We start from the raw sequence: 56,347 nt of genomic DNA on the forward strand, positions 1-56,347 counted from the left end.
TGTGGCGAGTCCTGCGCTTCCTGCTGATACGCGCACTGATGCTGCTGGTGATCTTCTGGTTAATCAGCCGCCTGATGTTCTGGCTGGTGAGCTGAACCACCCCTTCGCCCCGCGTACCTTTGCGGTTCGAGCACTGATGACCACCCAGGCCGAAGGCAAGCCCAGAGAGCTGGGCTTATTCGACGTGATCGACAGCGATGGCCAGGTGCTCGGTCAATCCCTGGCAGACCTTCGCCAGCTCGGCTACCTCGTGCGCATCCTCAGCCCCTGCATGGCCCATATCAGCCACCCCATGGGGTACTCCGGGCATGTCATGTGCCGGGGTCGGCCACCGCAGCGAGACAACAGCGGCAACCGACAGGCAGCTAACGGCATGTCTGCAGCTGCCTCTATCCGCTCGGATAGTTCCAGCCCCTTGCCTTCGATCCGCTCCCCGGTGCCGGTGACGGTAATACCGGATAGCGAATACCCCTCCAGGCCGTGGCGGTGAGCGCGACGCGAGCGAGCGGTTCAGTTCAGAGGGAGCGAGCGGCGCGCAAGCCGCTGACGTCCCTGTAACACGTCAGATAAACGAATTTCAGTAACCACGTTACACCAGAGAGATACAGAGAATGAGCGCACCAAAGGACTACTACCGCATTGATATTGAGACCGGGAAAGAGAACCCGAAAAGTCGTCTGTTCTGTGATCCTCGGGCGGGTGGTTTCGTGGATCTGTCCAGCGTTCGAATCCTGGCCTGTAGCGTCGATACCGTCCGCCAGTTGTATCGAGGCCTGATCCGCCCGGAAATCATGTGTCTCTTCGAGAAGCCAGGAACCATCGTCGATTTCGCTGGCCAGCGTTGGCACTCCGGTCGCGTCAGCAAGGATTCCGGCTACCAGTACAAGCTGCAGAACGCTGACCTCGGGTTCGTCCTGCTCATCAAGAATTTCAACGCCAAAATCGAGAACATCGGTCCACACCTCAAAATCGAAGTGTCACCTCATGCCATCGACACTTTCTCGCCCGAGCGCCTGCAAGAGCGTCTGGACTACTACGCCAGCCACGTGCTGACCAACGTTGAGCGCAACCAGTGCGCGGTTCACCTCGCGCTAGATCTGCAAGGTTGGACGCCCCCTGCTGATCTGGTCGCCCGCATGCACTGCCGCGCTCGATCCGCTCGTGATATCTCCGGCATCAAGGAAATCACCTGGGACACCAAAAGCAGCGTCTACGGACGTGGCGAAACCTACATGTTCGGCTCCGCTGGTGGCGTCCAATTGGCGATCTACAACAAAACCGAGCAAGCCCGAGCTATCGACAAGCTCGACTACTGCGAAGGTGTCTGGAAACGCCGCGACAGCTTCGACGAAGCCGACCCGGACAACTACAACCCGGAACAGGACGTGTGGCGTGTCGAGCTGCGTTACCACCACTCTGTGATCCAGCAATTCGCCTCGGGCTCGTTTGATCTGCACAGCGGCGAAACCATCGAAACCAACAGCTACGCCGCCTTTGCACCGCACCTAGACGGCCTGTGGCGCTATGGCCTGCGCCAGTTCAAGCTGCTGGCTCGCCCTGGCTACTTCGAACCGATTTGGACGCTGATCCGTGACGATGTGCGTGTGGATCTGCCGGTTGATTCCCTGGTGGATGAAACCGAGTACAAGCGCCAATACAAGACCTCGCGGGGCTTCTCGGGCAAGAACGTCGAGTTATTCCTGGGAAACTTCGTCAGCCTGCTGGCTAGGGAGCGAGTGGGCGCAAAAAAGGCTTTCTACCGGCTAAAAGAATGGGAGTGTTGGCCGGTCATTCGCGACCACTACGCCGCAAAAGGCATGGATGAAGACGGGCTGTATAAGCACATCAAAGGCATCCTGGAGGAACGCCATGTGCGTTGGGGGCGTGCTGTATGACGGCCAGGAAAGACGGCAACACCTGGACCGCTGATTTCTACGAAAACGGTCGCTCGGGTCGTCGTATTCGTAAGAAGGGTTTCAAGACCAAGGCCGCAGCCCAGCGCTATGAGTCTGAGTTTTTCGCCAGCCTCAACACTACCGGTCGACCGCTCGACGATCGCCTGTCGGATCTGGTGACGCTCTGGCATGACCTGCACGGCTGCTCGCTCAAGGATGCCAAGCACCGTCTTGCACGCACCCTCGCCACGGTCGAACGCCTCGGCAATCCGATGGCCTCCAACTTCGATGCCCTCGCCTGGGCACGCTATCGCCAGACACGCCTCAAGGACGTCAGCCCGCACACCGTCAACCATGAACAGCGTTACCTGTCGGCGGTCTTCTCCGAACTGATCCGCCTGGGTGCCTGGGCTGGCAACAACCCGTTGGCCAAGGTTCGCCAGATCAAGACCGACCAGACCGAGCTGACGTTTCTGACCTTGCAACAGGTCGAACAACTGCTTGAAGAGTGCAAGCGCTCGACCAACAACCATACGTATCCGGTTGCGCTGATCTGCTTGGCCACAGGCGCCCGATGGGATGAAGCGGAATCCCTGCCACGCGGTGCGCTGTTCGGCGGTAAGGCCCACTTTCACCGGACCAAAAACCGCCAGTCCCGGTCGGTGCCGATCCCCAAAGAGGTCGAAGAGATTGCGTTAAAGGTTGGGATGCCGGGAAATGGCCGATTGTTCATGCCTTGCCGGTCGGCATTCCGATCAGCTTACCAGCGCTGCGGCTTCCACACTCCTGGCCAGATGACCCACATTCTCCGGCACACCTTCGCCAGTCATTACATGATGGGCGGTGGTGACATCCTGGGTCTGCAACGCATCCTCGGGCACTCCACCATCACGATGACCATGCGCTATGCACACCTGTCGCCTGATCATCTGGAGTCGGCGCTACGGCTCTCCCCTCTCAACCAGAGCGGTCATGCCGTGGTATGCGTGTAACTTGCGTGCATGTATGCTATCAATGATTGCACTGAATCCACAGGAGGTAGCCATGGCCGCTATCACTATTCGAAACCTCGACGACGACTTGAAAGCTCAGCTCCGCATTGTTGCGGCTAGCCATGGCCGCTCGATGGAAGAAGAAGTCCGTTTCATCATTCGGCAGGCTCTGTCACGTCAAGAAAAGCGTGGCGGTTTGGGCAGTCGTATTCACTCCCGCTTTGCCGCTGTCGGTGGGGCTGACCTTGAATTGCCAGAGCGCAAAACCAAAGCCCGTGCAGCGAGCTTCGATTAATGATCCTGCTTGATACCAACGTTCTGTCGGAACTCATGCGTGCCAAGCCTGCCCCTCAGGTTCTGGAGTGGGTTGACGCTCAGCCTGCCGGGGATCTGGTAATCACCTCGATCACCGTTGCGGAAATTCTCTATGGCATTGCCAGGATGCCGGACGGTAAGCGCAAGCAAGGATTGCTCGATGTAGCTTCGGTCATGTTCGATGAAGACTTCGCGGGCAACATCCTGCCGTTCGATGCAGATGCCGCTGTGCACTACGCAGAGATAGCCGCAGAAACCGAGGCTAAAGGGCGGGTGGTTGATATGGCCGATGCGCAGATAGCTGCAATTGGTCGGCTACATGATGCCGTGATCGCAACTCGCAATATTCGCCACTTCGAAACGCTGGGCGTTGCCTTGGTAGATCCCTGGAGCAACTAGCCAGGATCTGCCGCTGTAGACAGGGTGTAGTCACTTCGTAGTCACTACCCCAGAAACGACAAAGGGCTAGCCGAAGCTAACCCTTTGAAAAATATGGTGGCTACACCGGGACTTGAACCTGGGACATCAGCATTATGAATGCTGCGCTCTAACCAACTGAGCTATGTAGCCAACGGCGCGCATTTTCCGCGTCTCGCCTACCGCTGTCAACCCCAGATCATCGATAAATTTACGTTTTATCAAGCGGTTAGGCTTCGCGGGTGGCGGCACGCTGAATCGCTCGTTTCTGAGCCTGCGTCGCACCTTCAAACTGCTCGGACGGTGCTTGCGGGGCTGTCGGGCGATGCCGGAAAATCCGCTCCCAGCAGGCTGCAGCGCCGCCGCGCGCTGGCCCATGAACCAGGAGAGCACCTTGAGAGCGAGAGACGATTTCGACGATCTGCGGGCGGAGCGTGATAGGCCGACGCATTACCGCAACGAACCCAACCGCTTCGCCGGGCTGTGGAAGCAGATCGCGATTGGCATCGTCGTCGGCTACAGCGTGCTGGGCATCATCAGTGCGGTCGTCTGGATGCTTATCGCCCAGGTTGCGCTGAGTGGTATGTCGATCACCCTGCCTTAACGCCCGCACCATTGCCCTTCACAGGGCACGCCATCGTTGTCGCCGTCCATCTTGGTGCCGGGGCAGTTGCGCAGAAAGAAGGTGGCTTCGGCGCAGGAGGTCATCTGCGAGCAGTGGGTGCGGCCATCGCAACGATACTGCTTGCTGGCCACCTGGGCCGCAGGCTGGTTGAGCGAGGGTGAGGGGAGCAGGCTGTCCATCGAGAAGCTGGACGCACTAGGCTGGCTGACCACCGGGTTATCCATCACCGAGCCATCGCTGGCGATGTTGCTGATGATCGGGCTGCCGGGCTTGCTCAGGTAGAACTGCCAGAAGGCGGCGCCCAGCAGCAGAATGATGATCAGCTTCTTCATTGCACAGTCCCTTGCCTGTTTCAGTGGTTGCCAGTATTGGCTCGCCGCGCCGACAAAGCCAGGGTTGCGCACTGGCACACTTGCCATCCCCTGCCCGCCTCTTCATCCTGCCCCATTGTTCGCCAAACGAGCCCTGTCATGACGCCCATCCAGAATATCGGCCTGGCGCTATTCGTTGTGCTTTCCATCGGTTTCGCCATCGGCCACAAGACCGAGTGTGGCGATGGCCGCGTGGTGGAAACCTATCTGGCCAAAGGGCTGGCCTCGCAGTTGCTGGGGCATGATCTTTGCCAGCAACCCTGAACACCTCTTCATTAAGGATTGATGCGATGAAAAAGTTCGCCTTGCTTGTCAGCGTTGGCCTGCTTGGAGCCTGCGCCAACCTGGGTTCGCAACCACCGGTGCCGGTTACTTCGCCGGTGGTGCAGGCCTTTCGTGATATCTGCCTGCAGACGGCGCCGAGCTTCGCCGAGGCGCGGCGCATTGCGCGCCAGCATGGCATCACCGAGATGACCGATATGGGCTTTGCCACCATCGGCTTCAATGCGGACAAGAGCCTGAGCATTCAGGTGAAGGTCAGCCACGAATGCGTGGTGACCAGCGAGGCGCAGGAGGATGACACCCTGACTCGTCAGTTACTGAGTGCGGCGGCGATCAATGCCGGCACCACGGTGCCGCGCAAGGTGCCGGTGAAGATGATGATCGCCGGGCAGCCGTTCATCCTGACGCACGACCGCGAAGGCGGTGAGGCCTTCATGATGTTGAAGCCGGAATGAAAGAACTAGCATCCTCTCCCCCGAGCCACGTTCGACGGGGGTGGCCGGCAGACTTACGGCGTTTTCAGCCCTCTCCCCCAACCCCTCTCCCATAAATGGGAGAGGGGAGCAAAGCGCGCAGGACCTTATGTGAACAGCGTTACGCTAATCGGGGGTATTTTCAGGCGCTTTTGCCTGGTCGCGTAGCCAGCAGCAGACCGCCGAAGATCATCGCGGCGCCCAGCCAGTGATAGACCTGCAGGCTCTCGTTCAATAGCACCCAGCCCAGCAACGCAGTGAATACCGGCATGACGTAGTTGGTCAGCGCCGCCTTGGCCGCTCCGATCACGCGGATACCGTGGTTCCAGGCCAGGTAGGCCAGCAGTGAGGCGAATACGGCGGTGTAGGCGACGGCCGAGAGGTTGGCGACGTTGACCGCCAGGTGCTCACCTTGGCTCAGCTCATATAAATAGAAGGGCAGGATCAGCGGCACGCCGAGCAGGATGAACACGCCCAGCAGCGCCAGCGGCGGAATCGGCTGCAGGTACGCCGCCCAGCGCCGCAGCAGCAGCGAATACAACGCCCAGTCGACCACTGCCAGCAACATGATCAGGTCGCCCTGGTTGAACGACAGGCTGGTGATGCGGCTCCACTGGCCATGGCTGATCAATACCGCCAGCCCCGCCACAGCCACCAGCATGCCCCACCAGGCGCGGCGCGCCGGCCATTCGTTGAGCAATAGCCCGGCGCCGATGAAGGTCACCAGCGGCAGGCATGTGTTGACCAGCGAAATGTTGATCGCTGCGGTGGTCTGCGCAGCGCTGTAGAGCAGCGAGTTGTAGCCGGCGATCCCCAGGCCGCCAAGCACCAGCAAACGCCAGCCCGCATGGTAGAGGGCTGCGCGATGACGCCACAGCGGCATGGCGACAAAGGGCAACAACAGCGCCAAAGCCAGGCACCAGCGCCAGAACGATAGGGTGAACGGCGCGATTTCACCGGCGAAGGCGCGCGCCACCAGGGCGTTGCCGGACCAGCAGAGGTTGGCCAGCAGCAGACCGAACAGCGCCAGCGGGCGCGAATGATTGAGTGCGTTCATAGGGCGAGCACCGCAGCGCAGGCGCGGCTTTTATCCGGGCGGGGGTTGGACGGTTGAGCACGGTCACCGAGCAGGCAGTGCTGAGCGATCATTGCGTAGCTTCCGAATCAGTCGGCTTTGCACCATACGGAGGCAGGCAATGCTTGGCAAGCTGGCGCACCAACCCAACGGCGTCATGACGTTCAGGCCGGCACGAGCAGAAAAACATGGACGCATGGTGCGAGCGTGAGGGGCGAGTAGCACGCATTCCCGGTGCGCGCGGCGCCCCCTACGCCGTCAAGGCTGACTGCGACGGCGGCGCAGCGGACGACTCAGCAGCCAGAGAATCAGCAATACGCCGGCGAGGATCACCGCACTGGCGCCCCACTGCATCGGCCCAGCCAGGCGGAACATCTCGACCGGGTGCAGGCTCGGCGCGCGGATCATGCGTTCTTCGGCCGCCACGCCGGTGGTAGGAATATCGGCCAGGCCATCGCCGTCGAGATCCGGCAGGCTGCGGATATGGTCGAGCAGCGCCTGCCACTCCTTGAGTTCCTGCACGCCCTCCTTGTCCGGGTCCTGATCGACGATGGCGTCTTCGATACGCGGCAGTGGACGGCCTTCGGCGTCCTTGGGGATCACCTCGAGCAGGCCCTTGGTCAGTTCCGGCACCAGCCAGGTGAAACTGCCGACGTAGCTGGTGGCGCCGATGCTGTAGAGGCGCGTGTCGTCGAGATCCAGGTCGCGATAGCCGTTGACCGCATCACCAATCTCGATGCGGCTGACACGGTCGAACGGTACGCGCCAGGGGTTGTAGGTGAAGCGCACACCGGACACCCGCGGGTAGTAGCTCTGGCTGTCGCGCAGTTGATAGGCGAGCAGCAGTACCTCCAACAGCGATTTGATTTCGCGCGCGCTGACGTAGGTCTTGATCATCGGGTAGCCGGGTTCGTCGTCGAACTGGCCGATACCCAGCGGGGCGATGCGAAACAGGTCGGAGACGTCCTGCACGCCGTTGCGCCCCTTGAGCAGGTCGTCACGGATAGTGCCATTGCCGGTGAAAGCCAGGTCGGCATCGACCGCATGACGCAGCGCATCGGTCACCAGGTTGGCCAGGGTCTGGTCGGTGAAATCGCGACCCAGGCTCTGGTCGACCTTGGCCAGCTGCTGGTCGAAACGATAGCCCTTGGGCGTGAGCATGCGCTCGCTGACCACCTGCTTGAAGTCTTCCACCTTGGCGGTGATGGCCGCGTCGCCAACGATGCGGTCGTTGACCGGATGCAGGCGGTAGTCGCGCACACGCGGCACGCCGTCGTCGCCGAGGGTCATGCGCAGTTCGCCGAGGTACTGGATTTCCGAACCGGCCTGCACCACCGGGGTGTGCCCATTGACCAGCACCGGCTGCGGCAGCGCCACATGCGAGTGGCCACCAACGACGATATCGATACCCGGCACCTGTTCGACCAGTTCCACTTCCTCGCCGCGCCAACCGCCATCGGCCTGCTGGGTGACGCCCATGTGCGACAGCAGGATAACCACCTCGGCGCCCTCCTCACGCAGCTTGGCCACGGTTTCCTTGGCGGTGGCGACCGGGTCGGCGAAGGTCAGCGGCTTGATCATCGGGCTGACCGCCACGGCGTCGTTGCCGAGCAGACCGAACAGGCCGAAGCGGATGCCACCGCGTTCGATCAGCTTGTACGGCAGGATGCGCCCGGCGTCTGCGTGCGCCTGGAGGCTGTCGTCGGCCTTGCTGGCCGGATCGAAACGCATGTTGCTCGACAGCAGCGGTACCAGTGCGTCGCCCTTGGCCTTGTGCGCGGCGCTGATCATCGCGGCGAGGCCTGCCGGGCGGAAGTCGAATTCGTGGTTGCCGATCACTGCGGCGTCGTAACCCAGCTCGCTCATCAGGCGCAGTTCGCTGCCCATCTCGCGGGCGATGGTGTGAAACAGCGTGCCCATGGTGAAGTCGCCGCCGTCGAGCAGCAGCAGGGGCTCTTCGCCGGCGGCCGCGCGGCGCTCATTCAACAAGGTGGCCAGCCGTGCGACGCCGCCGACGGTGTCGTCATCGTTCACCGTTGCCGGGGTGTATTCGTTGTTGGGGCCGAAACCGAGCAGGCGCGACTGCCAGTCATTGCTGTGCAGGATGGTGAAACTGCGCTCGGCAGCGGCCAGCGGCGTGGCGGCCAACAGGCCGGCGAGCAGGAGTGAGGGGAACAGGCGCATGGACGATCCTTGACGATGACTGCGCACAGTATGGAGCAGGCCATGACGCCAGACAGCGACCAATCGAGACGCCCTTTGTCGCCAATCGAGTCAGGCATTCATTGCCCCAGGTCAGCCCCCAACCCGGACGGAAGGACTAGGCTGTAATCAGGACAGCGAAGTGGAGAAGAGCCATGGACCACTATCACCTGATGTTGATGCTGCTGATTGGCGGTTTTCTGCTGCTGGGCGTCGGCTTCAACTTCCGCGAGCACGAATGGGGCGTACGCGTGCTGGGCCTGGGCGTATTGCTGATGCTGGTGCCGATTGCGCTGCGGGTGCATCTGGCGCTGGCGTAGGGTTCAGGTCAGCGTAGGGTGCGCCATGCGCACCGGACGATATTGATGGTGTCGCGATTCATTCGGCACAGTGTTGCGAAGAGCCGGTGCGCGCGGCGCACCCTACGGGCGTTGCCAGCGCTCGGCGGCGCTCTGGTCGCTGCAGCGGCCTTCGACCCAGCGCGGGCCTTGGCTGGTGTCTTCCTTCTTCCAGAACGGCGCGCGGGTCTTCAGGTAATCCATGATGAAGTTGCAGGCATCGAACGACGCCTGCCGATGGGCGCTGCTGGTACCAACGAAGACGATAGGCTCGCCCGGCTCCAGGCGGCCAATACGGTGGATGATCTCGATGCCCAACAGCGGCCAGCGCTCGCGCGCCTCCTCGGCGATCCTGGCCAGGGCCTTTTCGGTCATGCCTGGGAAGTGTTCGAGAAACATGCCACCGACTTCGCGTCCTTCATTGAAATCGCGCACGTAGCCGACGAAGGTGACCACCGCGCCGATACCAAGGTTGGCGGCATGCAGGGCGTTGAGCTCGGTGCCGGGATCGAAGGGTTGGCTTTGTACGCGGATGGTCATGGGCGTCTCGTTCGCTGGGAGCTGCGGTCGGCGGAATAATTGGTGGGCTGAAACGGAACGCCGCCCGGCCCACCCTACAGGTTGAAGCGGAACGCCGCACGGCCGCTCCTACACCGGTATCAACCGCCTGTCACGGTGGGGAAGAAGGCCACTTCATCGCCTTCGGCCAGTGGTTCGTCGAGGCTGCACAGTTCCTGATTGCGTGCGCACATCAGGTTCTGCTCGCCCAGCACTTCCCATTCGTCACCACGGGCCACCAGGTGCAGGCGCAGGTCGTCGAGGGTGGCGAAGTCACCGCTGAGTTGTTCGTCGTCACGGCCCAGGGCTTCACGGTAGCGGGCGAAATACTGCACTCGGATCATGCTTGCTCCTCCAGCTTGTAGTGACCGCTCTTGCCGCCGAGCTTCTCCAGCAAGCGTACTTGCTCGATGACCATGCCGCGATCCACGGCCTTGCACATGTCATAAATAGTCAGCGCAGCGACGCTGGCGGCCGTCAGTGCTTCCATCTCGACACCGGTTTGCCCCGACAGTTTGCAGCGCGCGGTGATATGCACGCTGTCATCGCCCTCGGCACGCAGCTCGACCTTGACGCCGGTGAGCATCAGCGGGTGGCACAGGGGGATCAGATCGCTGGTTTTCTTCGCGGCCTGGATGCCGGCGATGCGCGCCACGGCGAACACGTCGCCCTTGGGATGCTCGCCAGCGACGATCATCTGCAGGGTGGCGGGCAGCATGCGCACGCGCGCTTCGGCGGTGGCTTCGCGGAAGGTGGTCGCCTTGTCGGTGACGTCGACCATGTGCGCGCGGCCTTGGGAATCGAGATGGGTCAGCACGGGAAAGCTCCTGGCGGTAATCGGCCGATTGTAAACCTGCAAGTCAGGATTTCGTAGCCTGGATGAAGTCCGGGGCCAGAGCGGCAAAAATCCCCGGATTTCATCCGGGCTACTGACTGCATCCGGCTACATAACTGTAGGCGCGGATTTATCCGCGATCATCGCAGCTGAAGCCGCTCCCACGGGACCTGTAGAGATTCTTTGATGCAGACTAAAACGCCCCTGCTCTTGCGAGCAGGGGCGCCAGTGTTTAACAGCTGGGGGTTACATATGGGTTTCCGCGTACTCCGCGAGGATCGAGCGCGGTACGCCTTGCAGGGTGATGTGCACGCCGTGCGGGAAGTCCTTGAAGCGTTCGGTGAGGTAGGTCAGGCCCGAGCTGGGCGCGGACAGGTAGGGGGTGTCGATCTGCGCCAGGTTGCCCAGGCACACCACCTTCGAGCCGTTACCGGCACGGGTGATGATGGTCTTCATCTGGTGCGGGGTGAGGTTCTGGCATTCGTCGATGAGGATCAGGCTCTGCTGGAAGCTGCGCCCGCGGATGTAGTTGAGCGATTTGAACTGCAGCGGCACCTTCTGCAGGATGTAGTCGACGCTGCCGTGGGTGCTCTCGTCCTCCATATGCAGCGCTTCGAGGTTGTCGGTAATCGCGCCGAGCCAAGGCTCCATCTTCTCCGCTTCGGTACCGGGCAAAAAGCCGATCTCCTGATCCAGCCCCTGCACGCTGCGGGTGGCGATGATGCGCCGATAACGCTTGCTGACCATGGTTTGTTCGATGGCCGCAGCCAGCGCCAGGATGGTCTTGCCCGAGCCGGCGGCGCCGGACAGGTTGACCAGGTGGATGTCCGGGTCGAGCAAGGCGAACAGCGCCAGCGCCTGATGGATGTCGCGCGGTTTCAGGCCCCAGGCTTCCTGATGCAGCAGCGGCTCCTGGTGCATGTCGAGGATCACCAGTTCGTCGCCCTTGATCGCCTTGATCCAGCCGACGAAGCCCTGCTCATCGAGGATGAACTCGTTGACGTGCACGGCCGGCAGGTTGTCGGTGAGTTGCACGCGGTGCCAGGTACGGCCGTGGTCCTGACGGGTGTCGACCTTGCTCACGCGATCCCAGAACGAGCCGGGCATGTCGTGATACCCCTTCGACAGCAGCGAGACGTCATCGACCAGTTGGTCGGTGTGGTAGTCCTCAGCGTCGATCCCGCAGGCACGCGCCTTCAGGCGCATGTTGATGTCCTTGGTCACCAGCACCACGGACAGGCCCGGGTTGCGTGATTTCAGTTCCACCAACTGGTTGATGATTTTGTTGTCGTTGAGGTTCTCCGGTAACCAGGTGACCGGCGCCGCACTCTTGCTCATGAGAATGGAAAGACGACCGCAAGGGCCGCTCTTGCCGCGCTGGATGGGTACCCCGTACTCGACGTCCTCGGGTTCGGCGCCGGCGAGAATCTGATCGATCAGGCGGATGGCCTGGCGACATTCGGCGGCGACGCCATGCTTGCCGGACTTCAGTTTGTCGAGTTCCTCCAACACCGTCATCGGGATGGCGACGTGGTGTTCTTCGAAGTTGAGCAAGGCGTTGGGATCGTGGATCAGAACATTGGTGTCGAGGGCGTAGAGGGTTGGAGCGGTGGGCTTGGAGCGTCCGTGGTCATCCATACTCGGTCACCTTCTTGTAGTAGCCAGGCGACGCAATACCTGGGCGGTGCTGCGCCGGACAGAGACCGCCGACTTTTTCAAGTCGGGGCCGAAAGGTGGCAAGCAAGGTGAGGGCCAATGGCCGCCACCTGTCTGCAGGTTTCGGCGGTCTTGCTTTTTTATTACTCCAATTCACATGACAGAAAAACGTTTTTTTTCCGCCATGCAGGTTTATTTGCAGACGCAACAGATAGTGCTTGGCGTGTCGCCAGCTCCCCGTTAAAGTCCGAAGTCCTACCTGCTGTAACCCGCCTCGCTTACCCGCCCCCACTTGCAGCACACCGCGCCAATCAGGTGCAAGGCACCCATTCGCGTCGCCACCAATCTGCCGTCAGAATCGGTTCATTCGCGAGCAGAGCTCGCTCCTACAACAGCCGCGAATCTGTTCCTCTCAATCGCCCCGATAGGTGGTCTTGCCGCCCCCTGACCTCTAGAATCGCCGTCACGCTTTCTGGAGACTCCGCACATGCTGATGGTGATTTCACCGGCCAAGACCCTCGACTACGAGACGCCGCCCGCTACCCCTCGTTTCACCCAACCCGAGCACCTCGACCACGCCCAGGAACTGATCGAGCAACTGCGCGACTTCAGCCCGGCGCAGATCGCCGAGCTCATGCATCTGTCGGACAAGCTTGCCGGCCTCAATGCCGCGCGTTTCGGTAGCTGGGAACGGCCGTTCAACCCGTCCAACGCCAAGCAGGCGCTGCTGGCGTTCAAGGGCGACGTGTACACTGGGCTCAATGCCGAGGATTTCTCCGAAGACGACTTCGACTTCGCCCAGACTCACCTGCGCATGCTCTCCGGCCTGTATGGCGTGCTGCGCCCGCTGGACCTGATGCAGGCCTACCGCCTGGAAATGGGCACCAAACTGGCCAACGGCCGCGGCAAGGATCTGTACGCCTTCTGGGGCGAGCGCATCAGCGGCTGGCTGAATGAAGCGCTGGCTGCCCAGGGCGATGACGTGCTGCTCAACCTGGCCTCCAATGAGTACTTCGGCGCAGTCAAGCGCAAGGCACTGAACGCACGCCTCATCGACACCGAGTTCAAGGACCTGAAGAACGGCCAGTACAAGATCATCAGCTTCTACGCCAAGAAGGCCCGCGGCCTGATGGCGCGCTACGTGATCAAGGAGCGCCTGACCAACCCTGAAGGCCTGAAGGACTTCAACTATCAGGGCTACCGTTATTCGGCCGAGCATTCCAAAGCCGACAGCCTGGTTTTCCTGCGCGACCAGCCGCAAGACTGACCCCTCCTCCAGCCAAGCCCATGCACCGCTCATCGGTTGCCGCATGGGCTTGGCCGCTGCGCTTGCCCTCTTCCGCCTCTCTCTCGCCTGCCGCTTCGCTGCAGCGCGAGCGTTGCGCTTGCCCGTGGTTCCTGCGACCACATGCCTGCACCTGAAAACCTGCTGGGCGTCACACTTTCAGCGCAACTGCACTTCTTCGCGAACTTATTGCACCACTTAGTTATCCGATAGTTTCAAGCCTATTAATGAACATATTGCCATCATGCATTTTGCAACTTGCCATTATATTGCAATCAAATTAGTCGTTCAGCTCCGGTTCAGCTTCAGGACGAACGGTAGGAACTATCCGAAAGGGCCGCCACTCATACAGCCCGTAACACATTTCAATACATAACTTTCTGAACACTTGAACCTGCCAGATAGCGAATTAACTTTCGCCGGACAGCTTCACCCCAACGAAAGTTAGCGCGTTTCAAATGGAGATATAGCAACCCGCCACAGTACCGCGATAGAGGCCTCAAGCAAGGCCAAAGCAAACATATCAAAGGGCCACCTGCTTATATAAAGGCCCGCACTTGGTGCCACTTCCGGTGCCCACTCTACTTATGCCTGAATGAACTTGCTTACCTTAAAACAGCAAGTTCACGGATTAGTTTTGGCCAAATGGCCAGTATTTGAAACTGCATCGAACGGACGAGGTTAATACCATGCGAATCAGTATCTTTGGTTTGGGTTATGTAGGTGCTGTTTGTGCCGGCTGTTTGTCGGCACGGGGTCACGACGTGATTGGCGTGGATATCTCCGCGAACAAGATCGACCTGATCAATAACGGCAAATCGCCCATCGTTGAACCGGGCCTGGAAGAACTGCTGCAACAGGGGCTGCGTCAGGGTCGCCTGCGTGGCACCACCGATGTCGCTGCTGCCGTTCTGGAAAGCGATGTGTCGTTCATCTGCGTCGGTACGCCGAGCAAGAAGAACGGCGACCTTGAACTGAACTACATCGAAGGCGTGTGCCGCGAGATCGGCATGGCCATGCGCGACAAGAACGAGCGCCACACCGTGGTGGTACGCAGCACCGTGCTGCCGGGCACCGCCAAGAACGTGGTACTGCCGATTCTCGAAGACTGCTCGGGCAAGAAGGCTGGCGTCGATTTCGGCCTGGCGGTGAACCCCGAGTTCCTTCGCGAAAGCACCGCGATCAAGGACTACGACTTCCCGCCGATGACTGTCATCGGTGAGCTGGACACCGCCTCCGGTGACCTGCTGGCCAGCATCTACGAAGAGCTCGACGCGCCGATCATCCGCAAGGACATCGAAGTCGCCGAGATGATCAAGTACACCTGCAACGTCTGGCACGCCGCCAAGGTCACCTTCGCCAACGAGATCGGCAACATCGCCAAGGCAGTCGGCGTCGACGGTCGCGAGGTGATGGACGTGGTCTGCCAGGATCACAAACTCAACCTCTCCAAGTACTACATGAAGCCCGGCTTCGCCTTCGGCGGCTCCTGCCTGCCCAAGGACGTGCGCGCCCTGAACTACCGCGCCGGCAGCCTGGACGTGGACGCGCCGCTGATCGGCTCGCTGATGCGCAGCAACGCCGCCCAGGTGCAGAAGGCCTTCGACATCATCGCCAGCCATGACTCGCGCAAGGTCGCCCTGCTCGGCCTGAGCTTCAAGGCCGGCACCGATGACCTGCGCGAAAGCCCACAGGTGGAACTCGCGGAAATGCTCATCGGCAAGGGCTTCGACCTGAGCATCTACGACCGCAACGTCGAGTACGCCCGCGTCCACGGCGCCAACAAGGATTACATCGAGTCGAAGATTCCGCACGTTTCCTCGCTGCTCAACAGTGACCTCGAAGACGTGGTGGCCAAGGCCGACATCATCGTCCTGGGCAACAGCGACGAGCGCTTCGCCAAGCTCGCCGAACAGGCGCCAAGCGGCAAGCGAGTGATCGACCTGGTCGGTTTCATGCCCCACGCCAGCAACGGCGTGGCCGAAGGCATCTGCTGGTAAGGGCCCGAGCGTACCTGCACGCCCAGCGCGTGCAGGTACTCGGAGACGCATATGGACAAGCTCAAGAACGGCCTCAACCAAGCCAGCGGCTGGATGCTCTATCTCAGCCTGCTGATGCTGCTGGCACTGGCCCTGCCACGCACGGTGTTCGACCCCGAGTCGCGGGACTTCCTCCTGCTCATCGGCATCGTCGGCATCTGGCGCTATTCCATGGGGGCCATGCACTTCGTGCGCGGCTGCCTGTTCCTTTACCTGGTGTACCCCTGGTATCGCCGCAAGGTTACAAAACTCGGCAAGGACGCCGACCCCTCTCATGTGTATCTGCTGGTCACCAGCTTTCGCATCGAGGCGCTGACCACCGCCATGGTCTACCGCTCGGTGATTCGCGAAGCCATAGACTGCGGTTACCCCTGCACGGTGGTGTGCTCAATCGTCGAGCTCTCCGACGAGTTGTTGATCAAGAACCTCTGGGCCCAGGCCGAGCCGCCGGCGCATGTCAGCCTGGACATCGTACGCATTCCCGGTACCGGCAAGCGCGATGGTCTGGCCCATGGTTTCCGCGCCATTTCCCGGCAGATGCCGGACCGCGATGCGGTGGTGGCGGTGATCGACGGCGACACCGTGCTCGAAGCAGACGTGGTGAAGAAGACCGTACCCTGGTTCAAGCTCTTCCCCAACGTCGGCGGGCTGACCACCAACGAGTTCTGCGAGGTACGCGGCAGCTACCTGATGAGCGAGTGGCACAAGCTGCGCTTCGCCCAGCGCCACCTCAACATGTGCTCGATGGCACTTTCCAAGCGCGTGCTGACCATGACCGGGCGTATGTCGGTGTTCCGCGCCAGCGTGGTGACCGACCCCGAGTTCATCCGCGACGTGGAAAGCGATCACCTGGAACACTGGCGCCTCGGCCGCTTTCAGTTCCTCACCGGTGACGACAAGTCCAGCTGGTACAGCCTGATGCGCCTGGGCTACGACACCTTCTACGTGCCGGACGCCGCCATCAACACGGTCGAGCACCCGCCGGAAAAGAGCTTCATCAAGGCCAGCCGCAAGCTGATGTTCCGCTGGTACGGCAACAACCTGCGGCAGAACTCGCGCGCCCTGCGTCTGGGCATGGGTCGCCTTGGCGCCTTCACCAGCCTGGTGCTGTTCGACCAGCGCGTATCCATGTGGACCTGCCTGCTGGGCCTATGCGTGGCGATCATCGCCAGCGTCAAGTACAGCCTGATGTACCTGCTGATCTACCTGCTGTGGATCGGCAGCACACGCCTGGTTTTGACATTGCTGCTGATGCTCTCCGGGCATCGCATCGGCCCGGCCTACCCGGCGCTGCTCTATTACAACCAGATCGTCGGCGCGCTGGTGAAGATCTACGTGTTCTTCCGCCTCGACCAGCAATCCTGGACGCGCCAGAACACCAAGCTCAACCGTGGCCTGTCCAGCTTCGCCAACTGGTTCAACAGCTGGTCGTCGCGTGCCATGACTTTCTCTGCCGCCTCTGTCTTCATCGCCGCGCTGCTGGCGCTGGTGTGACCGTACTCGAATAGGAATTAGCCACCATGAACTCCGTCGCCAATCACAACGTCGTCCATGAGTCCGAGGCCCAGCGCCAGCATGCCCGCGTCAAGCTGCCAGGGCGTTTGCGCTTCACCAATGCCAAGGGCGAACGCATCGATGCGCGCCTGCAGGATGTCTCTGCCGGCGGCTTCAGCTTCACCAACGAAAAGACCACGCACAAGGTCGGTGACTTCCATCGCGGCCAACTGCAGTTCCAGCTCGACAGCCTGGTGTTGGGCCTGGACGTCGAGTTTCAGGTCAACTCGGTGCAGCCCGAGCACAACCGCATCGGCTGCCAGTTCCATGGCGTCGGCGCCCGCGAGACCGCGGCTCTGCGCCACCTGATCAGCAGCCACCTGGCCGGCGAGCTGGTCAACGTCGGCGAGGTGCTGCACATCCTCCAGCGCGACAACTTCACCAAGGCGCGCAAGAACGGCAGCGGTGGCGGCATGGGTATGTTCGGCCGCTTGCGCGCGGTGACCTTCAGCGGCGCGATCTTCCTTATCGGCCTGGCCGCCTTCGGTTACATCGGCAAGTCGATCTACGGCCTGTACTTCGTCACGCATGCGCAGTCGGCGCAGATCAGCCTGCCGGCACTGCAGGTGACCATGCCGCGTGAAGGCAGCGTGCAGAGCCTGGCGCAGCCCGATGGCATCGTCGAGAAAGGCGCACCGATCGCCACCTTCACCACCAGCATGCTGGAAATGCTCAAGGGCCACCTGGGCGATGACCAGCTCGAGCCGAGCCAGATCGAAGCGCTGTTCGCCCGCGAGATGCAGGGCACCCTGACCAGCCCGTGCAACTGCAAGATCTCCCGTCAGTTGGTGGCCGACGGCCAGTTCGCCAGCAAGGGCGACGTGATCTTCGAACTGGTGCCACAAGACGGCATCGCCACCGTCGCCGCCAGCTTCCCTTACCGCCATCTGGAGCAGGCACGCCCCGGCACGCCGGTGACCTTCAAGGTCGCGGGCGAAGACCAGGCACGTCGTGGCGAGATCGTCAGCAGCACGCTGCATGACGGCGGCCTGAGCTCGGACATCCGCGTGGTGATCCAGCCCGAAGAAACCCTGCCGGCCAGCCTCGCCGGACAACCGGTGGACGTGGTCATCGACCGTGGCCCATCGCTGAACTGGCTGGTCGATCGCGCCGTCGCGGCAGGTCGATAAGGAGATCGCCGTGAGCATGCCCCTTCTTCGCCCTGCCCTGCTCGGCCTCGTCGTCAGCGCCACGCTGGCCGGTTGCGCCGGCCTGCCGGATGAGCGCCTGGCCCGCGAAGCCTTGCAGAGTGGCGACCAGCAGACGGCCGAGTGGCATTTCCGCCAGCTCGCCGAGATGGGTTACAGCGACGCGCAGATCGGCCTGGCCGATATCTACGCCGCCAATGGCCAGACCCAGGACCTGGACGAGGCCGAGCGCATCTACCGCCAGGCCCTGGACGGTTCGCCGCGCGCTGAAGCGCGCCTGGGCAAGCTGCTGGCGCGCAAGCCCGGCAGCACTCTGGCGGAGCGCCAGGAGGCCGCCGAGTTGCTGGAGAGCGCAGCACAGGCTCGCGAGCCCAGCGCGCTGCTGCCGCTGACCGAACTCTACCTGTTCTACCCACAGGACTTTCCCGCCATGAACCTCGCGCAACGTATCCACGACTGGCGCCAGCAGGGTCTGCCGCAGGCAGAACTGGCGCAGATTCTTCTGTACCGCACCGATGGCACCTACGACCAACACCTGGGTGAAATCGAGCGCATCTGTCAGGCGCGCCTGGCCAGCAACGACGCCTGCTACGCCGAGTTGGCCACCGTCTACCAGAAGCAGAACCGCGAAGACGACCGCCAGGCGCTGATCGAGCAACTGCTGGCGGGTTACCGCGCTGGCAGCGTTTCGCCCAACCAGGTCGACTCCGTGGCCCAGGTCCTCAGCGACCCGGAGCTGGGCCAGCCGCAACCGCAGCTGGCGCAAGACCTGCTCGAAGCCATCGCGCCGAGCTATCCAGCGGCCTGGGTCAGCCTGGCGCGCCTGCTCTATGACTATCCAGGGCAAGGCGATACCGACACGCTGCTCGGCTACCTGGACAAGGGCCGCGAAGCCGCCCTGCCGCGTGCCGAATTGCTGCTCGGGCGCCTGTATTACGAAGGCAAGCTGCTGCCGCAGCAGCCGAAGAAGGCCGAAGAACATCTGCGCAAGGCCGCCCCCAGCGAGCCCAGCGCCAATTACTACCTGGGGCAGATCTACCTGCGCGGCTACCTCGGCGAGGTCTATGCCCAGCAGGCACTTGATCACCTGCTCAGCGCCGCCCGCGCCGGCCAGCTCAGCGCCGACTTCGCTCTGGCGCAGATGTTCAGCCAGGGCCGTGGGGTCAAACCCAACCCGGTCAACGCCTACGTATTCAGCCAACTGGCCCTGCCACGCAACACGCCGCCGACCCTTGAGCTGGCGCATGCGGTGGCCGAGAGCCTGACCCCGGCACAACTGGCCGAAGGCCAACGCCTGCTGCGCGAAGAGCGCGATGCCCGCGGCATCGTCCTGCAGCAGCAGGCCGCCCTGCAGGTCAGCCAGCCATGAATAGAGATGCACGCATGCAGTTGAACAAGATCGTTAGTCAGTTGGGTCTGAGTGCCAGCCTGCTGGCCGCCAGTACGGCCTGGGCGGCGGATGCACCGAAGAACTTCGGCCTGGATGTGAAGATCACCGCGCAATCGGAAGACGACCGCGACCTCGGCACCCGCAGCGGTGGCGACGTCAACGGTATCGGCCTCGACCTGCGCCCCTGGGCCTACGGCGAGCGCGGCGACTGGAGCGCCTTCGCCATGGGCCAGGCAGTTACCGCCACCGACACCATCGAAACCGACCCGCTGCAGGACGATGGTGAAGACAGCTCCCAGAGCAGCGATGCGCGCCAACCGGACAAGAGCTACCTGGCCATGCGCGAGTTCTGGGTCGACTACGCCGGCCTCACCGCCTACCCGGGCGAGCACCTGCGCGTCGGCCGCCAGCGCCTGCGCAGCGACGACGGTGCTTGGTGGGACACCAACATCGAGGCGGTCAACTGGCGCTTCGATACCACTCTGCTGCAAGCCAACGTCGGCGTTGCCGAGCGCTTTTCCGATTACCGTACCGACCTCGACGACCTGGCACCCGAAGACGAAGACCGTCAACACTTCTTCGCCGGCCTCGACTACCAGTGGACGCCCGGCCACCGCATCGGCGCCAAGCTGCACCACAGCCGTGACGACGGCCGCCTGGCCAATCCTGGCGAGCGTGTCGACGAGCTGAGCAAGCGCTACACCGGCGACCTGACCTGGTTCGGCCTGCACGCCGACGGCGGCTTCTTCGAGCGCAATTCGCGCAATCGCCTCAACTATTGGGCGCAGCTCACCTGGCTGCAGGGCGACACCGATCAGCTGCAGCAGGAAGTGGTCGGCAACGACCGCATCGCCAGCGGTTCGCGCAGCCAGGATGTCGACGCCTGGGCCATGGACCTGGGCCTGCGCTACAGCCTCGACGACAACTGGAAGATCGGCGCCGCCTATGCCCGAGGTAGCGGCGGTGGCGACGAAGGCAAGTCGCGCCAGTTCATGCAGACCGGCCTGCACAGCAACCGCGCCAATTTCACCGGCGTCGAATCGCGCCTGCACCGCTACGGCGAGGCCTTCCGCGGCGAGCTCTCCAACCTGCAGGTGGCCAGTGCCTTCAGCTCCTGGCAGTTGGGCGAGGATTACGACGCCAGCGTCGTCTATCACCGTTTCTGGCGCGTCGATGGCGACCAGGACGTCGGCGACAGCGGCATCACCGCGCCGCTGGTGGCGGGCGAGAAAGACATCGGCCAGGAAGTCGACCTAGTGCTGACCCGCTACTTCAAGCAGGGCCTGCTGCCGGCCACCGTCGCCGAACAACTGGATGATCGCTCGGCGCTGGTGCGCCTGCGCGCCGGCGTGTTCCTGCCAGGCGACGCCTATGGCAGCGGCACCGACTCGGTGATGCACCGCGCCTTCGTCGACTTCATCTGGCGCTTCTGAGGGATCGGATCATGCAACCCAACGGCTTAGCCCTACCCCTGCTGCTCAGCGCACTGTGCCTCACCGCGCCCCTGGCTCAGGCCAACCCCGAGCAGCACCAGTTCGACTATCGCGTGCGCAGTGCACCGGCCGACGAACTACACATGGAAGCGCCAAAACTGCCTGACCTGTCCGGCTACACCAAGGAAGCCGTGCTGGCCAAGATTCCGCGTGAAAAACGCGGCCAGGTGGTGGTACGGCGCATGCTGCGCCAGGACGCGCTGAAGGACTTCACCGGCGGCAACGAACGCCTGCGCGAATGGATCAAGCGCCAGCAAGGCATGCCCCAGGCAATCTTCATCGAAGGTGGCCTGGTCACCGCGCAGGACATCGCCAAAGCGCTGCCCGACAGCCAGTTCGCCGAGCAGGCGCCAGGTGTATACCTCGCCCGCCTGCCCATCGTCGTCGCCGAAGGCGCGGCGCTGCACGTCGGCAAGGAAACCCGCGAACTGCGCCTGTCGCAAGAACGCGGCTCGTTCCTGGTCAACGATGGCCTGATGTTTCTCACCGATACCCGCGTCACCGCCTGGCGCGAGGCCGACAACGGCCCGGCGACCATGCGCGACAACGGCAAGGAATTCCGCCCGTTCCTGGTGTCCTGGGGCGGCAGCGAGCTGTACATCGCAGGTAGCGTGCTGACCAGCCTGGGCTACAACAACTCCAAGTCCTACGGTGTGTCGATCACCCAGTACACGCCGAACATGCACGAGCGCCTGCAACGTGAAGAACCGACCGGCTGGCTGATCGACTCCGAGTTCGTCGACCACTGGTACGGCTTCTACTGCTACGAAGCGCAGAACGTGGTGATCAAGGGCAATACCTACCGCGACAACATCGTCTACGGCATCGACCCGCACGACCGCTCGCACGGTCTGATCATCGCCGAGAACACCGTGTTCGGGACCAAGAAGAAGCACGGCATCATCATCTCGCGCGAGGTCAACGACAGCTGGATCATCAACAACGAGAGCTACGACAACAAGCTCTCCGGCGTGGTCATCGACCGTAACAGCGAACGCAATCTCATCGCCTACAACCGCGTGCACAGCAACCATGCCGACGGCATCACCCTGTACGAGAGCGGCGACAACCTGCTGTGGGGCAACCAGGTGCTGCGCAACCAGCGCCACGGCATCCGCATCCGCAACAGCGAGAACATCCGACTCTACGACAACCTCTCGGCGATGAACCAGCTCACTGGCGTGTACGGCCACATCAAGGACTTGTCCGACACCGACCGCGACCTGGGCCTCGACCCGTTCGACACCAAGATCTCGATGATCATCGTCGGCGGCACCCTGGCTGGTAACGGCTCCAGCCCGATCAACATCGACTCGCCGCTGTCGGTCGAGTTGTACCGCGTGAAGATGCTCGCGCCGCGCAAAAGCAGCGGCATCCAGCTCGCCGGCATCCTCGGCGAGAAGCAGGACGAAATCCTTGACCTCATGGTGCGCCAGCGCCTGCCCGTGCTCATCGATCCGATCGAGCCCGAGTCGATGACCAACTGACGAGGCCTCCCATGACCGCATACAAACTGAAAACCCTGGCCCTGGCAGTGACCTGCGCCGCCTTCGGCAGCACCCTGCAGGCCGAAGAGCGCCAGGCGCCGCACTACCAGGTCGAAGACTGCTGCTCACTGTGCCCGGCGGCGCACGATGCCAGTCGCTACACCACCAACTACATGAAGAACTTCATCACCCTGCTCGACGCCGACGAAGGCTGGCTGTTTCGCAGCGTCGAGGACCTGCGCACCGAGTTCGGCACCAGCGAGGTCGGCTACCAGCGCCTCAAGGAGCTGCGCGACGGCCTCAAGCAGCGCGGCGTGGAACTGGTGGTGGTCTATCAACCGACCCGTGGCCTGGTCAATCGCAACAAGCTGCGCGCGGCCGAATATGAGCGCTTCGACTACGACAAGGCACTGCGCAACTATCGCCAGGCACTGACGCGCTTCGAACAGCTGGGCATCTGGGTACCGGACCTGACCCCGCTGACCGACGAGAACAGCGACCAGGAGTTCTACTTCCGCCGTGACCAGCACTGGACGCCCTATGGCGCCGAGCGTACCGCGCGCCTGGTGGCTGAGACGGTCAAGCGCATTCCCGGTTTCAGCGACCTGCCGCAGAAGGAGTTCGTCACCGAGCGCATCGGCCTGATGGGCAAGACCGGCACCATGCAGAACGTCGCCAGCCAGCTGTGCGGCACCGGTTATGCGGTGCAGTACGTCGACCAGTTCGTCACCGAGCCGAAGGACGCCAGCAACGGCGATGCGCTGTTCGGCGACGAGAGCAGCCCGAAGATCACTCTGGTCGGCACCAGCCACAGTGGCAAGAACTACAACTTCGGCGGTTTCCTCGAACAGTACCTGGGCACCGACGTGCTCAACGCCGCGTTCCCCGGCGGCGGCCTGGAAGGCGCCATGCTCGAGTACCTGGGCAGCGAGTCGTTCCAGAACGATCCGCCGAAGGTCCTCATCTGGGAATTCTCGCCGCTCTACGACCTGGCCTCGGACAAGATCCACCGCCAGTTGATGGCCACCCTGAACAACGGCTGCAGCGGGCAGACCGAGTTGCTCAGCAGCGAGAAACGTCTGCGCCCGGGCAGCAACGAAGTGCTGGTCAACGGCGAGAACAAGCTGCTGACCCTGGCCGGCAACCGCCACCAACTCGATCTGCGTTTCAGCGATCCATCGGTCAAGCGTGTCGACGCCACCATCTGGTACCTCAACGGCCGCCGTGAGCAGCTCAAGCTGGAGAAACCCAACACCGTCGACACCGACGGGCGTTTCGCCGTCGAGCTGCGCAACGAGCCGGGCTGGGGTGAGCAGAACTTCTTCGCCCTGGAAATCCAGAAGCCCGAAGACAGCGCCGACGACCTGAAAGTCCAAGCCAGCCTGTGCCAACGCCCTGACGGGCCTGGCCAGCAGGTCGCGCAGCACCGCGCGAACGACTGAGGAGGCCACCATGCCCATACGACTCGCCCCCTTCACCCTCGCGGCGCTGCTGCTCAGCGCCCCGGCCTTCGCCGAGCTGCAACCACCGGCGGGCTACTACGCCGCCGTGGGCCAGCGTGACGGCAAGGCACCCACCTGCCCGACGGTGCCGCAGCCGTACACCGGCGAGCTGCAGTTCACCAGCAAGTACGAGGGTTCCGACAAGGCACGCGCCACCCTCAATCGCCAGGCGGAAAAGAACTTCCGCGAGCAGACCTCGCCCATCACCCGCCTGGAGAAGGAAGCCGGACGGATGATCACCGGCTACATGCGCACCGGTCAGCCGCAGCGTCTGGAATGCGCCATCGAATGGCTCGACCAGTGGGCCAGCGCCGATGCGCTGGAGTCCGAGCAGTTCAACCACACCGGCAAATCGATGCGCAAATGGGCGCTCGGCAGCCTGGCCGGTGCCTGGCTGCGCCTGAAGTTCTCCGAATCGCAGCCACTGGCCGCCTACCCGCAGCAGAGCGCACGCATCGAGGCCTGGTTCACCCGCCTGGCCGAGCACACGGTGCGCGAGTGGAGCGACCTGCCGTTGCGCAAGATCAACAACCACAGCTACTGGGCCGCCTGGTCAGTGATGGCGGTGGCGGTGATCGATGATCGTCGCGACCTGTTCGACTGGTCCGTCAGCCAGTTCCGCATCGCCGCCAATCAGGTCGACGACGAGGGTTATCTGGCCAACGAGATACGCCGCAACCAGCGTGCCCTGGCCTATCACAACTACGCCCTGCCGCCGCTGGCGATGATCGCCGCGTTCGCCGAGGCCAACGAGGTCGACCTACGTGGCGAGAACCATGGCGCTCTGCAGCGCCTGGCCGAGCGCGTACTGCAAGGCGCACACGACCCGGCTGAGTTCGCCCAACGCGCGGGCGCCAAGCAGGACATGAGCGAGCTGCGCAAGGACTTCAAGTACGCCTGGCTCGCGCCCTACTGCAGCCTCTACGCCTGCAGCGAACAGACCCGCGAACTGAACCAGGAGATGGGGCCGTTCAATAGCTTCCGCCTCGGTGGCGAGGTGACCCAGGTGTTCGAAAAACCGTAGGAGCGGCTTTAGCCGCGATTTTCGCGGATGAGTAGGCTCCTACGGGACGTAGCAAAACAAACCCTCCGCTCGCGGGGGGAAAGGGGGGCGCTGCCCCAGCTGTTCACGGAGAAGCAGGATGGTCTTTTCATCCAACGTCTTTTTGTTTCTGTTCCTGCCGGTCTTCCTCGGCCTGTATTACCTGTGTCCGAATCGCGGACGCAACCTGCTGATCCTGATCGGCAGCTACACCTTCTATGCCTGGTGGCGGGTCGATTTCCTCCTGCTGTTCGCCGCCGTGACACTGTGGAACTACGTCTTCGGCCTGCGCATCCAGGCGTATGCCGGCACCGAAACGGCACGCCGCTGGGTAGTGGCCGGGGTGGTCGGCAACCTGGCCACGCTGGGTTACTTCAAGTACGCCAACTTCGGTGTGGCCAACATCAACGCCGTGCTCGAATCGATGGGGATGGAGCCCTTCGTGCTGACGTCGGTGATCCTGCCGATCGGTATTTCCTTCTACATCTTCCAGTCGATCAGCTACCTGATCGACGTGTATCGCCGCGATACCGAACCGACGCGTAACCTGATCAACTTCGCCGCCTTCATCGCCCTGTTCCCGCAGCTGATCGCCGGCCCGGTACTGCGCTACAAGGACCTGGCCGACCAGTTCACCGACCGCACGCACAGCCTCGACAAGTTCAGCGAGGGCGCCACGCGCTTCATGCAGGGTTTCGTCAAGAAGGTGTTCATCGCCGACAGCCTGGCACCACTGGTGGACCACTGCTTCGCCCTGGACAACCCCAGCACCGGCGACGCCTGGCTGGGCATGATCGCCTACACCGCACAGCTCTACTTCGACTTCTCCGGCTACAGCGACATGGCCATCGGCCTGGGCCTGATGATGGGCTTCCGCTTCATGGAGAACTTCAATCAGCCCTACATCAGCCAATCGATCACCGAGTTCTGGCGGCGCTGGCACATCAGCCTGTCCACCTGGCTGCGTGACTACCTCTACGTGCCGCTGGGCGGCAACCGCCACGGCACCTTCAACACCTATCGCAACCTGTTTCTGACCATGCTGCTGGGCGGTTTCTGGCACGGCGCCAACTGGACCTTCCTGATCTGGGGTGCCTGGCACGGCATGTGGCTGGCCATCGAACGGGCCATGGGCGTGAAGGCTGCACCGACGCTGTTCAACCCGCTGAAGTGGATCTTCACCCTGCTGCTGGTGATGCTCGGCTGGGTGATCTTCCGCGCCGAGAACCTGGACGTGGCCGGGCGTATGTACGCCGCCCTGTTCAGTTTCAGCGACTGGCAGTTGAGCGAGCTGACCCTGGCGAGCATCACCGGCCTGCAGATGGTCACGCTGGTGCTGGCCTGGGTGGTGATTGCCGTCAACGGCGCCCGCCAGTTCATCGCCAGCCGCAACCGTGAGCCAGCGCTGACCCTGGCCAGCGCCGGTGTCGCCCTGCAGGCCATCGACCTGCGCATGGTGGCCGTGCGCGGCGCCCTGCTGCTGCTGTTCTGCGCCTCGCTGCTCAAGCTCTCGGCGCAGAGCTACTCCCCCTTCCTCTACTTCCAGTTCTGAGCGGAGGCCGAGCTTATGAATCGCCCCATCAAAACCTTGTACGTCGTGCTGTTCATCCTGTTGCTGCTGCCCGTCAGCCTGCTGGCCCTGAGCAAGCTCGGCGCTTACCGCATGCCAGCGCAGCCGAGCGTGCTCGACGGCGGCCTGGCCAAGAGCATCGAGCACCACTATGACGAGAATTTTCCGCTCAAGCAGGCAGGTATCAACCTCTGGGCCGCCCTGGAATACCTGGCGTTCGGCGAGGGCCGCAGTGGCCTGGTAGTCGGTGAAGACGGCTGGCTGTACTCGGACGAGGAGTTCGACCCAGTGGCCGACGGTCAGCGCCAGTTGCGCGACAACCTGGCGCTGATCCGTGGCGTGCAGCGCCAGCTGGAAGAACGCGATATCCAGCTGCTGCTGGCCATCGTCCCGGCCAAGACCCGTCTGTATCCAGAACATACCGGCACTCACCAGCCCAGCGCCCTGCAGCGCAGCCTGTACCCGCGCTTCCATCGCGCGCTGCGTAACGCCGGAATCGCCGCACCGGACCTGCTCGGCCCGCTGCAGGCAGCCAAGCGCGAAGCACCGATGTTCCTGCGCACCGACACCCACTGGACCCCGCAAGGGGCCGACGTCACCGCACGCGCCCTGAGCGACGTGGTACGCAGCGCCATGCAGTTGCGTGGCGAGCCACAGCAGTTCGTCACCGAGACCGTGGAAACCCGCTCGCACCAGGGCGACCTGACCCGCTTCCTGCCGCTGGCACCGCTGTTCGAAAGCCTGATGCCGCAAGCCGACCGCCTGCAGCAGCGCGAGACCCACGCTGCCGAGGGCAGCAGCGACGACCTGTTCGGCGACAGCGACCTGCCAGTGACGTTGGTCGGCACCAGCTACAGCGCCAACCCGGCCTGGAACTTCGCCGGCGCCCTGCGTGAGCACCTGCAGCGCGACCTGGCCAACCACGCCGAGGAAGGCGGCGGCCCGCTGGTGCCGATGCTCAAGTACCTGCAAAGCGACGAACTGAAGAACAACCCACCGCAGTTGGTGATCTGGGAATTCCCCGAGCGCTACCTGCCGATGACCAGCGACTTCACCGACTTCGACCCGCAATGGCTCGCCGCACTCAAAGACGGCGGCGAGCGCCAGGGACTGGCTGCCGCCAGCCACTGACTCATCCCCCTAGGAGGACTATCCGATGAACACTCAAACCACCCTACGCCGCTTCACCCTGGGCGCCTGCGCCCTGGCCCTGGGCCTCGGCATGTTCCAGGCACAGGCCGACGACGGCGCCCTCTACGGGCCCAAGGCACCGAAAGGCTCGGCCTTCGTTCGCGCCTACAACGCCAGCAGCGCCGAACTCGACGTCAGCGTCGGCCAGACCCAACTCAAGCAGGTCGCGCCGCTGGGCTCGAGTGACTTCAAGTTCCTCCCGGCCGGCAGCTATCAGGCACAGGTCGGCAGCACACAGATGCCGGTCGACCTGCAGGCCGAGCGTTACTACACCCTGGTCAGCCAGACCGGCGCCAAGCCGCGCCTGGTCGAGGAACCGCCCTTCACCAGCCGGCAGAAAGCCCTGCTGCGCGTGCAGAACCTGACCGACAGCACCCTCAGTCTGAAGACCGCCGACGGCAAGACCGCCGTGGTCGCCGATGTGAAGCCGGACGGCCGTGGCGACCGCGAGATCAACCCGGTCAAGGTCGGCCTGGCGCTGTTCGATGGCGAGCGCAAGGTCGCCGACCTGAAACCGGTGACCCTGGAGCGCGGCGAAGTGGTCAGCCTGTTCGTCACCGGCGGCCAGGGCAAGCTGTCGCCCGTGTGGGTCAAGCGCCCCATCGACGGTTAAGGAAACGCTGAAATAGCCGTCATTCCCGCGCAGGCGGGACTCCAGAACCTACGTAGTCCCTGGGCTACCGCCTTCGCGGGAGTGACGATAAATGGCTTTTTCAGAACGTTCTTAAGGCAGCGAGTTTTTTCTAGAACAAGGAAAACGGCGGGTACACGCCGCACCGACACGACACGGGCATCCATCTCGTAATGAACGTTAAGGAGAGACACCTCATGACCCCCATCATCCTTTCCGGTGGCAGCGGCTCCCGACTCTGGCCTCTTTCGCGCAAGCTGTACCCCAAGCAGTTCCTCGCCCTGACCGGCGAGCAGACCCTGTTCCAACAGACCCTGCAGCGCCTCTCCATCGAAGGCATGCAGCCGCCGGTGCTGGTGGCCAACCAGGAACACCGGTTCATCGTCCAGGAGCAGCTGGAGCAGATCGACCAGCAGGCACAACTGCTGCTGCTCGAACCCTTCGGCCGCAACACGGCACCGGCCGTGGCCATGGCCGCCTTGCAACTGATGGCCGAAGGCCGTGACGAGCTGATGCTGGTGCTGCCGGCCGATCACGTGCTGGACGACCAGCAAGCCTTCCGCCAGGCCCTGGCGCTGGCCACCGTGGCCGCCGAGAAAGGCGAGATGGTGCTGTTCGGCGTGCCGGCCAACCGCCCTGAAACCGGCTACGGCTACATCCGCGGCAAGGCCGACGAAGCCCTGCCCGATGGCGTCGCGCGCGTCGCCAGTTTCGTCGAGAAGCCCGATGCCCTGCGCGCCACCGAGTACGTCAAGAGTGGCGACTACTACTGGAACAGCGGCATGTTCCTGTTCCGCGCCAGCCGCTTCCTGGAAGAACTCAAGCAGCACGACGTGGACATCTACGACACCTGCCTGCTGGCGCTCGAACGCAGCCAGCGCAAGGACGCCGAGATCGCCATCGACCCGGCCACCTTCGCCTGCTGCCCGGACAACTCCATCGACTATGCGGTAATGGAGAAGACCCAACGCGCCTGCGTGGTGCCGCTGACCGCTGGCTGGAACGACGTTGGTAGCTGGTCGTCGATCTGGGAAGTGCACGACAAGGACGACGCCGGCAACGTCATCAGCGGTGACGTGCTGCTCGAGGACAGCCGCAACTGCCTGGTGCACGGCAACGGCAAGCTGGTGTCGGTGCTCGGCCTGGACGACATCGTCGTCGTGGAGACGAAAGACGCCACCATGATCGCCCACAAGGACCGCGTGCAGGACGTCAAGAAACTGGTCAACAAGCTCGACGAACAGGGCCGCAGCGAGACCCAGAACCATTGCGCCGTGTACCGCCCGTGGGGCTCGTACGACTCGGTGGACATGGGCGGTCGTTTCCAGGTCAAGCACATCACCGTCAAGCCCGGCGCGCAGCTGTCGCTGCAGATGCACCACCACCGGGCCGAACACTGGATCGTGGTATCCGGCACGGCCAGGGTCACCTGCGACGACCGTGAGTTCCTGCTCACCGAGAACCAGTCCTGCTACATCCCGATGACCTCCGTACACCGCCTGGCCAACCCGGGCAAGATCCCGCTGGAGATCATCGAGGTGCAGTCCGGCACCTACCTGGGCGAGGACGATATCGAGCGTCTGGAAGACGTGTACGGCCGCAGCGATGCGGTAGCAGCCGTCGCCGCCCACTGAGCGCTTCGTAGCCCGGATGCAATCCGGGCTACGTCCTTGTTCATCCGGGGCATGCGCAACGCCCCCCTCTCCCATTCATGGGAGAAGGGTTGGGGAAAGGGCAGAAGACGCCACGCAGTCGCAGGCTCTCCCTTTCCCTGCCCCTTTCCCGCTGAGTGAAGGAGGCTGTCACACCCTGCGACAGCCCTCGCGGTTACCCTGACCAGACACCTTGTGTAGGATGAGCGCAGACTTCGCAAAAGGCTGCCCGCATGCTGTTCGGTGTCGTACTCGTCATTACCTGGCTGATCCTGCTGATCCGCTACCCGACCAAGGCCCTGCCGGTGTCCATGGCCGCACTGGTCGGTCTCGGCCTGGTGTCAACCTGGGTGCTCTGGCAGGAAACCCGCGACGAACGCTACCTCGCCCATCTCGAACTGCGCCTGGGCTTCGACCCGCAGCGCTGTCCTGCTGATCGCCCGCTGGCCATCGACCTGAAGAACGGCAGCGATGCAGCGCTGCTGGAGCTGCGCTGGGAAGTCGCCGCCTACCGCCCCGGCAACGCCACCAACCTGGCCCAGCGCCTGTATGAATCGCCGCGCTACAGCGGCCCGGGCGAGCTTCTGCCTGGCGCCAGCTGGAGTGACTGCATGCCCCTGCCCGATCTGCGCAGCGGCTATCGCCCAGCTACGCTGGAGTTTCGCGCCGAGCGCCTGCAGGGCAAGTTCATTCGCTGATACCTGCTGCTCACCTGCCGTAGGAGCGAGCTCTGCTCGCGAAGCTTGTGACGTCACCTACGCTCGCGAGCAGCGCTCGACTCTACAATGCCCAACATCCATTGCCAGGGAATCTCCGCCATGCCCCAACCCAGCGTCCTTATAACCGGCTGCTCCAGCGGCATCGGCCGCGCCCTGGCCGATACCTTCAAGGCGGGCGGCTACGCCGTCTGGGCCACGGCGCGTAAGGAGACCGATCTGGCCGTCCTGCAGCAGGACGGGTTCAACGCCGTGCAGCTCGACGTCAATGACGGCGAGGCCTTAGAGCAACTGGCCGCTCGCCTGAGCGAGGAAATCGGCGGCCTCGATGTGCTGATCAACAACGCCGGCTATGGTGCCATGGGCCCACTGCTCGACGGCGGCGTGGAGGCCATGCAGCGGCAGTTCGAGACCAACGTGTTCTCCATCGTCGGCGTGACCCGCGCGTTCTTCCCGCTGCTACGCCGCAGCCGTGGCCTGGTGGTCAATATCGGCAGCGTTTCCTCGGTGCTGGTGACGCCCTTCGCCGGCGCCTACTGTGCCTCCAAGGCCGCAGTACATGCGCTGAGCGACGCCCTGCGCATGGAGCTGGCGCCCTTCTCCATCGAGGTGCTGGAAGTGCAACCCGGCGCTATCGCCTCCAGCTTTGGCGCCAACGCCAGCCAGCAGGCCGAGGCGCTGATCCGCGAAGACTCGCCCTGGTGGCCGCTGCGCGAGGGCATCCGCGCCCGCGCCAATGCCTCGCAGGACAACCCGACCCCGGCCAGTGAGTTCGCCGCGCAGCTGTTGGCCGCCGTGCAGCGTGACAAGCGCCCGCGGCTGTTACACCTGGGCAATGGCAGCCGCGCCCTGCCGCTGCTCGCCATGCTGCTGCCCAAGGCCCTGCTGGAGCGGGTGCTGAGCAAACGCTTCGGCCTGGCGCAGCAGCTGTGAGCCAGAGCCTGCCCGTGCGCTACTACGCCGTCGCGGGCGTGATCGCGGCCGTGCTGCTGAACCTGCTGCTGCGCACCTTCGTGCGCCTGGGCGGCGTGTTCACCACCCTGCTGATCGCCGCCGCCATCGCGGCCGGTTTGGCGCTGGTGTTTCACTGGCGTCAGGGACGTGCACCGAGCAACGCCGAACGCTGGCGCTTCACGGCTCTCTACGGCAGTGTGCTCGGTCTACTTTACCTGGGCCTGCTAGGCATGATGTACCTTCAAGACACACCCAGCCCCATGGGCCTGTTTCTCTTCAGCCTGCACTACCTGTGCTACCCCGTACTGGCCTGGCTGGCGTTTTCGCCACGCCATGGCCGCTGATTTTTTGTCAGGATGACTGCGCCATGCTGCACACACTCGCCGTCGCCAACTACCGCTCGATCAATAGCCTGATCCTGCCGCTGGGCCGGCTCAACCTGATCACCGGCGCCAATGGCAGCGGCAAGTCCAATCTCTACCGCGCACTGCGTCTGCTGGCGGAAACCGCCCAGGGCGGCGTGATCAATGCGCTAGCGCGCGAGGGCGGGCTGGAGTCGAGTTTCTGGGCCGGACCGGAGAAAATCTCCCGGCGCATGCGTAACGGCGAGGTACCGGTACAGGGCGGCCCACGACAGAACGTGATGCGCCTGCGCCTGGGCTTTGCCGGCGAGGATTTCGGCTATGCGATTTCCCTTGGTCTGCCCGAGCCAAGCACCTCGGCCTTCGCCCTCGATCCGGAAATCAAGCGTGAGTGCATCTGGGCCGGTGCCAGCTACCGCCCCGCCTCGCTGCTGGTGGATCGCGCCGGGCCCATGGTGCGCATGCGCGAAGGGCGCAGCTGGCAGGTACTGGCCCAGCACGTGCCGAACTACGACAGCCTGTTCGACCAGATCGGCAACGACCCGAACTGCCCGGAAGTCTTTCAGCTACGCGAAACCATCCGCCGCTGGCGCTTCTACGATCACTTTCGCAGCGACGCCGAGGCCCCGGCGCGCCAACCGCAACTGGGCACGCGTACGCCGGTGCTGCATCACGATGGTCGCGACCTGGCCGCCGCCCTGCAGACCATCCGCGAAATCGGTGACCGCACGGCGCTGGATGCCGCCATCGACGATGCCTTTCCCGGCAGCCGTTTGCATATCGACTTCCAGCCCGGCGGACGTTTCGCCGTGGAACTGCGTCAGGAGGGATTGCTGCGTCCGTTGAGCGCCGCCGAGCTGTCCGACGGCACGTTGCGCTACCTGCTGCTGGTCGCCGCCTTGCTCACGCCTCGGCCGCCCTCGCTCATGGTGCTCAACGAGCCGGAAACCAGCCTGCACCCAGACTTGCTACCGGCACTCGGGCGCCTGATCAGCGCCGCCTCGAAACATACCCAGGTGTGGGTCGTCTCCCACGCCAGCCGCCTGATCGCCACGCTCAGGGAAAACCCCGACTGCAACACCCTGGAGCTGGACAAGCAACTCGGCCAGACCTGCATCCACGGCCAAGGCATGCTCGACGAACCGCCCTGGCACTGGCCGGATTGAGACGTCCGTAGGGTGCGCCGCGCGCACCGGCTTCTAATCGCTATCAGCTACGGTCCAGCAAAGCGCGGTGCGCACTGCGCACCCTACGTGTTCTCACAGCCCGTCGAGGTAGCGCTCGACATCCAGCGCCGCCATGCAACCGGCACCGGCCGAGGTGATCGCCTGGCGATAGACCGAGTCGGCCACATCACCGGCGGCGAACACACCGGGAATGCTGGTCGCGGTGGCATTGCCCTCGCGACCACCATTGACCACCAGGTAGCCATCCTTCAGCGCCAACTGGCCTTCGAACAGGCTGGTATTAGGCGTATGACCGATGGCGACGAACAGCCCCTCGACACTCAGCTCACGGTAGGCGCCGCCGTACTGCTTCAGGCGCACGCCAGTGACGCCGCTGGCATCGCCCAGCACCTCGTCTACCTCGGCATTGAGCTGCAGCTCGATCTTGCCCTCGGCAATGCGCGCACGCAGCTTGTCCTGCAGGATCTTCTCGGCACGGAAGGTCTCGCGGCGATGGACCAGCGTGACCTTGCTGGCGATATTGGCCAGGTACAGTGCCTCTTCCACGGCGGTATTGCCGCCCCCTACCACCGCTACCTCGCGGCCGCGATAGAAGAAGCCGTCGCAGGTCGCGCACGCCGAAACGCCACGGCCCATGAACGCCTCTTCGCTGGGCAGGCCCAGGTAGCGCGCACTGGCACCGGTGGCGATGATCAATGCATCGCAACTGTAAGTGGCGCTATCGCCGACCAGAGTGAACGGCTTGCCGGCCAGATCCACGGCATTGATATGGTCAAAGACGATCTCGGTCTCGAAGCGCTCGGCGTGCTCCTGCATGCGCTGCATCAGCGCCGGGCCGGTCAGGCCGTGCGGGTCGCCCGGCCAGTTGTCCACTTCGGTGGTGGTGGTCAGTTGGCCGCCAGCCTGGATGCCAGTGATCAGCAGCGGCTTCAGGTTGGCGCGCGCGGCATAGACGGCAGCGCTGTAACCGGCGGGGCCGGAACCCAGGATGATGACGCGGGCATGACGAACGGCAGACATCGCTAACTCCTCGCAGGCCCACAGGGCCGGCAGGCCAGATAAAAAGGGACTCTCGAAGCACTAGGGGAAGGCTTGAAAGGTGAGAGCCCCGCAAAAAAGGAAACTGGGCGCAAGGCTATCGGCGCGGCTTGCGAAGCGGAAATATCCATTACCAATTCAGCGCATAGAATCCGACTATGGCTGCCTGGGTTGAACCTGGCTGCCTGTCTGAACTTTCGCCGCAGCGGCGAAGTCGGTATGGTCGCGCGCATCAACCACTCAGGAGACCGCCATGCCCGCCGCTCCCGTTCTGTCCGGCCCGCAATACCTGCGAGAAGGCCTGAGGCTGGTACTCAGCCCCGGCCTGCGTCTGTTCGTGCTGCTCCCGCTGGCGGTCAATCTGATCCTCTTCGTCACCATGATCAGCTTCGCCGTGCAGCAGTTCAGCGGCTGGGTCGACACCTTCATGCCCAGCCTGCCGAGTTGGCTGAGCTTCCTGCAGTACATCCTCTGGCCGCTGTTCGTGGTGCTGGTGCTGCTGATGGTGTTCTTCACCTTCACGATGCTGGCCAACATCATTGCCGCGCCGTTCAACGGCTTTCTCGCCGAGAAGGTCGAGGTGGTGGCGCGTGGCGAAGATCATTTCCCGCCATTCAGCTGGGCCGAACTGGCGGCCATGGTGCCGCGCACCATGGGCCGCGAGATGCGCAAGCTGGCTTACTTCCTGCCGCGCGCCATCGGCCTGCTGATCCTCAGTTTCATCCCGGTGGTGAACCTGGTCGCCGCGCCGCTATGGCTGCTGTTCGGCGTGTGGATGATGGCCGTGCAGTACATCGACTACCCGGCGGACAACAACAAGATGAGCTGGCAGGACATGCTCGCCTGGCTGCGCGAGAAGCGCTGGCAGAGCCTGAGCTTCGGCGGCATCACCTACGCCGCGCTGCTGGTGCCGGGGCTGAATATCCTGATGATGCCGGCGGCCGTGGCCGGGGCGACCTTGTTCTGGGTGCGCGAGCGCGGTGAGCAGGCGCTAGGTTCGCGCAAGAACACCGTGTAACGCCCGCATCGATGCCTGCGACTCACGCTCGATGCGCCGGCGCATGAACAGGCCATTGGCCAGGCGCATCAGCAGGTTATCGAAGCCATATTCGAGGGTGCGCACGAACTCGCAGCCACCCTCCATCGCCACGCACTCGTAGGTCAGCAGCAACTGCAGGCCATGGTCGCCACGTGCACTGGCCTGCCAACGCTGGGCCGGCTGATAGTCGAGCACGTCCCAACGCAGATGCCCGGCGCGACCACCGGCATGAATGTCTTCCTCGAAACGCTCCCCCACCAACAACGCCCCCTCGCGACTATAGATGCGCAGTGACGACGGGTGCCACTGCGGCCAGTGGCTCGGCGCTGCGGCGTAGTCCAGCACCCGCTCGGCAGGTTGGGCGATGCGAATGCGGTGCTGCTGGCGGTTCTGCTGATGAATCGCCTCAGGCTCCCAGTGCAGGGTTCCGTACAACCAATCCATCAGCGGATGAACGATGCCGAAGTTGCGCGAATGCATCAGCCCCCGACGATGGTGCAGCGCGTGCAAGCGGCGCATCTGGCGAATCCACGGCAAACGCGAAACCGGGTGTTCGACCGGCAAGTGCTCGCAGGCATGCACCACTTCGTAACTCATGTAGCCCAGCAGCATGCTGCCGGCGAACAGTGCGGCGAGGTTGCCGTCAAGCTGGGACAGCAGCCACCAGACGGCGAACGTAGGCAGGCTGAACAGCACGATCAGCCAGGCCGGGAACAGGATCACGCGCCAGTCGCGCGCCGTCTCGTAGGGCATCAGCGTCTCGACGAAGAAGCTGTGGTGGTCGCCGGTGTGGCGTTTGTAGAAGAGTTTGCCGAAGCGCGTCTTGTTGTGGCCGAGGCGCTTGTGCACCTGGTATTCGCCCCAACTGAAGAACACCAGCGTGGCGGGAACCAGCAGCCACTGCCAGGGCGCCACGGCCTCTAATGTGCTCCACAGCCAGCCGATGCAGAGCAGCCCGTAGGCCAGCACGAAGGCGGCGTGCAACCAGGGGTTGTACAGCGGATGGATGGCAGCCCGGTAATCGCTGCGAAAAGCCTGGGCATTGTCGTTGTTGTAGGCCATGGCGCTCTCCTGTGGATTGACAGCAGTCTAGGCCTGGCCAAATCATTCGAATAATGGATATTTGAAAAGAGCATTATCCGTGATAACGAACTTGCGCCAGCTCGACCTCAACCTGCTGTTGGTCTTCGATGCGCTGATGCAGGAGGGCAATCTGACCCGCGCGGCCCAGCGTTTGCACCTGAGCCAGTCGACGGTCAGCAACGCCCTCGCCCGCCTGCGTCAGCAACTGGGCGAGGAGTTGTTCCAGCGTACCGCGCGGGGCATGACGCCGACCGCGCGCGCTCTGGCGCTTTACCCGCCCGTGCGCCAGGCGCTGCAATTGCTGCAGGCCGGCCTCGGCCCGGCGGAGCCCTTCGATGTGCAAGCGCCGCACGTGTTCAGCCTGTCGCTCAACGACTACGCCCAGGCCGCGCTGCTGCCGATGCTGCAAGCGCATCTGGCGCGTGTCGCGCCGCAGGTGGAGTTGGTGGCGCACAGCGACGACGCCGACAACCTGCTGCCGCGGCTGGAGAGCGGCACCCTGGACCTGGCCATCGACTACCTGCATGTCGATTCGCCCGACCTGCATTACGCACCACTGCGCGAAGAAGCCTTGGTGGTGATCGGTCGCCAGGGTCATCCGGCCTTCGTCGGCGGCCTGAGCCTGCGGGACTATCAACAGGCCCGCCATGTGATCGTGACGCCGCGCGCTGGGCGCGGTTCGCCACTGGAAATCGTCCTGGGCTCGGCCAAGGTCCGGCGCCAGGCGGCGCTGCATTTGCCCAACTACCTGCCGATTCCCGCCATCGTCGCCCACACCGAACTGCTCGGTACCGTGCCGGCGCGCTTGGCCGACGCCTTCGCGCCGATGTTCGCCCTGCAAGTGGCGCCGCTGCCCTTCGACATGCCGGCGGTGCAGATCAGCCTGATCTGGCACCGCCAGCAGCACCACGACCCGGCACATACTTGGCTGCGTGAGCAACTGCACGGCCTGCTCGCCTGACACATAAGCGCAATCGAAACGTCATGTGCACTACATGACCCGGGCAGAGACTGCGTACATGAACGCACCCTCTCTGCACATCGCGCTGATCAGCGAAACCTTCCCGCCGGAAATCAACGGCGTGGCCAATACCCTCGGTCGCCTGGTCGACGGCCTGCGTGGCCGTGGCCATCGCGTGCAACTGATACGGCCGCGCCAGGACATCGACCAGGAGCAGAACGCGGATAACGATCTGCTGCTCACTCGCGGCTGGCCGCTACCCGGCTACCCCGGCCTGCAATGGGGCCAGTCGTCGCTGCACAAGCTGCTCAGGCGCTGGCAGCGACAACGCCCGGACGTGCTCTACATCGCGACCGAAGGCCCACTGGGGCTGTCCGCCTTGCGCGCGGCCAGACGCCTGGCGATCCCGGTGGTCAGCGGTTTTCACACCAACTTCCAGCAGTACACCGGGCACTACGGCATCGGCCTGCTGACCCGGGCGATGACCAACTACCTGCGCTGGTTCCACAACCGCACGCAGTTGACGCTGGTGCCGAGCATCGGCCAGAAGGTCGACCTCGAACGCCGTGATTTCGAACGCCTGGCGCTGCTCGCCCGTGGCGTCGACAGCCAACTGTTCCACCCACGCAGACGCAGCGACACGTTGCGCGAAAGCTGGGGCCTGGGGCCGGATGACCTGGCCGTGCTGCATGTCGGTCGCCTGGCGGCAGAGAAAAACCTCGGCCTGCTGGTCAAGGCCTTCCGCACCCTGCAGACGGCTCACCCGCAGCGCCGTATGCGCCTGATCCTGGTTGGGGACGGGCCACTGCGCGCCAGCCTGCAGGCGCAACTACCGGACGCGCTGTTCTGCGGCCTGCAACGGGGTGAAGCGTTGGCCACACACTATGCGTCGGGCGATCTGTTCCTGTTTCCCAGCCTCTCGGAAACCTTCGGCAACGTGGTACTGGAGGCCCTGGCCTCGAGCCTCGGCGTAGTGGCATTCGACCAGGCGGCAGCCGCCCAGCACATCCATCACGGCCACAACGGCCTGCTCGCCCGCCCCGGCGACGAAGCCGGCTTCTGCGAAGCCGCCTGCGAGCTGTTGGAAGATGCAGAGGTACTGCGACGCATCCGACTCAATGCCCGCCGACATGCCAGCCATCTGAGCTGGGGCGGCATCGTCGCGTTGTTCGAACAGCACCTGCGCAGCGCCATGCAGCCACGCCCGAAGATCGCCAATGTCGGTAGCCCGGATGAAATCCGGGGCGAGATGCAGGATGGCTAAAACGTAGGGCGGGTGAGACCCACCATTGGTAATGGGTTGGCGGGTTTCACCCGCCCTACGGGGCCACGTAGCAGCGGACGTAAAAAAGCCCCGATGTGCCGGGGCTGGAAAAATGGGGCGCCGGATCGCGGCGCCCGATAGAAACGGACTCAGACCAGCGTGGTCAGTGCATCGCGGCTGAACGGCAGGATGTCCTGCTCGCGGCCTTCACGCACCTTCAGCGCCCAATCCGGGTCGACCAGCAGCGCGCGGCCCACGGCGACCAGATCGAACTCCTCCTTGTTCAGGCGCTCGAGCAGATTCTCGAGACTGGCCGGCTCGGCCACCTTGTCGGTCTTGACCATGAACTGCAGGAACTCGCCATCCAGGCCGACACTGCCGACGGTGATGGTCGGCTTGCCGGTGAGTTTGCGCGTCCAGCCGGCAAGGTTGAGATCGCTGCCTTCGAACTCCGGCTCCCAGAAGCGACGGGTCGAGCAATGGAAGATGTCCACGCCAGCCTCGGCCAGCGGCTTGAGGAAGGCTTCCAGTTGCTCCGGGGTCTGCACCAGGCGCGCGGTGTAATCCTGCTGCTTCCACTGCGAGAAACGCAGGATGATCGGAAAATCCGGACCTACTGCCGCACGCACCGCCTGGATCAGCTCGATGGCGAAACGCGAACGCGCCGCCAGATCGCCGCCGTACTGGTCGGTGCGCTGGTTGCTGCCTTCCCAGAAGAACTGGTCGACCAGGTAGCCATGGGCGCCGTGGATCTCCACGCCGTCCATGCCGATGGCCTTGGCATCGCGTGCAGCCTGGGCGAAGGCGGCGATCACTTCGTCGATATCGGCCTGGGTCATGCCATGCACGACCACCTTGCCATCCTTGAGTTTTTCCATCGGCCCGAAGCCCGGCACACTGGCATCCGGCTCGGTGCCCAACTTGCGCACGTTACCCACGTGCCAGAGCTGCGGGACGATCTTGCCGCCTTCGGCGTGTACGGCGTCGACCACCTGCTTCCAGCCGGCCAGGGCATCTTCGCCGTAGAACCGCGGCACGTTCGGGTAGCCGTTGGCGGCCTTGTGCCCGACGGTGGTGCCCTCGGTGACGATCAGACCCACGCCCGCCGCCGCACGACGACGGTAGTACTCGATGACCTTGGCGTTGGGCACACCACCAGGCGAGAAGGAACGGGTCATCGGCGCCATGACCACACGGGTCGGCAGCTCCAGGTTACCGAGGCGGAACGGGGCGAACAGGGCTTGAACGGGAGCGCTCATCATCTTTCCTCTGGGGTTGAACGGTAATCAGGCCTGCAGCAAACGCTCCAGGCGGGTGACGAAAGCTTCCAACGGCTGCAGGTTGCGGCCCACCTTGAGGCGAGCCAAGACGCCCTGCCAGGCGTCGCTGATAAAGGTGGCGAGATTGCCGCAGTCCTCGTCGGCCGGCAGTTCGCCCGCGGCCTGCGCCTGCTCCAGGCAGCCACGCAGGATGTCCACCGAGGCCTGCTGAATGGCCGCGACCTCAGCGCCGATGGCCGGCAGCATCTCGCTCATCTCGAAACTCAGGCTGCCGATGAAGCAGTGGTACTGCGGCGTGTCCTGCCGGGCGAAATGCGCCAGCAGGTCGCGGTAGTAAGCGAGGATGCGTGCACGCGGGCTCAGCGTCGGATCGCTCATCGCCTGGGCATAACGCGCCAAGCGCGGCCGATAGATGAAGGCCAACGCCTGCAGGGCGAAGTCTTCCTTGCTGGCGAAGTAGTGATAGAAGCTGCCCTTGGGAATCCCGGCCGCCTGGACGATCTCCAGCACACCGGTGCCGTGGTAGCCACGCCGGGTCATCACCGCCGAGCCTTTGCTCAGGATCAGGTCGCGCTTGTCGAGTCGAATGCTGTTCATGGCGCCGAGCATATGACCGGTCGTCTCGCTCGCGACAGCACTATTGATATTGGTGATTAAGGATTAGAAAACACAAGACAAATGCCCACGACAGAACAGGTAGAAGCGAGCTCTGCTCGCGAACCCTGTAACCCAAGGCTTCGCGAGCAGATCTCGCTCCTACAAATCAGGATTGCAGCCAGATCAGCGAAGCAAAACGCCCGGTGCGGGCACTGCGGCGGTAGGAGTAGAAACGCGGGTCGTTGTAGGTGCACAGGCCACCGCCACTGACGGCGGTCACGCCGATGGCGGCCAAACGAATGCGCGCCAACTGGTAGATATCGGCCATGAACTTGCCGGCGTTGACGCTGGGCGCGAATGCGCTGGCAGCCTCGGCATGCTGTTGCATGAAAGCCTCACGCACTTCAGCCCCCACCTCGAACGCCGCCGGGCCAATGGCCGGCCCGAGCCAGACCAGCAGTTCCTGCGGTGCGACGCCCAGTGCCTGCACGGTCGCCTCCAGCACACCACCGGCCAGCCCGCGCCAGCCCGCATGGGCCGCGGCCACACGGGTCCCGGCGCGGTCGCAGAACAATGCCGGCAAGCAGTCAGCGGTCATCGCCGTGCAGGCGATACCAGGCGTGGCCGTCCAGTTGCCGTCTGCTTCGATGACAGTCTCAGGATCAGCCTGCGCCACAATAATGCCGTGCACCTGACGCAACCAGGCTGGCTGGCAACCCAGGGCCCCGACCAAGTGCTGACGGTTGGCCGCTACCGCAGCCGGGTCGTCATCAACATGATCGCCCAGGTTGAAGCTATCGAACGGTGCCACGCTGACGCCGCCACTGCGCGTGGTAACGCAGGCGCGTACGTTGGCTGGGGCGGGCCAATCGGGCGTCAGCCAATCATGGGCATTCACCCGACGAACGCCTCACGATCCTGGCGCAACAGGGTCAGCAGCCAGACTAGGTCATCGGGCAGCGCCGACTCCCATTTCATGCGCTTGCCGGTAGCCGGGTGATCCAGTTCGAGGAAACGCGCATGCAGGGCCTGACGCGGAAACTCCTTGAGGCTCTGCACCAGGGTCGGGCTGGCGGCCGGCGGAATGCGGAAGCGCCCGGCATAGACGGGGTCGCCCACCAGCGGATAGCCAACGTGGGTCATGTGTACGCGAATCTGGTGGGTACGCCCGGTTTCCAGCTTGACCCGCACATGGGTGTGCGAGCGGTAGCGCTCGAGCACGCGGTAGTGACTGATCGCCGGCTTACCGCCATCGGTCACTGCCATACGCTGGCGCTGGCTGGAGCTGCGGCCAATCGGTGCATCGATGGTGCCGCCAGCGGTGATCATGCCGATGCAGATGCATTCATAGATGCGGCTGACGGTACGTTTCTGCAGTTGCTCGACCAGATTGGTCTGCGCCTGCAAGGTCTTGGCTACCACCATCAGGCCGGTGGTGTCCTTGTCCAGGCGATGGACGATGCCGGCACGCGGCACGTTGATGATGTCCGGTACGTGGTGCAACAGGGCATTGAGCAGGGTGCCATCGGCATGCCCGGCGGCCGGGTGGACGACCAGACCGGCCGGCTTGTCGATCACCAGCAGGTGTTCGTCTTCATAGACGATGTTCAGTTCGATGTCCTGCGCGACCCACTCGCCCTGCGCTTCCTGCTCGGCATCGAGCACCAGGGTCGAGCCGGCATGCACGGTGTCGCGCGGGCGCGCCACGGCACCATCGACGGTCAGGCGACCTTCCTTGATCCAGGTGGATAGGCGCGAACGGGAAAACTCGCCAAACAGCTGCGCAGCCACCTGGTCGAGACGTTGACCGCCCTGTTCAAAGGGGACGACGGCCTGGAGTTGGATCAATTGTTTGTCTATAGAAGTCATCTTAAGAACCAGTTCAAAGTTTGCTGCGCGTCGGCCCTGCTGCGTTAAAAACAGGCTCGGATGCTCATTTACAACTCGTAAATTCCGCGTCCTCGCCTGTTTTTGCCTTGCATTGCTCTAGCTCGCGAAACTTTGAACAGGCTCTTAGGCAACGGCGGGAGCCTGGCCTTTGGTTTCGGCGACAGGCTTGTGGTTAAATACGGCGTCTTTGCCCCAGGGGTTTCCGGGGGCGCTCATCATAACAGGACGGCCGCGCGGCCGTCACAGGGACGCAAGCCGCCATGCAAGTGAAACACCTGCTGCTGATCGCCATCCTCGCCCTTACCGCCGCCTGCTCTTCCAAGCAGCCGGAGGTCGATGAAAACCTCAGCGAGGTGGAACTGTACCAGCAGGCCCAGGCCGACCTGGATAACCGCAGCTACACCCAGGCCATCTCCAAACTGAAAGCGCTGGAATCGCGCTATCCGTTTGGCCGCTATGCCGAGCAGGCGCAGCTTGAGCTGATCTACGCCTACTACAAGAATGCCGAACCGGAAGCTGCGAAGTCGTCCGCCGAACGCTTCATCCGCCTGCACCCGCAGCACGCCAACGTCGACTACGCCTATTACCTCAAGGGCCTGGCCTCGTTCGACCAGGACCGCGGCCTGCTGGCGCGCTTCCTGCCGCTGGACATGACCAAGCGTGACCCGGGCGCCGCGCGCGACTCTTACAACGAGTTCGCCCAGCTCACCAGCCGTTACCCGACCAGCCGCTACGCGCCGGACGCCAAGCAGCGCATGATCTACCTACGCAACCTGCTGGCCGCCTATGAGATACACGTAGCCCACTACTACCTGACCCGTCAGGCCTATGTCGCTGCCGGCAACCGTGGCCGCTACGTGGTGGAAAACTTCCAGGAAACCCCGTCGGTCGGCGATGGCCTGGCGATCATGACCGAGGCTTACCAACGCCTGTCGCTGGACGATCTGGCCGCCACCAGTCTGGAAACCCTCAAGCTCAACTACCCGGATCACCCGAGCCTGGAAAGCGGCGAGTTCGTCCCGCTCGAAGAAGAAGCCGATAACCGCTCCTGGCTGGCCAAGGCTACCCTGGGCCTGATCGAAACCGACACGCCGCTGCCGCCGGGCGAAACCCGCGCCAGCCAGGACGTGATCCGCCAGTACGAAGACGCCGAGCAACAGATCCCAGCCGAACTGCAGCAGGACGCCAAGACTGGCGAAACCGCCAAGAAGCGCTCGATCTGGAGCTACCTGACCTTCGGTCTGTTCGACTGATCACAGCGCTATCAAAAAGGGAGGCCAAGGCCTCCCTTTTTATTGTCCGGCATTTCTACACTGGCCAATTTGCTGCGAGCCCGGCACTGCAGCAGGCACACAGCCCGGAAACAGCTCACAGGCTGCCATGTGGATACTGTGCCGATGCACTCGGCTTGGCTAAACTGCGGCTTTAAACGAATAAAAGAGCACGATATGGGTCTTTTTCGCCTGCTGTTCTGGATCGCCGTCATTTTCGCTGCGATCTGGATCTGGCGCCGCTTCATCAGCAAACCCAAGAGCACTCGTCCCCGTGAGGACAGCGCCGCGCCCATGGTCCGCTGTGCGCATTGCGGCGTGCACATTCCCAAGACCCAGGCATTGAACCAAGAGCAACAGTGGTACTGCAGCCAGGCCCACCTCGAACAAGGCCCGCATACCGGTGACAGCTGATATCAGCGCACAAGGCGGCACCCAAGGGCGACGCATCCTCAGGCTCTATCACTTCTATCGCCTGACCATCGGCCTGGCGCTGATCCTGCTGATTTCCAGCAACCTCGACGAGCAGTTGCTGGACGTCGTGCATATCGAGCTATTTCGCACCGGCAGCTGGGTCTACCTGATCCTCAACATCTTCATCGCCGTGCTGGTGCAAAAGCCCAAGCACCTGGTGCAGCTGTTTAGCCTGGCGCTGGTCGACGTGATATTCCTCTCGGCCCTGTTCTATGCGGCCGGCGGTACGCCAAGCGGCATCGGCAACCTGCTGGTGGTCGCCGTGGCCATCGCCAACATCCTTCTGCGCGGCCGCGTCGGCCTGCTGATCGCGGCTATCGCCGCCATGGCGCTGATCTACCTGACCTTCTACCTCAGCCTCAGCCGCCCCGCTGCTGCCGCGCAATATGTACAGGCCGGCGCACTCGGTGCCCTGTGCTTCGCCGGCGCCCTGTTCATCCAAGGCATCACCCGCCGCCTGCAGGTCAGTGAAAACCTGGCCGAACAACGCGCGGCCGACGTCGCCAACCTCGAGGAACTCAACGAGCAGATCCTGCAGCGCATGCGCACCGGGATTCTGGTGCTCGACACCCAGCATCGGGTACTGCTGGCCAACCAGGGCGCAACGCAACTACTCGGGCGCGGCGAACTCAGTGGCAAGATCATCGATCCGCACTGCCCTGAACTGGTCAAGCGCCTGCAGCAATGGTTGCACAACCCGACCCTGCGCCCGGACAGCCTGCAAGCGCAGATCGACGGCCCCGTCCTGCAGCCCAGCTTCATCTCCCTGCAACGCGGTGATCAGCAGCATACCCTGGTGTTTCTCGACGACATCTCGCAGATCGCCCAGCAGGCGCAGCAGCTCAAGCTGGCCTCGCTCGGCCGCCTGACCGCCGGCATCGCCCACGAGATTCGCAACCCGCTCGGCGCTATCAGCCACGCGGCACAGCTGCTGCAGGAGTCGGAAGACCTGCAAGGTCCCGACCAGCGCCTGGCGCAGATCATTCAGGATCACTCCAAGCGCATGAACATGGTGATCGAGAACGTTCTGCAGCTGTCGCGCAGGCGCCAGGCCGAACCGCAACTGCTCGACCTGAAATACTGGCTGCACCGCTTCGCCAGCGATTTTCGCAGCTCGGCACCGGCTGATCGGCAAATCCACCTGGAAACCCAAGGTGGCAGCCTGCAAACGCGCATGGACCCACACCAGCTGACCCAGGTACTGACCAACCTGGTGCAGAACGGCCTACGCTACAGCGCACAGAAACATCGACTCGGCCAGGTATGGCTGCGCCTGTTTCGCGACGAGACCAGCGACTTGCCGGTGCTGGAGATTCTCGACGACGGCCCAGGCGTGCCGCCCGAGCTGGAGCAGCACATTTTCGAGCCCTTCTACACCACCGAGAACAAGGGCACCGGCCTCGGCCTGTATATTTCCCGTGAGCTGTGCCAAGGCAACCAGGCCCGCCTCGACTACAAACCCCGTGAAGATGGCGGCAGTTGCTTCCGCATCACCTTCGCCCATCCGCGCAAACTGAGCTGAGCATGAACCGTCAGAGAGCCCTGATCGTCGACGACGAACCCGATATCCGCGAGCTGCTGGAAATCACCCTCGGACGCATGAAGCTGGACACCCGCAGCGCCCGTAACGTCAAGGAAGCACGCGAGTGGCTGGCGCGCGAGCCCTTCGATCTATGCCTGACCGATATGCGTCTGCCCGACGGCACCGGCCTGGACCTGGTACAGCACATTCAGCAGCGCCATCCGCAAGTTCCAGTGGCGATGATCACCGCCTACGGCAGCCTCGATACTGCGATTAATTCACTCAAGGCCGGCGCCTTCGACTTCCTCACCAAACCGGTCGACCTCGGCCGCCTGCGCGAATTGGTCGCCACCGCCCTGCGTATTCGCTCCCCCGAGGGCGAGGAAACCCCGGTCGACAGTCGTCTGCTCGGCGACTCGCCGCCCATGAAATCGCTGCGCAAACAGATCCAGAAACTCTCGCGCAGCCAGGCACCGGTCTACATCAGCGGCGAATCGGGCAGCGGCAAGGAACTGGTCGCCCGCCTGATCCACGAACAGGGCCCGCGCATCGAACAACCTTTCGTACCAGTCAACTGCGGCGCCATCCCCTCGGAGCTGATGGAGAGCGAGTTCTTCGGCCATAAGAAAGGCAGCTTTACCGGTGCCATCGAAGACAAACAGGGGCTGTTCCAGGCGGCCAATGGCGGCACCCTGTTCCTCGATGAAGTGGCCGATCTACCGCTGCCGATGCAGGTGAAACTGCTGCGTGCGATTCAGGAAAAGGCCGTGCGCGCTGTTGGTGGTCAGCAGGAAGTGGTGGTCGATGTGCGCATCCTCTGCGCCACCCACAAGAACCTTGCCGCGGAAGTCGCTGCCGGCCGTTTCCGCCAGGACCTCTATTACCGTCTTAACGTCATCGAACTGCGCGTTCCGCCACTGCGTGAACGCCGCGAAGACATCGCCCAGCTGGCCAGCGTGATGCTCGTGCGCTTGGCCGAAGGTACCGGCCTGGCCGCCGCCAAGCTGCACCCCGATGCGCTGGAAAAGCTGAAGAACTATCGCTTCCCCGGCAACGTGCGAGAGCTGGAAAACATGCTCGAACGCGCCTACACCCTGTGCGAAGACGACCAGATCACGCCCAGCGACCTGCGCCTGGCTGACGCCGGCGGCCCCAGCAACGAAAGCGGCGAAGCCAGTCTAGCGCAGATCGACAATCTCGAAGATTACCTCGAAGACATTGAGCGCAAGCTGATCATGCAGGCCCTGGAAGAAACGCGCTGGAACCGCACGGCGGCGGCCCAGCGCCTGGGCCTGACCTTCCGCTCGATGCGCTATCGACTGAAGAAGCTGGGTATCGACTGATCCCTGCGATCACGAATCACGGGGGTGTAGGAACCGGCTTGCCGGCGATCAAGACAGCCCGCGTCACCGTTGACGAGCCACTACTGCAACCGCCCCGAGGGCGCATAAGGCGCCGGATCGATGATCGGCTCACGCCCAAGCATCAGATCAGCCAGCAACTGACAGGAGGCTGGTGCCAGCACTAGCCCATTGCGGAAATGCCCGCAGTTCAGCCATAGACCTGGATACGAAGGCACTTCCCCGATAAAGGGAATGCCTTCCGGCGAGCCGGGCCGCAGGCCGGCCCAATGCCCCACTACTTCGGCATCCCTGAGTGCAGGCAAAAGCTCCTCGGCCGATGCTTTCAGGCTTTCCAGCGCGTTATCGGTCGGCGTCTTGTCGAACCCTGCATACTCCAGCGTGCTGCCAATCAGGATATGCCCGTCACGCCGCGGAATCGCATAACGCCCCTTGGCCAACACCATGCTTGGCAGAAAATCCTCGGCGCATTTGAAGAGAATCATCTGCCCTTTCACTGGCTCGACCGGTAATTCCAGACCAAGCGTCTTGAGCAACTCACCACTCCAAGCGCCAGCGGCCAGCACCACGCGATCAGCGCGGATCTCGCCAGCAGCGGTAGTCACACCCCGAATCTGTCCATTCTCCTGAATGAAACCAGTGACCGGACAGTGCTCACGCAACTCCACGTTAGGCATGGCCGTCAAAGCCGCTCGCAGCGCTTTCACCAAACGCGGGTTACGCACATTAGCCACACCCGGCATATGAATGGCGCGCTTGAAGCCAGCCCCCAGAACAGCAACCTGGTCATACGCCTCAGCGATATCCACCGCAAACAGCTCACGCCCAACACGTGCAGCCCATGCCAGCGCTTCGGCCTCATCATCCAGATCCAGCCAATACAACCCGGTGACATGCACCTCGGGATCGATCCCAGTTTCGTCCAGCAATCGCTGACCAAAGCCTGGGTAAAAGTCCTGCGACCAATGCGCCAAGGCCGTCACCGCCGCGCTGTAACGCCAAGGATAGAGCGGTGAGACGATACCCCCACCGGCCCAGGAGGATTCGCGGCCGGTCGCCCCCTGATCGAGAATGCACGTCTGCATCCCCGAACGTCCTAGCAGAAACGCCGATAGCATCCCTATCGCCCCCCCCCCAACCAACAACACCTTTCCATCACTTTTCATGCAGTGATCCTGAGCTACTCTGTTCTACACAACCAACTGGCAAGGATGCTGGAATATGCCCCGAAAAATCTACGGGCGAACGCTCATCGAAACGATGTGCGCACTCGCCGTCATTGCTCTTCTTCTGATGATCGCGCTCCCAAATCTACAAAACCTGATTGAGAGCAATCAGCGCACCCAAACCAACAATCAGATGGTTGCCACACTGCTTCACGCGCGCAGCAACGCCGTGTTCTCGCGGCAAATCATCACCCTCTGTGGTGGGCAGCATGACTGCTCGGGAGCTCGGGAATGGCAGAGTTACCTAGTGGTTTTCATCGACAAGAATGCCAATGGGAAAATCGACCCCGATGACGAAATTCTGCACCAAACCGAAATCACCAAAGATTTCTCTTGGCACTGGAACAGGGCAACCGGATACATCCAGTTCGAGGCTGACGGCTCGACACGGGCCCTGAATGGCACTCTCACGCTTTGCAAAGACAATGTTCCGCAGAGCCAGATCGTGATAAGCCTAGCTGGTCGAAGCCGAATAGAGCCTGCCAGAAGAGGCGCGAGTTGCTGATCACCAAGTGACTTGCATCACACTTCAGCATTGGAGAACGCACCTCATCCGCCAATTTGTCCGCCTGTCCGACTTGAGCAGGCTTGAGAGTGGCCGATTGCTAAATTATCCACGTATTTTTGGGTTAATCGTGGCCGGAGCGCTCATGAGATCAAGTCGAGGGTTCACACTGGTAGAGCTGATGATAGTGCTTGCCATAATTGCCATCGTCGCAGCGATTGCCGTCCCTAGTTACCAGAGCAGCATTGACGCTGGGCGCAAAACGTCAGCGATCAACAATCTACTCGGCGCCTTGCAGTTCGCCCGGAGCGAAGCAGTCACGCGTCGCAGCGACCAAGTAAAGGTATGTGCTAGTGGCGGCGGTAGCGGCTGCAGTGGTAACGACTGGAGCGCAGGTGGCGTAGTGCTCGACGGTGCGACACTGCTACGCGCTATTCCCCCAGCCCCCGGAGTCACCATTACGGGAGATGCCATTACCTTCAATGATGACGGCACTACAACTGCCAGCAGCATCAGCATCGCGGGAAAGAGCATCTCCGTGAATATTGTCGGCGCAGCCAAACTCAACTGATAAGGATACGACGATGTACAGACCATTCTCCTCGGCTCAACGAGGTTTCACGCTGATTGAGGTGATGGTTGCCGTGGTAATCCTAGCCGTAGGACTTCTAGGCATGGCGAGTCTGATGGCCCGTAGTCAGAAGTCCAACGAGAGTGCCTACTCCCGAAGTCAAGCAACACTGATGGCCTATGACATCGTTGAACGCATGCGCACCAACCTAATAGACCCAGCCAGTAGCGACAGGAAATACAAAGTGTTGTTCGTTACCGAGAGCAGTAGTAATACCAGTCAATACGCTTTCAGCAGCCTGCCAAGCTGTACTGCCCCGACAGGAGCCCTCCCCGCCGGAGGTGCAAGCAGGGCTAGTCACGACATTGCCTCCTGGTGCTCTTCCTTGAAGTCAAGCCTGCCCAGCGTGGATGCAGCAAATACCAAGATTTCGTTCGACACCAGCAAGCTGGATACGCTGGGAATTGCCAAGGTTACCGTCAGGATTCAATGGCAGGACAATAGCAAAGACGACGGCCAAACTCAGTACGTCGAAGTGGTGACCTCCTTATGAAAGCTTTTAAGCAGCATGGTCTTTCCTTGATCGAAGTAATGGTTGCCTTGGTGATCAGCACCATTCTGATTCTGGGAGTTACCGATCTGTTCAATAGTTCGCTCATGTCAGGTAGAAGCAACTCGGAGCTCGCCCGTATTCAAGAAAATGGTCGTCTTGCTATGGAAGTAATAGGTGCAGACGCTCGCCTGGCAGGCCTACAAACCTGCACAACCAATAATTGGAAAGCTGCATCTATCGAAGATGCAGTAACACTCGACAGTAACCAGAAAGCTTTTAGTGTGAAGTACATCGACCCGAAAAATTGTGGCGACATTGGCGCAGCTCAGCAAACTGTCACTTACACCTTCGCCAACAATAGCCTGAGCAAAGCGGTTAACGGCAACCCGGCACAACCCTTGCTGGGCGACAATCAAGAGCCTGTTGATGGGAGCTTCACACTACTACCAGACAACAGTTCTCCTGAAACCGCTAACGCGGTGCAAATCACTATAAAGGTGCAAAGCTCGCAAGCCAATTTCACTGCCCGTGAATTCAGCTCCACCTATGAATTCAAGAATCGCCTCATCGCCCGAGACTGAGCCCATGAACGCATCCAAACAAAAAGGCATGGTGCTGCTGGTTAGCCTCATTCTTTTACTCATGCTGACCTTGATTGCCATAACGGCCTCCAACCAGGCCAGCCTTCAACTGCGTATCTCCTCTAATAGTGAGCAGCGTAATATGGCCTTCCAGGCGGCAGAAGCCGGTATAGCGAGCTGGGTCAGCGTGTACTTCACCGAATCAGACAGCTCGAAACTGCCCACAACGGACACCAGCGGCGAAACCAGCTTCAATGTCGTATCAAATAAATCTCGCTGGGATGTTGCCTGCCCGGGAGGAAATTTGGGCTTCGGCAGCGGAACGCCACGAATGGACTGTTTCGATCTGACAGTCGAAGGCGGAAGTGTTTGCGAAAACGGCGTCTGCGCAGTGAAAAGCATTCATCGCCAGGGCGGACAACGTCGGGGGGATATCCAATGAAACCATCAAACACCTTTCATCGTAACGCCATCAGGACATACGCAATGACGCCCTTCCAGTTCGTGCGCCGCACCAGTGTTTTCAGCCTGGTAGGCATGTTGATACTACACAGTGCAGTCAGCGTGGCCGACGATACCGAAATTTTCTTCGGTACACGCCCAGATAACGACACGCGTCCCAATGTGCTGTTCATCCTCGATGACTCAGGCTCTATGGGCTGGTGTATCAACAGCAACCGAACCTGTAATACCGACAACAGGATGAAGGCCCTCAAGGACACGATGGCCAACTTGCTCAATACCACCAGCGGCGTAAACGTTGGCCTTATGGTAATGAACAACTCGGCTGGCACACCGGGCGATGCTAGTGTGCAACGTCTTTTGCAACCCGTCGATAACATCGATGCGCCCATAAACGTCAAGGTGTCCAGCCCGGAAATAAAAGCCAGCGCTGACGATGCCAGTCGTTATAACGGCAGCAATAACATCAGCGATCCGACGCTGGTGATGGGCTACATTCAGAATCCCACCGGCACAGGCACTGTCGTACGAAGCCTGGGCGTACCAAACACCTACTCGAACGACAACACGACTTACTACCTGCGTAACGACGTCACCTGTTCGGTAAAAATGGATGCGACCAGTGAATGCCCTGCTGGTAAACTCACCGAACTCAACTCCGGCAGCGGTAATGCAGGGCAAGACGGCCTGCTCCTATTCCGAAATCTGAATATTCCCAAAGGCGTAACAATTACCAGCGCCACTCTCAGTCTCACCCCGGTTACGGCAACAGCTTCCACCGCGTTCAACCTGAGACTAGTCAACTCGAAAACCCCCGAAGCATTCAACCACAGCTCTCCGCTGGTCAGTACATTTACCGCTAACACCGTAACAGCCAGCACTGTTAGCGCCGGAGTTCACAGTCTAAACGTTACCAGCCTGCTGACAGCGCAACAGAATCTTACCCCCACTCTCAACCCTATTGGGGACTTGGCAATCCGGCTGCGCTCGAGCAACCGCAGCAATTTCACCTATGCAGTAGGTGACGTTGACAATGCACCACAACTGATCATTACCTATACCGGCGCCGAAAATACTGAGCGCACCACAGGTCTGCGCTTCCAGACGGTCAATATTCCGCAAGGTGCCACCATCACCCGCGCCACCCTGAACTTCGTACCGGCCAGCTCGGACGACCGCACGGTGAGCTTCAATGTCGCTGCAGAAGCCAGCGACAATGCCAGCGACTTCAGTGGTGGCGATTTCTCCTCACGCAGCAAGACCACCACTACGACCTGGACTCCCGCCCCCTGGCGTACCGCCAATCCGCCGATCTACACGGAAAGTGGCGCCGATGTCACGGCGCAAGTGCAGACAGTGGTCAATAGGAGCGGCTGGTGCGGCAACAATGCCATGGCCTTTATCCTGACGCCTAGCGGAGGCGACGGCAGTCGTACGTCAATAAGTCAGGATGGCAACGACGGTTTCAAGCCAACCCTCAGTATTAGTTATACCGGAGGTGACTCCGGCTGCATGAGGCCCATCGCTGACCTCAGCCTACTTGAAGACAAGGACGATGCTCGCCAATACAGCAGCAGCAGTAGTCGAAGGACGACAGTAACGGTCAACGACAGCACAATGCCGTTCAATGACACCTACACCTACATAGGCGCGCGTTTTCAACAGGTACCGTTCAAAAAAGGCGCTACTATTAACGAAGCCCGCCTGATCGTCACACCTAGTAGTGCCAATAATACAAGCGTCACAGCCAACGTATATTTTGAGGATGTAGGTAACTCGACAGCATTTAGTACAGCGAATAATGATCTCGGCAAGCGCGCAGCCAGCACCACAAGCAGTTGCACTTTTACCAGCCAAGGGCCGGGTATTCCAGTCGTCTGTGAAGCCCCAGGTCTAAAAACGGCGCTTCAGAATGTACTTAACCGTAGCGACTGGCAGGATGGCAATGCTCTAAGTGTACTGATAAAACAGACCTCTGCCTCTGCCGATCTTAGACTGAACGCCTTCGAAACCAGTAAAGCAGCGGCCATTCGTTTACAGGTCAAACTAGATAAAGCAACCGATTTGACTGACAACACCTACAAGGTACGTGACTATCTCAAAGGCGTAGTCAGCGATATGCAGGCTAATAGTGGCACACCGATCGTTGATCTGCTCTATCAAGGCGCTAGTTATTACACAGCCCTGTCCGGCAAACACAAAGGCCCGAGCAGTCCGATTGAGAGCAGTTGCCAAGCCAACTACTTGGTTCTCATGACTGATGGCCAGGCCAATGGCAACAGCACTACTACTATCAATAACGCCAAGAGCCTGATCAGTGGCGCATGCGCCCGCCGCGACAGTGGAGAGCAAACCAACGGAGAAACATGCGGCGTCGAAATTGCCAAATGGCTGAACAGTACCGACCAATCCAGCACTTTGGATGGCGATAATCTGGTAACCACTCATACGGTAGGCTTCGCCCTGCAGGCCAGCGCGGGCGCTAAGAAGTTCCTGGCTGATATAGCCACGGCAGGCGGAGGTAAAGCCTACACTGCAGATGATGCAAACGCCCTGGCCAACGCCTTTAACAGCATCATTCAGGAAGCACTAGCGACCGATACGACCTTTGTCAGCGCCACTGCTCCGGTGAACTCGTTCAACCGCCAGGATCACAAGGATCAGTTGTACTTCTCCTTGTTCCGGCCTTCTACAACTGATCGCTGGCCAGGAAACCTGAAGCGCTACCGCATGGGCATTCAGAACGGCTCACCGCTTGTGTTGGATCAGGACAACACCGCAGCTATCGACGCTAACACCGGGTTCTTCCGGAGCAATGCCCGTAGCTGGTGGTCGACTGGCAATGACGGCAGCAACGTTGCAGCCGGAGGCGCAGCCAATAATCTGCCAGCCCCCAATACTCGTAATCTGTGGACAAATATCGACGGCACCAAAACGCTAAATAGGCTCGATACCAGTCTGACAGCTGCACAAATTGGCGCAGCCAATAATACCGAGCGAGACACCCTCATCAACTACATCAGAGGCTATGAAACCGGAACCACCAGCCTACGCCAAGCACTCGGGGATCCGATCCACTCTACCCCGAGCGTGGTGAGCTACGGTTGCAACGCCAAAGACAGCGAGGGTAACTGCACCAGCGAAATCCAAAGTGCGATCATTGGCACCAACGAAGGCTTCGTGCAGATGTTCGACACCAACACGGGCGCAGAACAATTCGCCTTTATGCCAAAAGAGCTGCTAGGCAACATCAAGCGGCTGTCCGCTAACGCCAATACCGGCGATCTTTCCCATGTATACGGCATGGACAACAGCGTGACTGTATGGGCAGAGGACAGCAACGAAAACGGCGTAATTGACGGTAGTGAATTCGTCTATGCCTACGCCAGCATGGGTCGTGGCGGGCGCAACCTCTACGCACTCGATATCACCAACCCCACCTCACCGAAGATCGAATGGATCATTCAAGGTGGCAGTGGTGACTTCACTAAGCTGGGGCAAACTTGGTCTGCACCTATCAAGACCAAAATCAAGGTCGGCAGCACCATCACCGATGTGCTGATCTTTGGCGGCGGCTATGACACGAACCAGGATCCGCTGAAGAACCAGGCCAACGTGCGCCGCACCGATACGCAGGGCAACGACCTGTTCATCGTCGACGCCAAGACAGGCAAAAAACTCTGGTCAGCCTCCTCGGCCGGCATAGACATGAAATACAGTGTTCCCAGCAAAGCCACTGTGATAGGCCTGCAGACCGATGCTACCGGCCAGCCTGTTCTCAACCCGGAAGGACTGGCCACTCAGATTTTCGTCGGTGACATGGGTGGCCAGGTATGGCGCTTTCTGATCAACAATGGAGGCTCAGGCAATAGCCTGGCCAGTGGCAATATATTCGCCAGCGTTGCCGGCGCAGGCGAAGCAGACGCACGCCGCTTCTACACCGAACCTGCGCTTGCACTTCTCAGCGCGAACAACAAGATATATCTGACAGTCAATCTGGGTTCTGGCTATCGCGGCCATCCACTCGACAAGGTCATTCAGGATCGTTTCTATTCTTTCCGCACGGAAGACCTGAACAAGCTGGGTACGACCTTTAACGAAAGTAGCCTATATAACGCGACCAACCTGTTGACCGCCGATCCAGATCAGCAGAAGGCGATCCTGGCTAAGAACGGTTGGTATATCACCTTGGGTGCAAACGGCGAGAAAGTCCTATCCAACACCTTGGCCATTGCCGGTAATCTGTACTTCAACACCTACCAACCGGTGGTTGCACAAAACTCCTGCCGTGCAACACAGGGCGTTTCGCGTGGTTATCGAGTCAACTTGCTTGATGGCACAGCAGTTGACAGTACACGCTCCACAATACTGAAAGGCGCAACCCTGCCATCCAACCCGCAGGTATACTGTAAAGGTGATACCTGCTGGGCCTATAACGACCCCTCTCAGCTGGCTCCCATTGGTACTGGCGGTGGTAATGGCAACGGCGATGGAAAACCAACACCGTATGACATGGCCAGCAAGAGCCGCCTGTACTGGACTGACAAATCTGAAGAGAAGTGAGCAACGGCATGAATAGGCAGAGTGGCTTCACTTTAATTGAGCTGATGCTCACTTGTGTAATATTGGCAATTCTCGCGTCGATAGCGCTGCCAAGCTATTTCAGCTACGTCGAGAAAGCACAGTGCGAAGATGGCAAGGCTTTGCTGAGTAGTGCGGCACAACAGATGGAGCGCCGCCGAGCAGAAAATGGTGGGAGATACGATGCGAACACCGCAATCAACAGCAGCAGCACGGTTTTTGCTGTAAAAGCCAGCGATGTAACTGCTACGACTTATACGCTGACTGCATCGACGACATCTTCAGCTCGTATCAGCGGCGATATGACACTCACTGCGGCTAACGCACATGGTGGCTCACTCACAGCCAAATGCGGGTGGTGAAAACTAGCCGCAAGGTGCGTTGAAATAAAGGCGCGAAAAAGATAACCCTCTGCTCTCCAGTGGAGGCAGAGGGGGTTATCTTTTTACAATGAACAATTAAATTGCTTTAACCCGCAACTCCTTCGGCATCGAAAACGTAATGTTTTCCGGCCGCCCATCCAGCTCAGTCTCCCCCGCCGCCCCCCAGGCGCGCAGTTGTTCCACTACACCACGCACCAGCACCTCCGGGGCCGAGGCACCGGCGGTGATGCCAATACCCTTCACACCCTCGAACCACTCAGGCTTGAGATCTTCGGCGCCGTCGATCAGGTAGGCCGGTGTGCCCATACGCTCGGCCAGCTCGCGCAGGCGGTTGGAGTTGGAGCTGTTGGGGCTGCCGACCACTAGCAGTACATCGCACTCGCTGGCCAGCTGTTTGACCGCGTCCTGACGATTCTGCGTGGCATAGCAGATGTCGTCCTTGCGCGGGCCGCCGATGGCCGGGAACTT

55 protein-coding genes and 1 tRNA gene (1 of these 56 cut by a window edge) are annotated in these 56,347 nt (G+C 61.9%); 40 read left to right on the forward strand and 16 right to left on the reverse strand.

What is annotated here, in order from left to right:
• Positions 1–136 precede the first annotated feature (136 nt).
• The 5 genes from BM059_RS00005 to BM059_RS00025 all read left to right on the forward strand — a co-directional run bounded on the left by BM059_RS00005 (position 137) and on the right by BM059_RS00025 (position 3,601).
• Positions 137–490, forward strand: a complete 354-nt coding sequence (locus tag BM059_RS00005) for a hypothetical protein (RefSeq protein WP_074935883.1) — start codon at positions 137–139, stop codon at positions 488–490.
• Between the two features lie 121 nt (positions 491–611).
• Positions 612–1,895: a hypothetical protein gene (locus BM059_RS00010; protein WP_074935885.1), complete on the forward strand. Its 1,284-nt coding sequence runs from the start codon at positions 612–614 to the stop codon at positions 1,893–1,895.
• On the forward strand, positions 1,892–2,887 hold the full coding sequence (locus BM059_RS00015; protein ID WP_074935887.1) for a phage integrase: 996 nt from the start codon (positions 1,892–1,894) through the stop codon (positions 2,885–2,887). The genes BM059_RS00010 and BM059_RS00015 overlap by 4 nt, the downstream gene beginning before the upstream one ends.
• 52 nt (positions 2,888–2,939) lie before the next feature.
• Positions 2,940–3,182 carry a FitA-like ribbon-helix-helix domain-containing protein gene (locus BM059_RS00020; RefSeq protein ID WP_017361254.1) on the forward strand — a complete coding sequence of 81 codons (243 nt, stop codon included), beginning with the start codon at positions 2,940–2,942 and terminating at the stop codon, positions 3,180–3,182.
• Positions 3,182–3,601: a type II toxin-antitoxin system VapC family toxin gene (locus BM059_RS00025; RefSeq protein WP_037003908.1), complete on the forward strand. Its 420-nt coding sequence runs from the start codon at positions 3,182–3,184 to the stop codon at positions 3,599–3,601. Before BM059_RS00020 ends, BM059_RS00025 begins: the two co-directional genes overlap by 1 nt.
• Before the next feature lie 94 nt (positions 3,602–3,695).
• Here the strand turns inward: BM059_RS00025 and BM059_RS00030 are convergent.
• Positions 3,696–3,772: transfer RNA gene (locus BM059_RS00030), tRNA-Met, on the reverse strand.
• Between the two features lie 223 nt (positions 3,773–3,995).
• Between BM059_RS00030 and BM059_RS00035 the strand changes: the two genes are divergently transcribed.
• Entirely contained in the window at positions 3,996–4,223 is a 228-nt protein-coding gene (locus tag BM059_RS00035) for a hypothetical protein (protein ID WP_074935890.1), read from the forward strand.
• Here BM059_RS00035 and BM059_RS00040 read toward each other — a convergent pair.
• Positions 4,220–4,576, reverse strand: coding sequence for an excalibur calcium-binding domain-containing protein (locus BM059_RS00040; RefSeq protein WP_074935893.1), 357 nt, complete (start codon positions 4,574–4,576; stop codon positions 4,220–4,222). The two genes, BM059_RS00035 and BM059_RS00040, sit on opposite strands and share 4 nt — an antisense overlap.
• 138 nt (positions 4,577–4,714) lie before the next feature.
• On the opposite strand from BM059_RS00040, the gene BM059_RS25345 reads away from it, so the two are divergent.
• Together BM059_RS25345 and BM059_RS00045 are read left to right on the forward strand one after the other, a co-directional pair.
• The gene (locus tag BM059_RS25345; RefSeq protein WP_167364546.1) at positions 4,715–4,879 is read left to right on the forward strand and encodes a hypothetical protein; all 165 of its coding nucleotides are present in this window, start codon (positions 4,715–4,717) and stop codon (positions 4,877–4,879) included.
• A gap of 26 nt (positions 4,880–4,905) precedes the next feature.
• Positions 4,906–5,352: a hypothetical protein gene (locus BM059_RS00045; RefSeq protein WP_074935895.1), complete on the forward strand. Its 447-nt coding sequence runs from the start codon at positions 4,906–4,908 to the stop codon at positions 5,350–5,352.
• 160 nt (positions 5,353–5,512) lie between these two features.
• Here BM059_RS00045 and BM059_RS00050 read toward each other — a convergent pair whose 3' ends face one another.
• Both BM059_RS00050 and BM059_RS00055 read right to left on the reverse strand, forming a co-directional pair.
• Entirely contained in the window at positions 5,513–6,427 is a 915-nt protein-coding gene (locus BM059_RS00050) for a DMT family transporter (protein ID WP_074935897.1), read from the reverse strand.
• 276 nt (positions 6,428–6,703) lie between these two features.
• Entirely contained in the window at positions 6,704–8,629 is a 1,926-nt protein-coding gene (locus BM059_RS00055) for a bifunctional metallophosphatase/5'-nucleotidase (protein WP_074935899.1), read from the reverse strand.
• A gap of 173 nt (positions 8,630–8,802) precedes the next feature.
• Between BM059_RS00055 and BM059_RS25350 the strand changes: the two genes are divergently transcribed.
• Positions 8,803–8,967 carry a hypothetical protein gene (locus BM059_RS25350; RefSeq protein ID WP_003459472.1) on the forward strand — a complete coding sequence of 55 codons (165 nt, stop codon included), beginning with the start codon at positions 8,803–8,805 and terminating at the stop codon, positions 8,965–8,967.
• 102 nt (positions 8,968–9,069) lie between these two features.
• On the opposite strand, the gene moaE is transcribed toward BM059_RS25350, so the two are convergent.
• The 4 genes from moaE to BM059_RS00075 form a co-directional block, all read right to left on the reverse strand.
• A complete protein-coding gene (moaE, locus tag BM059_RS00060) occupies positions 9,070–9,525 on the reverse strand; it encodes a molybdopterin synthase catalytic subunit MoaE (RefSeq protein ID WP_037004721.1) in 456 nt (151 codons plus the stop codon).
• A gap of 119 nt (positions 9,526–9,644) precedes the next feature.
• Complete coding sequence (locus tag BM059_RS00065) at positions 9,645–9,887, reverse strand: MoaD/ThiS family protein (protein WP_037004723.1); 243 nt, start codon at positions 9,885–9,887, stop codon at positions 9,645–9,647.
• The gene (gene moaC, locus BM059_RS00070) at positions 9,884–10,360 is read right to left on the reverse strand and encodes a cyclic pyranopterin monophosphate synthase MoaC (protein ID WP_003459465.1); all 477 of its coding nucleotides are present in this window, start codon (positions 10,358–10,360) and stop codon (positions 9,884–9,886) included. The genes BM059_RS00065 and moaC overlap by 4 nt, the downstream gene beginning before the upstream one ends.
• Before the next feature lie 264 nt (positions 10,361–10,624).
• The gene (locus BM059_RS00075) at positions 10,625–12,016 is read right to left on the reverse strand and encodes a PhoH family protein (protein WP_037005508.1); all 1,392 of its coding nucleotides are present in this window, start codon (positions 12,014–12,016) and stop codon (positions 10,625–10,627) included.
• A gap of 505 nt (positions 12,017–12,521) precedes the next feature.
• On the opposite strand from BM059_RS00075, the gene yaaA reads away from it, so the two are divergent.
• The 17 genes from yaaA to BM059_RS00160 all read left to right on the forward strand — a co-directional run bounded on the left by yaaA (position 12,522) and on the right by BM059_RS00160 (position 33,216).
• Positions 12,522–13,301 carry a peroxide stress protein YaaA gene (gene yaaA / locus BM059_RS00080; protein ID WP_074935901.1) on the forward strand — a complete coding sequence of 260 codons (780 nt, stop codon included), beginning with the start codon at positions 12,522–12,524 and terminating at the stop codon, positions 13,299–13,301.
• A gap of 707 nt (positions 13,302–14,008) precedes the next feature.
• Entirely contained in the window at positions 14,009–15,319 is a 1,311-nt protein-coding gene (algD, locus tag BM059_RS00085) for a GDP-mannose 6-dehydrogenase (RefSeq protein WP_037005505.1), read from the forward strand.
• Between the two features lie 51 nt (positions 15,320–15,370).
• Positions 15,371–16,852: a mannuronan synthase gene (gene alg8, locus BM059_RS00090; RefSeq protein ID WP_037005503.1), complete on the forward strand. Its 1,482-nt coding sequence runs from the start codon at positions 15,371–15,373 to the stop codon at positions 16,850–16,852.
• Between the two features lie 26 nt (positions 16,853–16,878).
• On the forward strand, positions 16,879–18,042 hold the full coding sequence (locus tag BM059_RS00095) for an alginate biosynthesis protein Alg44 (protein ID WP_074935904.1): 1,164 nt from the start codon (positions 16,879–16,881) through the stop codon (positions 18,040–18,042).
• A gap of 10 nt (positions 18,043–18,052) precedes the next feature.
• Positions 18,053–19,429, forward strand: a complete 1,377-nt coding sequence (gene algK / locus BM059_RS00100) for an alginate biosynthesis TPR repeat lipoprotein AlgK (RefSeq protein WP_074935906.1) — start codon at positions 18,053–18,055, stop codon at positions 19,427–19,429.
• A 14-nt stretch (positions 19,430–19,443) separates the two neighbouring features.
• Positions 19,444–20,883: an alginate export family protein gene (locus BM059_RS00105; RefSeq protein WP_074935908.1), complete on the forward strand. Its 1,440-nt coding sequence runs from the start codon at positions 19,444–19,446 to the stop codon at positions 20,881–20,883.
• Positions 20,884–20,894: 11 nt separating this feature from the next.
• Complete coding sequence (algG, locus tag BM059_RS00110; protein ID WP_074935909.1) at positions 20,895–22,430, forward strand: mannuronan 5-epimerase AlgG; 1,536 nt, start codon at positions 20,895–20,897, stop codon at positions 22,428–22,430.
• Positions 22,431–22,441: 11 nt separating this feature from the next.
• Complete coding sequence (locus BM059_RS00115) at positions 22,442–23,872, forward strand: alginate O-acetyltransferase (protein ID WP_074935912.1); 1,431 nt, start codon at positions 22,442–22,444, stop codon at positions 23,870–23,872.
• 10 nt (positions 23,873–23,882) lie between these two features.
• Entirely contained in the window at positions 23,883–24,956 is a 1,074-nt protein-coding gene (locus BM059_RS00120; protein WP_074935914.1) for a mannuronate-specific alginate lyase, read from the forward strand.
• Positions 24,957–25,074: 118 nt separating this feature from the next.
• Positions 25,075–26,526, forward strand: a complete 1,452-nt coding sequence (locus BM059_RS00125; protein WP_074935916.1) for an MBOAT family O-acyltransferase — start codon at positions 25,075–25,077, stop codon at positions 26,524–26,526.
• A 15-nt stretch (positions 26,527–26,541) separates the two neighbouring features.
• Entirely contained in the window at positions 26,542–27,675 is a 1,134-nt protein-coding gene (locus BM059_RS00130; protein WP_074935920.1) for an alginate O-acetyltransferase, read from the forward strand.
• A 25-nt stretch (positions 27,676–27,700) separates the two neighbouring features.
• On the forward strand, positions 27,701–28,348 hold the full coding sequence (locus BM059_RS00135) for an alginate O-acetyltransferase AlgF (RefSeq protein WP_074935922.1): 648 nt from the start codon (positions 27,701–27,703) through the stop codon (positions 28,346–28,348).
• A gap of 215 nt (positions 28,349–28,563) precedes the next feature.
• Positions 28,564–30,000, forward strand: coding sequence for a mannose-1-phosphate guanylyltransferase/mannose-6-phosphate isomerase (locus BM059_RS00140; RefSeq protein WP_074935924.1), 1,437 nt, complete (start codon positions 28,564–28,566; stop codon positions 29,998–30,000).
• Between the two features lie 251 nt (positions 30,001–30,251).
• The gene (locus BM059_RS00145; protein ID WP_074935927.1) at positions 30,252–30,716 is read left to right on the forward strand and encodes a multidrug transporter; all 465 of its coding nucleotides are present in this window, start codon (positions 30,252–30,254) and stop codon (positions 30,714–30,716) included.
• Positions 30,717–30,836: 120 nt separating this feature from the next.
• Positions 30,837–31,667: an SDR family oxidoreductase gene (locus tag BM059_RS00150; protein ID WP_074935929.1), complete on the forward strand. Its 831-nt coding sequence runs from the start codon at positions 30,837–30,839 to the stop codon at positions 31,665–31,667.
• Entirely contained in the window at positions 31,664–32,032 is a 369-nt protein-coding gene (locus BM059_RS00155; protein ID WP_037004244.1) for a hypothetical protein, read from the forward strand. Before BM059_RS00150 ends, BM059_RS00155 begins: the two co-directional genes overlap by 4 nt.
• Before the next feature lie 23 nt (positions 32,033–32,055).
• Positions 32,056–33,216: an AAA family ATPase gene (locus BM059_RS00160; protein ID WP_074935931.1), complete on the forward strand. Its 1,161-nt coding sequence runs from the start codon at positions 32,056–32,058 to the stop codon at positions 33,214–33,216.
• Positions 33,217–33,309: 93 nt separating this feature from the next.
• Here the strand turns inward: BM059_RS00160 and trxB are convergent, their stop codons facing one another.
• Positions 33,310–34,257 (reverse strand): thioredoxin-disulfide reductase, encoded by a 948-nt coding sequence (gene trxB / locus BM059_RS00165; RefSeq protein WP_037004243.1) that lies wholly within the window; start codon positions 34,255–34,257, stop codon positions 33,310–33,312.
• A 271-nt stretch (positions 34,258–34,528) separates the two neighbouring features.
• Here trxB and cysZ point away from each other — a divergent pair, with 271 nt between their 5' ends.
• Positions 34,529–35,293, forward strand: coding sequence for a sulfate transporter CysZ (gene cysZ / locus BM059_RS00170; RefSeq protein ID WP_074935934.1), 765 nt, complete (start codon positions 34,529–34,531; stop codon positions 35,291–35,293).
• On the opposite strand, the gene BM059_RS00175 is transcribed toward cysZ, so the two are convergent.
• Positions 35,267–36,376 carry an SRPBCC family protein gene (locus BM059_RS00175; protein WP_074935937.1) on the reverse strand — a complete coding sequence of 370 codons (1,110 nt, stop codon included), beginning with the start codon at positions 36,374–36,376 and terminating at the stop codon, positions 35,267–35,269. The two genes, cysZ and BM059_RS00175, sit on opposite strands and share 27 nt — an antisense overlap.
• A gap of 79 nt (positions 36,377–36,455) precedes the next feature.
• Here BM059_RS00175 and bsrA point away from each other — a divergent pair, with 79 nt between their 5' ends.
• Both bsrA and BM059_RS00185 read left to right on the forward strand, forming a co-directional pair.
• Positions 36,456–37,358 (forward strand): LysR family transcriptional regulator BsrA, encoded by a 903-nt coding sequence (bsrA, locus tag BM059_RS00180; RefSeq protein ID WP_074935938.1) that lies wholly within the window; start codon positions 36,456–36,458, stop codon positions 37,356–37,358.
• 34 nt (positions 37,359–37,392) lie between these two features.
• Positions 37,393–38,622, forward strand: a complete 1,230-nt coding sequence (locus BM059_RS00185) for a glycosyltransferase family 4 protein (protein ID WP_394327994.1) — start codon at positions 37,393–37,395, stop codon at positions 38,620–38,622.
• A 149-nt stretch (positions 38,623–38,771) separates the two neighbouring features.
• Here the strand turns inward: BM059_RS00185 and BM059_RS00190 are convergent, their stop codons facing one another.
• From BM059_RS00190 to rluD, 4 genes are all read right to left on the reverse strand, one after another.
• Positions 38,772–39,881, reverse strand: coding sequence for an NADH:flavin oxidoreductase (locus tag BM059_RS00190; RefSeq protein WP_074935940.1), 1,110 nt, complete (start codon positions 39,879–39,881; stop codon positions 38,772–38,774).
• A gap of 27 nt (positions 39,882–39,908) precedes the next feature.
• On the reverse strand, positions 39,909–40,499 hold the full coding sequence (locus tag BM059_RS00195; protein WP_241766156.1) for a TetR/AcrR family transcriptional regulator: 591 nt from the start codon (positions 40,497–40,499) through the stop codon (positions 39,909–39,911).
• A gap of 166 nt (positions 40,500–40,665) precedes the next feature.
• Positions 40,666–41,397: a peptidoglycan editing factor PgeF gene (pgeF, locus tag BM059_RS00200; RefSeq protein ID WP_074935941.1), complete on the reverse strand. Its 732-nt coding sequence runs from the start codon at positions 41,395–41,397 to the stop codon at positions 40,666–40,668.
• Entirely contained in the window at positions 41,394–42,368 is a 975-nt protein-coding gene (gene rluD / locus BM059_RS00205) for a 23S rRNA pseudouridine(1911/1915/1917) synthase RluD (protein ID WP_037004235.1), read from the reverse strand. The genes pgeF and rluD overlap by 4 nt, the downstream gene beginning before the upstream one ends.
• Positions 42,369–42,649: 281 nt before the next feature.
• Here rluD and BM059_RS00210 point away from each other — a divergent pair, with 281 nt between their 5' ends.
• From BM059_RS00210 to BM059_RS00225, 4 genes are all read left to right on the forward strand, one after another.
• Complete coding sequence (locus tag BM059_RS00210) at positions 42,650–43,642, forward strand: outer membrane protein assembly factor BamD (RefSeq protein ID WP_037004234.1); 993 nt, start codon at positions 42,650–42,652, stop codon at positions 43,640–43,642.
• 195 nt (positions 43,643–43,837) lie between these two features.
• Positions 43,838–44,074, forward strand: a complete 237-nt coding sequence (locus tag BM059_RS00215; protein ID WP_074935943.1) for a PP0621 family protein — start codon at positions 43,838–43,840, stop codon at positions 44,072–44,074.
• Positions 44,064–45,656, forward strand: a complete 1,593-nt coding sequence (locus tag BM059_RS00220) for a sensor histidine kinase (protein WP_074935945.1) — start codon at positions 44,064–44,066, stop codon at positions 45,654–45,656. The genes BM059_RS00215 and BM059_RS00220 overlap by 11 nt, the downstream gene beginning before the upstream one ends.
• Positions 45,657–45,658: 2 nt before the next feature.
• Positions 45,659–46,999 (forward strand): sigma-54-dependent transcriptional regulator, encoded by a 1,341-nt coding sequence (locus tag BM059_RS00225; RefSeq protein WP_074935947.1) that lies wholly within the window; start codon positions 45,659–45,661, stop codon positions 46,997–46,999.
• An 80-nt stretch (positions 47,000–47,079) separates the two neighbouring features.
• On the opposite strand, the gene thiO is transcribed toward BM059_RS00225, so the two are convergent.
• The gene (gene thiO / locus BM059_RS00230) at positions 47,080–48,183 is read right to left on the reverse strand and encodes a glycine oxidase ThiO (protein ID WP_074935949.1); all 1,104 of its coding nucleotides are present in this window, start codon (positions 48,181–48,183) and stop codon (positions 47,080–47,082) included.
• 55 nt (positions 48,184–48,238) lie between these two features.
• On the opposite strand from thiO, the gene BM059_RS00235 reads away from it, so the two are divergent.
• The 7 genes from BM059_RS00235 (at position 48,239) to BM059_RS25700 (ending at position 55,858) form a co-directional block, all read left to right on the forward strand.
• Positions 48,239–48,748 (forward strand): GspH/FimT family pseudopilin, encoded by a 510-nt coding sequence (locus BM059_RS00235; RefSeq protein WP_074935951.1) that lies wholly within the window; start codon positions 48,239–48,241, stop codon positions 48,746–48,748.
• A gap of 145 nt (positions 48,749–48,893) precedes the next feature.
• Positions 48,894–49,319: a GspH/FimT family pseudopilin gene (locus BM059_RS25545; protein ID WP_074935953.1), complete on the forward strand. Its 426-nt coding sequence runs from the start codon at positions 48,894–48,896 to the stop codon at positions 49,317–49,319.
• A gap of 13 nt (positions 49,320–49,332) precedes the next feature.
• Positions 49,333–49,872 (forward strand): type IV pilus modification protein PilV, encoded by a 540-nt coding sequence (pilV, locus tag BM059_RS00245; protein WP_074935955.1) that lies wholly within the window; start codon positions 49,333–49,335, stop codon positions 49,870–49,872.
• Complete coding sequence (locus BM059_RS00250; RefSeq protein WP_074935957.1) at positions 49,869–50,453, forward strand: PilW family protein; 585 nt, start codon at positions 49,869–49,871, stop codon at positions 50,451–50,453. The genes pilV and BM059_RS00250 overlap by 4 nt, the downstream gene beginning before the upstream one ends.
• A 4-nt stretch (positions 50,454–50,457) precedes the next feature.
• A complete protein-coding gene (locus BM059_RS00255) occupies positions 50,458–50,895 on the forward strand; it encodes a PilX N-terminal domain-containing pilus assembly protein (protein ID WP_074935959.1) in 438 nt (145 codons plus the stop codon).
• Between the two features lie 44 nt (positions 50,896–50,939).
• Positions 50,940–55,478, forward strand: coding sequence for a PilC/PilY family type IV pilus protein (locus BM059_RS25030; protein ID WP_139220691.1), 4,539 nt, complete (start codon positions 50,940–50,942; stop codon positions 55,476–55,478).
• Positions 55,479–55,486: 8 nt separating this feature from the next.
• The gene (locus BM059_RS25700; protein WP_074935963.1) at positions 55,487–55,858 is read left to right on the forward strand and encodes a type IV pilin protein; all 372 of its coding nucleotides are present in this window, start codon (positions 55,487–55,489) and stop codon (positions 55,856–55,858) included.
• A 96-nt stretch (positions 55,859–55,954) separates the two neighbouring features.
• Here the strand turns inward: BM059_RS25700 and ispH are convergent, their stop codons facing one another.
• A protein-coding gene (ispH, locus tag BM059_RS00275) for a 4-hydroxy-3-methylbut-2-enyl diphosphate reductase (protein ID WP_074935965.1) crosses the window boundary here: on the reverse strand, positions 55,955–56,347 show its 3' portion. 552 nt of this gene lie beyond the right edge of the window; only the last 393 of its 945 coding nucleotides appear in the window; its start codon lies beyond the right edge, outside the window; the stop codon is at positions 55,955–55,957.

The sequence above is a fragment of the Ectopseudomonas composti genome (genome assembly GCF_900115475.1).
Classification (GTDB): domain Bacteria; phylum Pseudomonadota; class Gammaproteobacteria; order Pseudomonadales; family Pseudomonadaceae; genus Aquipseudomonas; species Aquipseudomonas composti.

Excerpts from the sequence above, each read along its gene's own strand:
- BM059_RS00225 (WP_074935947.1), top strand. The coding sequence starts at position 45,659 with ATGAACCGTCAGAGAGCCCTGATCGTCGACGACGAACCCGATATCCGC.
- pilV (WP_074935955.1), top strand. The coding sequence starts at position 49,333 with ATGTACAGACCATTCTCCTCGGCTCAACGAGGTTTCACGCTGATTGAG.
- BM059_RS00065 (WP_037004723.1), bottom strand. The coding sequence starts at position 9,887 with ATGATCCGAGTGCAGTATTTCGCCCGCTACCGTGAAGCCCTGGGCCGT.
- BM059_RS00195 (WP_241766156.1), bottom strand. The coding sequence starts at position 40,499 with ATGAACAGCATTCGACTCGACAAGCGCGACCTGATCCTGAGCAAAGGC.
- BM059_RS00215 (WP_074935943.1), top strand. The coding sequence starts at position 43,838 with ATGGGTCTTTTTCGCCTGCTGTTCTGGATCGCCGTCATTTTCGCTGCG.
- cysZ (WP_074935934.1), top strand. The coding sequence starts at position 34,529 with ATGCCCGCCGCTCCCGTTCTGTCCGGCCCGCAATACCTGCGAGAAGGC.
- BM059_RS00190 (WP_074935940.1), bottom strand. The coding sequence starts at position 39,881 with ATGAGCGCTCCCGTTCAAGCCCTGTTCGCCCCGTTCCGCCTCGGTAAC.
- BM059_RS00210 (WP_037004234.1), top strand. The coding sequence starts at position 42,650 with ATGCAAGTGAAACACCTGCTGCTGATCGCCATCCTCGCCCTTACCGCC.
- BM059_RS00115 (WP_074935912.1), top strand. The coding sequence starts at position 22,442 with ATGACCGCATACAAACTGAAAACCCTGGCCCTGGCAGTGACCTGCGCC.
- BM059_RS00185 (WP_394327994.1), top strand. The coding sequence starts at position 37,393 with ATGACCCGGGCAGAGACTGCGTACATGAACGCACCCTCTCTGCACATC.
- BM059_RS00040 (WP_074935893.1), bottom strand. The coding sequence starts at position 4,576 with ATGAAGAAGCTGATCATCATTCTGCTGCTGGGCGCCGCCTTCTGGCAG.
- BM059_RS00015 (WP_074935887.1), top strand. The coding sequence starts at position 1,892 with ATGACGGCCAGGAAAGACGGCAACACCTGGACCGCTGATTTCTACGAA.
- thiO (WP_074935949.1), bottom strand. The coding sequence starts at position 48,183 with ATGAAAAGTGATGGAAAGGTGTTGTTGGTTGGGGGGGGGGCGATAGGG.
- BM059_RS00160 (WP_074935931.1), top strand. The coding sequence starts at position 32,056 with ATGCTGCACACACTCGCCGTCGCCAACTACCGCTCGATCAATAGCCTG.
- BM059_RS00255 (WP_074935959.1), top strand. The coding sequence starts at position 50,458 with ATGAACGCATCCAAACAAAAAGGCATGGTGCTGCTGGTTAGCCTCATT.
- BM059_RS00075 (WP_037005508.1), bottom strand. The coding sequence starts at position 12,016 with ATGGATGACCACGGACGCTCCAAGCCCACCGCTCCAACCCTCTACGCC.
- BM059_RS00250 (WP_074935957.1), top strand. The coding sequence starts at position 49,869 with ATGAAAGCTTTTAAGCAGCATGGTCTTTCCTTGATCGAAGTAATGGTT.
- alg8 (WP_037005503.1), top strand. The coding sequence starts at position 15,371 with ATGGACAAGCTCAAGAACGGCCTCAACCAAGCCAGCGGCTGGATGCTC.
- BM059_RS00175 (WP_074935937.1), bottom strand. The coding sequence starts at position 36,376 with ATGGCCTACAACAACGACAATGCCCAGGCTTTTCGCAGCGATTACCGG.
- BM059_RS25700 (WP_074935963.1), top strand. The coding sequence starts at position 55,487 with ATGAATAGGCAGAGTGGCTTCACTTTAATTGAGCTGATGCTCACTTGT.
- BM059_RS25545 (WP_074935953.1), top strand. The coding sequence starts at position 48,894 with ATGAGATCAAGTCGAGGGTTCACACTGGTAGAGCTGATGATAGTGCTT.
- BM059_RS25030 (WP_139220691.1), top strand. The coding sequence starts at position 50,940 with ATGACGCCCTTCCAGTTCGTGCGCCGCACCAGTGTTTTCAGCCTGGTA.
- moaE (WP_037004721.1), bottom strand. The coding sequence starts at position 9,525 with ATGACCATCCGCGTACAAAGCCAACCCTTCGATCCCGGCACCGAGCTC.
- trxB (WP_037004243.1), bottom strand. The coding sequence starts at position 34,257 with ATGTCTGCCGTTCGTCATGCCCGCGTCATCATCCTGGGTTCCGGCCCC.
- BM059_RS00135 (WP_074935922.1), top strand. The coding sequence starts at position 27,701 with ATGAACACTCAAACCACCCTACGCCGCTTCACCCTGGGCGCCTGCGCC.
- BM059_RS00145 (WP_074935927.1), top strand. The coding sequence starts at position 30,252 with ATGCTGTTCGGTGTCGTACTCGTCATTACCTGGCTGATCCTGCTGATC.
- BM059_RS25350 (WP_003459472.1), top strand. The coding sequence starts at position 8,803 with ATGGACCACTATCACCTGATGTTGATGCTGCTGATTGGCGGTTTTCTG.
- BM059_RS00150 (WP_074935929.1), top strand. The coding sequence starts at position 30,837 with ATGCCCCAACCCAGCGTCCTTATAACCGGCTGCTCCAGCGGCATCGGC.
- rluD (WP_037004235.1), bottom strand. The coding sequence starts at position 42,368 with ATGACTTCTATAGACAAACAATTGATCCAACTCCAGGCCGTCGTCCCC.
- BM059_RS00130 (WP_074935920.1), top strand. The coding sequence starts at position 26,542 with ATGAATCGCCCCATCAAAACCTTGTACGTCGTGCTGTTCATCCTGTTG.
- BM059_RS00095 (WP_074935904.1), top strand. The coding sequence starts at position 16,879 with ATGAACTCCGTCGCCAATCACAACGTCGTCCATGAGTCCGAGGCCCAG.
- BM059_RS00050 (WP_074935897.1), bottom strand. The coding sequence starts at position 6,427 with ATGAACGCACTCAATCATTCGCGCCCGCTGGCGCTGTTCGGTCTGCTG.
- BM059_RS00120 (WP_074935914.1), top strand. The coding sequence starts at position 23,883 with ATGCCCATACGACTCGCCCCCTTCACCCTCGCGGCGCTGCTGCTCAGC.
- BM059_RS00235 (WP_074935951.1), top strand. The coding sequence starts at position 48,239 with ATGCCCCGAAAAATCTACGGGCGAACGCTCATCGAAACGATGTGCGCA.
- BM059_RS00025 (WP_037003908.1), top strand. The coding sequence starts at position 3,182 with ATGATCCTGCTTGATACCAACGTTCTGTCGGAACTCATGCGTGCCAAG.
- BM059_RS00005 (WP_074935883.1), top strand. The coding sequence starts at position 137 with ATGACCACCCAGGCCGAAGGCAAGCCCAGAGAGCTGGGCTTATTCGAC.
- algG (WP_074935909.1), top strand. The coding sequence starts at position 20,895 with ATGCAACCCAACGGCTTAGCCCTACCCCTGCTGCTCAGCGCACTGTGC.
- yaaA (WP_074935901.1), top strand. The coding sequence starts at position 12,522 with ATGCTGATGGTGATTTCACCGGCCAAGACCCTCGACTACGAGACGCCG.
- BM059_RS00035 (WP_074935890.1), top strand. The coding sequence starts at position 3,996 with ATGAACCAGGAGAGCACCTTGAGAGCGAGAGACGATTTCGACGATCTG.
- BM059_RS00045 (WP_074935895.1), top strand. The coding sequence starts at position 4,906 with ATGAAAAAGTTCGCCTTGCTTGTCAGCGTTGGCCTGCTTGGAGCCTGC.
- BM059_RS00020 (WP_017361254.1), top strand. The coding sequence starts at position 2,940 with ATGGCCGCTATCACTATTCGAAACCTCGACGACGACTTGAAAGCTCAG.
- BM059_RS00125 (WP_074935916.1), top strand. The coding sequence starts at position 25,075 with ATGGTCTTTTCATCCAACGTCTTTTTGTTTCTGTTCCTGCCGGTCTTC.
- BM059_RS00105 (WP_074935908.1), top strand. The coding sequence starts at position 19,444 with ATGCAGTTGAACAAGATCGTTAGTCAGTTGGGTCTGAGTGCCAGCCTG.
- BM059_RS00010 (WP_074935885.1), top strand. The coding sequence starts at position 612 with ATGAGCGCACCAAAGGACTACTACCGCATTGATATTGAGACCGGGAAA.
- BM059_RS25345 (WP_167364546.1), top strand. The coding sequence starts at position 4,715 with ATGACGCCCATCCAGAATATCGGCCTGGCGCTATTCGTTGTGCTTTCC.
- algD (WP_037005505.1), top strand. The coding sequence starts at position 14,009 with ATGCGAATCAGTATCTTTGGTTTGGGTTATGTAGGTGCTGTTTGTGCC.
- BM059_RS00140 (WP_074935924.1), top strand. The coding sequence starts at position 28,564 with ATGACCCCCATCATCCTTTCCGGTGGCAGCGGCTCCCGACTCTGGCCT.
- BM059_RS00055 (WP_074935899.1), bottom strand. The coding sequence starts at position 8,629 with ATGCGCCTGTTCCCCTCACTCCTGCTCGCCGGCCTGTTGGCCGCCACG.